We start from the raw sequence: 46,977 nt of genomic DNA, 5'->3' as shown, positions 1-46,977 counted from the left end.
TGCTCCCCCCCCCGGGGGGGGCGCCGGGGGGGGCGGGCGTGGGGGGGGCGCCGGCGCGGCCGGCGCCGACGACACCGGGCCGGGCCATTCCGTGGGCAGCTCAGGCTTCGGGAACTCGGGCGTCGGCAACGCGGGCGCACTCAACGACGGCGTCGGCAACGCGGGCGTCGCCAACTGGGGTCTGGGCAACGCGGGCGTCGCCAACGGGGGTCTGGGCAACGCGGGCCTTGCCAACACGGGCATCGGCAGCCACGGCATCGGAAACTCCGGCCTCGGTAGCTCCGGCATCGGCAACTGAGGCGGGCCACGGCCCCGCACCATCGAGTCGCACGCCGCGCCCGGCTGACGCCGGGCCGATCCACCCCCCGGCCGCCCGTTCGCTGAGCGGCAGGCCCGGGGGGCTGGCGCGGAGCGGCTGGCCCGCGAGAACAGCGGACCGCGCGAACAGAATCGGCTTCACCTGATTGCACGAGCGCCTGGAGACCACCGCCCCCCGGCAGCCCGCCTGGCCGCTGCCCGTGAGCCTGGCTGTATCGAGGGCCGCCGGGGGTGCGGCCTCAACTCCCTCTCGCTGCCTCTGTCGCCCGCTGCCTTCCGTTCTCGGGTTCTGGCTCACTTTCAGTGGAGGGCTGACTGGGGGTGATGTCAGTGGTGTGCGGTGGGATGGCCGGACTCTGCTGCCGTGACCTGCTACGAGTCCGCTTTGAAGCCCGTGTACTCGTCTCTGACCCACGCCCTGGCCGAGGCCTTGGTCGACGTCCTGTGGTTCATCGAGGGCAGTGAAGACGAGCAGCTGGATCAGGACGACGCCGTCAAGGTCCTGGAGGGTGTCGCCCACCTGGCCGGCAAGCTGTCGAGCGACCAGCGGAGCGAATTGACCGACCTGCTCGGGACGATGGCCGAAGCCGAGGCCGACCCCGGTCGGCGGGAGTTCCTGGAAGGGTTCCCGGAAGGCTTCGGCCTCCTTGATGATGCGGTCTGACCTGTGCTTCACGAGTAGCGCAGGACGCGCTTGCGGAGTAGATGAAAGCCGGCCCGGCCGAACGTCTGAGAGGAACCTGCGGACGCGCAAACAGAGAGCGACCTGCCTGCCTCCCCTGGGCACATCTGCGGGAAATCGCAGGTAAGAGCTGTGAACGCCGTGACGAGATCCGCATCCGGGACAGGCGGCCTCGGGCATCGTGCTTCGGGCCTCTATGTGTACCGCCTCGTCATTCACGGCTTCGGACAGCACCGTCACGTCGGCGATCGACGGGAACAGTAACTCCTCCAGCCGGAGCCCCCCTTCTCCCACGGGCCGAACTGTCAGCCACACCGCACCCGCTACGGGCCAATTCCGTGCAACTTTCCCAGGGCCACTCACCCGACAACCGTCACTCGGCGTGCATGCTCCACGGAAAGTGAGCCAGAACCCGTTCTCTTGAATCGACATCCCGCCTCGGCGGGTGCCTCCCGAAGTCATGAAGAACGGGCTTCGTTACGCGTGAATAGAGCCAGGCCGGGTTTCGCCGATTCCCACCCGGCCCCGTCGACCCGTACGGCACGCTCGTTGTCGAGGGGGGCCGCGCCTGGCGGCCAGGCAGGTGGAGGCGGCTGTGAAGAGGGACGAGACATGGACCGCCGAGGGAAGGGCGTTCGCATGGGGGCAGTGTCGGGGTGCTCCTCGCCGACGTCACCCGGGCGTGACGCCCGGGGCCCGCAGCACCGCACCGAACAGGTGCCATTCCCCGGTAACAGCGTCTACGACGGGGTCCGGCGCGGCCAGCACCCGCTTCTGGCACCGCACCGCGCAGCCGGACAGCGGCACTCGCGCCGGTCACCCACCGCGGCGACGTCATCGGTGTCCTGATCAAGTCAGACTTCGGTATTCCGCACCGGTGTGCCGCCCGCACCTGTCCACCAGCTACCCGGAACGCCGGTGGAAGCCCGATGTCTGCAAATGACCCTGACCGCGCTGTCCGGTGCAGATCACACCGCGACAGGCACGACGGTATGGGTGGCCGCGTCACGGGGTACCCGTGGGAGGTGGGACGGGAACGGCTGACGTTCGACGGCTGGATCGCGGCCGTCGGGACGGGCTCGGGCACGCGCGTGGTCCTGGGCCACTGGCCGCGCTCGCCCTTCGGGCCGTTCAGCGACGTGATGCTGGAAGGCGCCGACGGCCGGCGTCTGCTGCTGGCGCCCACCGCCCGCACCACGCAGTACATCGCCGGCGTCTACCACTTCGACGAGGTCCGGACGACTCCCATGCGCGTGCAGCACCGACGCGACAGCGTGTGGGACATCGCAGCGGGACCCCTGGAGCTCCGCTTCCGCCTCGGCCGCCCGGGACCCCTCGGGCTGGCGCTGCGCGCCGTGCCCCGCCCCCTCGCCCGGCGACCGCTGTGGGCGGCTCTGACCGACGTGCCCGCGCGCTTGGTGACCGGTGCACGGACCCGGGGCAGCTCGCGCCCCGGGTACCGTCAGTGGTACGCGGCCGGCGGCCTGTGGCCGATCATCGCCGCCGACGCGTCCTTCGACGGCGCCGACCTCGGTCCCCTCTCACCCGTCGTTCCACCCGTCTGCTTCGGTTTCGGATCGGCCCCCAGGACGCCTGCACTGGTGCGCGTGGTCTCCACGGTCGAACACGCTGGTACCTGACTCGGACTGACCCAGAGCACGTCACGCTCGCCCACTGAGCGTGTGTGCCTTCCGGCCACCCTCAGTCAAAACCAGCCACCAGCCCGTCACCACTCTCCACCACGCGGGCCATATCTACCTGCAGGGGGACAGCCGCTACGCCGACGCCTGGATCGACCGGCTTCGGGGCTGTAAGCCCATCGCGTTGCACACGTTCCTCGTGGAGGACGAGCAGATCCCGGCCCTTTTCCAGCCGTGCGTCTACGACAACCAGGGCAGCCCGTCCGCAGTCGGCAGCAGCGGCTGCCTATGCCGCAAGTCCATCAGTGGGCGGCGGCGCCGGGGGTCAGCGCATCCTGCTGTGTCTGCGGGCCGGGGCACGGACCTGCCGACGCCGCCGCAGGGCCGTTGCGGCTCCGTTGTTCCCGGCGTCCGACGATTGAAGAGAAGCGGAATGGACAGGCGCAAAGCCCATCACCGATATGAAGCGAGGGAGCGCCGTCATGTCTGACCCGAAGGCAGACAAATCACCGCTGGAACGCGTGACCGGCGAGAACGATGTGACACCCGAGGAGGAGCGGCAGCGCGAAGCGGCCCGGCCCGGCGGCAAGAGCCGCATTCAGGACATGGCGCACAAGGTCAAGGACGCTGCGCAAGAAGTCATGGGAACTGGAAAGCCCGAGGCGTCAGGCGCCACCCAAGAGGAGAAGGACGTGCTGCGCGAGTTCGACAAGGGATCAGACCGCTGAAACTCTAGTCCCCGCGGCCGTCGTCGGCCGGCACGTGCGCCGCCGGGACGGACGGCGAGTGGGCATCCACCGCCACCGCCCCGCCTCCGGGCCTGGACGCCAGTGGCGCAGCCAGGTCTGCCTCACACCCCCTCATGCCGGGCCGGGGCCGTGCCGAGGCGCCGGCTCAGCCCGGCACGGCTCGGCGCACCCGGGGGTTCAGTGGAAGCCGAGCATGCCGGGGGTGTCGATGCCGATGGCGAGGACGCCGGGCGGGTACCGGTGTTCGTCGTCGGTGAGGAGGATGGGCATGCCGCCGGCGTGGGTGCGGCGCAGGGCGGTATAGAGGGCGTGGCAGGTGTCCATGCCGCCGTAGCCGTCGCGGAACATGGTGCCGACCGCGGGCGCGTCGATCTGCCCCAGCGTTTCGACGTCGGTGCACGGATACCCGAGCACGGCTCGTGCGGCGGCGGCCAGGTCGGCTTCGGCCTGGGCCAGGCACAGGGCCGGGACCAGGAGCCGGTCGCCGCTGGCGGTCACATTCACCGCAAGCGCGTTGAGCGCCTTGTGCCCCGAGGCGAGGGCGGTCACGGCGCTGGTGTCGAGGATGATCACGCGGCGTCCCGGCCGGGCAGCGCGAGGACCTTCTCCGCGGCGATCCGCCGCAGATTCCCCAGCACGTCCAGCGAGGCGAACTCCTCGTCGCTGATCTCCACCCCGATCACCTCCCGGGCGTGCGCCCGGGCGGTCGCGACCTGCTCGGCCCGCTGCGCGGCGGTGGGCTCGGCGGCCGCGAGGGCGTCGACGAGCTGCCCGATGCTCAGCCCGCGCTCTTCGGCGAGCTGGGCGAGGTGGTCTCGGGTCTGCTTGGTCACCTGAATCGTCGTATTCGCCATAGAAGGACCGTAGCACGCCTATAGAACGTGGCGGGGGCGCTCTCCGCGCAGCCGCTGTTCGGACACGACGGTCGGCCTGAGTCCGACCGGGCGGCAGGTCATGGATCGTCATTCGCCTGCCCGAGACCCGCGCCACAAGGCCGCATCGCGGGCGTCCGGCCCGCCCCGCGCCGCACGCGCGCGAGGCATCCGGCGGGAGCCCACACCCCCCCACTCCGGCGGAAGAAGGCAGGGCCGCCCCTGCCGCCGGCGGTGGGGGCCGAGGCGCTGGGTGCTACCGCGGCCCGGGAGCCCTCGGCGGGCCGGGTGGGCGCGGAGTCGACGGAGACGCATCCGGAGGCCGCGAGCAGCGCGGCGAGGAGCAGCGGCAGAGACGTCGGCGGCGCCGGTTTTGCTCGCGTCGAACGGGACGCGGCTCCAGAAGACCGGAGCGATCAGCCGGCGGATCCACTCGATATCGCCCCGACGGCCCGGAGGCGGGCGGCGGCCTGTTTGGGTCCGAGCGGGTGTCGGTGGGGATCAGGTCCGCCAGGTCTTCAGTCCGGTCCGGCCGACGCGCGCAGCCGGCCTGTCCGGCCGGGGCGCTTCCGCCTGGTTGCGAGGTTCGAAGGGGACAGGAGGGGCTGCCTCTTTTCGTCCTCTTGACGATATAACCTGCGCCCGTTATCGTCACATCGACGAAATAAAGGGGGGTCCGACATGGCCGACATCACCCGACGCTTCGGCTGGCGTCATCTGCGCTCCGCGCCCACCGCTCACATCCGCCACCACAAACGCGGCCGGCTCGTCCACGACGGCCGGGGCCTCAGCTTCTGGTACCGGTCACTGTCGGCGGCGCTGTCCGAAGTTCCGGTCGACGACCGGGAGCTGGCCATGGCCTTCCACGCCCGTACGGCCGACTTCCAGGACGTCACCGTGCAGGCCACCGTCACCTACCGGATCAGCGACCCGGCCGAGGCGGCGGACCGGCTCGACTTCTCCGTCGACCCGGACACCGGGAGCTGGCGCGGCGCCCCGCTGGAGCAGATCGCCACTCTCCTCACCGAGACGGCACAGCAGCACACACTGGACGTACTGGCCCGGACCCCGCTGGCCGTCGCACTGGTGGATGGCGTCACCTCCGTACGGCAGCGGGTCACCGACGGTCTCGCCACCGAGCCCAGGCTCCCGGCCACAGGCATCGACGTGGTGGCCGTGCGCGTCGTGGCGATCCGCCCCGAGGCCGAGGTGGAGCGCGCCCTGCGCACGCCGGCCCGCGAGCAGATCCAGCAGGAAGCGGACCGGGCCACATACGAACGGCGTGCCGTTGCCGTCGAACGCGAGCGTGCCATCGCAGAGAACGAGCTGGCCAGTCAGATCGAACTGGCGCGTAGAGAGGAGCAGTTGGTCGACCAGCGCGGTATCAACGCCCGCCGCGAGGCGGAGGAGAACGCGGCCGCGGACGCCGTTCGGACCGAGGCCGAAGCGGCCCGCAAGGTCTCCCTGGCCCGCGCCGACGCCGAAGCTGCGCGCGAGACGGGCGCGGCACGCGCACAGGCCCAAGCCGCCTGGCTGCGGGTACACGGCGAAGCCGACCCGGGCACGCTGCGCGCCATGGCGGCGGCCCGGCTGGCGGAGAACCTGCCGCGGATCGAGAGCATCACGCTCTCTCCGGACGTCCTCACCGGGCTCCTGACCCGGCTCGGGCGTCCCGAGGGCGGAGCCGGCGCGTGAGCCTGGCCCCGCGGGCTGTGCTCGTCCACCGCAGGACCGAGTACGAGGAACTCCTCACCCGGCACGGGACGCACGGGCAGGCTGCCTTCTTCCTCTCCAGCCGGGGCCGCTCGATCGACGAGTTGCTCCGCCGCCACGACCGCGTGCAACAGGCGCTGCAGGAGGTGGCGGCGGCGGTGCCCCTCACCTGGCGCAGCTCCCGGGTGGAGCGGGCGGACCTGGACCGCTTCCTGTTCGCCCCGCAGGACGTGGTGGTCGTGGTCGGCCAGGACGGGTTGGTCGCCAACACCGCGAAGTACCTGTCTGGACAGCCCGTCGTGGGCATCGACACCGATCCGGGGCGCAACGCGGGAATCCTGGTCCGCCACCGCTGCCACGACACGGCCGCCCTGCTGCGCGCCGCGATCGCCGCCGGGGGCCGGGCGGATGAGCTGACCATGGTCGAGGCCGTCGCCGACGACACCCAGCGCATTCTGGCGCTGAACGAGATCTACCTGGGCCCGCCCGGCCACCAGACGGCCCGCTACCGCCTGGGCTCGGACACGGAGAACGGCCCGGGCGAGGCGCAGGCATCCTCCGGAGTGCTGGTGGGCACAGGCACGGGCGCCACCGGCTGGCTGCGCTCCCTGTGGCTGGAGCGCAGCAGCACCACGGAGCTGCCGACACCGTGCGACCCGCGGCTCCTGTGGTTCGTGCGCGAAGCCTGGCCCTCGCCCGCGACCGGAACGACGAGGGTCGCCGGTGAGCTCGGGCGGGGGCAGAAACTGCGCCTGACCGTGGAGTCGGACCGGATCGTGGTCTTCGGAGACGGAATGGAGGCCGACGCCCTGGAACTGACCTGGGGCCAGAGCGTACGAGTGGGCATTGCTGGAACAACGCTGCGCCTGGTGACGTGAACACTGGTGTCGTTGTTGATGGGCGGGGTGTGTTTTCGGGGGGTGGCGTCAGTTGTTTGCTCTGGGTGGTGCGAGGCGTTTTTGCTGGTGTCGGTCAGGTGCCGGATGGCCCCGATCAGCTCGGCCACGTCGGCTGCCGCCGCGTTCTGTGGCGGGGTCCGGCCCGGCGGTCCGATGCCGGTCAGGGCGGCCAGGTCACGAGGGGGATGCCGAGCAGCGATCGAGTTCGACCATCTGTAGCCCCAGCCGCTGCGCCTGGGGGCCCGGAACCTACCGGGTCCGAGTCCTGCGCCAGGCGCAGCGGCCTCCCGCGACCAGCGGCGTGGATGTGCGCGGCATCTTCCACCTCCGGCTCTGGCGCGCCGGCGCCGCGTGGCCCTAGCGAGCGGCGCTGATCAGAACCGCCACCGCGTCTTCGGACGCGTCCGTCCCCGACGCTCGCCACAGTGCAACTGCCAGCCGGAAAGCGGCACCGGGTGGCCGTCCTTGATGGCCGCCGCAGCCGGTTGCAGGCCAGGTCCAGATCTCCAGTACGCAGGGCCAGGTCCCGAGCAACCGGTAGCTGGGATGCCCGTGCCGACGTCCTTCCAGCTCTGCGCTCGGCAGCACCTTGGGAGCTGGCGGGTGGACCCTTCGTGGATGGGCCGCTGTTACGGCCCGGACCCGTACGAGCCGGACTCGAGGCGGAAGCGCGGCCACAGGTATGTGGACCTGGTGGGTCCGTTGGACGGGCTGCTGCTCGATCTGACGGGGTCGGATCCGCGGGAGGTCGTGGACGGTGCGGTGCTGATGTCGGAGCACGGCGCGTTCAGGCCGGTCGACCACTCCGGCTACGAGCCGGCCGCAGGGGACTGCGGGGACGTCGGCCGGTGCGTGTGGCGCGAGGAGGCCTCTCACGCCGAGCACGGCGCCGACACGGCGATGTGGCGGCGCCTGGGACCGACAGGCGAACAGACGCTGACGGCCGCGCTTGACAACCCCGACGGCGACGCCCTCGACCGCAAACAGGCTGCTCGCGCCGACGCCCAGGAGGAACGACGCCGCGCCGCCGAGCGGGAGGCGCAGCGGCCCGTGTGCCGGCAGCGCGGACTGAAGTTCACCGACGAGCGCTGGGCGGAGACCACTGGGCGCGGCGGCGTCTAACGGCCGGGACCTGACTCCCAACACGGGTAAGATCATCCTATTTTGACAGTTCCATTCACAGGGACGGGTCATCGACGAACGACAATGCCGAGCGCTGCTGGAATGAACAACCGGTGAGCGGCGGCGTGCCGACCGGGTCAGGCCGCCGCGTGCCGAAGAAGTCCCGGCTCCAGAGCAGGAGGCGAGCGGGCGGGTGCCGAGCTGGCTCGATTTCGTCGACAACCCCGAAACGGTCAGGGCGGTGTACCGAGCGCAGGCCGTTCCCGAGCTGGACGCTGTTGTATTGGGGGAGGTCATGTGGCAGGCCGATGACGATCCGGCGTTGCTGATCCGGTTCGATCTGCCGGTCTACCCCGCCGACCCGCCCCGCCGATGGGCTGAGAGCGGCTTCGACACGGTCCAGGTTCAGCTCCGGCTCGTCGGCGCGGCCACCGGCTGGAGGCAGCCCGCGACTGCGATCCCGTCGGCCGCATCACGCTTCCGGCAATGGTGAAAGCGGCACCGACCTGCACTGCGGGCAGACCCCGACCAAGGTGAAGTACAGCGCTGACGCCGCGTTGAACAGACCGTTGCCGAGCCGGTTGACGAAACTGGCGGCGGCCAGCACGCGCTCCGGCCTGCTGTCCCCCGCCATACGGCCTGTTCGGCCTGCCAGGCCGCCCCTGATCACGGACCGCAGGCTGGGAGCGGGCGCAGAACCCTCCGCAGTCGTCCCAAGATCGCGCGCCCTCACGGTGACGTGGGCCCCGACGTGTGTTGCGTCCGTCCCCTGAAGGCCGGTGTCGGCAAACGAACCAGGATGCGGTGCACGGTCGCCGGCCCGAGTGTGACGCCGTGCAAGCCGCGTGGGTAGGCGGCGTGCCGGGATGGTCCTGCTTGGTCTGCCGCCGCAGCGCCTCCACCAGGGTCGGCGATGCCCTCGGAGGTGCGGGCGGGACTGGTGGCGGGGCGGGAGGAGTGGTCGAGCCAGGCCGTTCTCGCCGTGCGTGCGCCAGCGGGCGTACCACTTGGCCAGGCGGCGGCGGGAGCAGTGACATGGGCGATCGGACGTCCGGCGTCGACCCGCAGACACAAGCGCAGACGTCCTTCGGGGGTCAGCGGTGCGTTCCGATGTCCCTTGCCGGTGGCGCTCCTGGAGTCGGCGGCCGCGTTCACCGGGAGCCTGGGATCTCAGGGGTCCCGAGGGAGCGGCTGTGTGGGTGGCGTCAGTGTGCGAACTTTTCTATGGCCGCCGGGGTGACGGGGGTGAAGAAGTTGACGAGGTTGCCGTCGGGGTCGCGGAACAGCAACGACCGGTTGCCCCAGGGCATCGTGGTGGGCTCCTTGACGAAGTCGGTGACGAAGCCGGTCAGGTTCTGGTGAACGCGGTCCACGTCGTCGACGAGGAACTCGGTGATCACGCTGTGGTTGTCCGCCGGCCGGGCAGAGCCCGGGGCGAACAGCGGGACGGTGCGGGTGCCGGCGATCGCGAGGGTGGCGCCCGCGGTCCGGAGTTCGGCGAAGTCCTCGGTGGCCCACGCCGCCCGCGCCCCTGTGGCTCGCTCGTAGAAGTCGACGAGGCGTGCGACGTCGCTGGTGATGATGCGGATCGAGACGAAGTCCATGGGAATCTCCTTGGTTCTGCTGGAGGGGTGCACGTCGCACGCTAGGAGAAATAGTGGACAGAAACGGTCCTGTATTCGCGTTAGGCTGCCAACATGTCTCGCCCAACCGGCCGCGTACTGACACTCCTGGAGCTGCTGCAGTCGGGCGGCACCCGGACGGTGGCCGAACTCGCCGACCGGCTCGGCGTCGAAGGGCGCACCGTCCGTCGGTATGTGGACCAGCTGATCGACCTCGACGTGCCCGTGGAATCGGTGCGCGGCCGCTACGGCGGTTACCGGCTGGCTCCCGGTGGCCACTTGCCTCCGCTCATGTTCAACGACGACGAGGCGCTGGCCGTGCTTCTCGGCCTGGTCGCGGGCCGCCGAGCAGGATTGGCGACGACGGAGCGCACGGCAAGCGAGACGGCGTCGGCGAAAATCCGGCGGGTGCTGCCCAAGCGCATCGCTCGTCGGCTCGACACACTCCTGGAAGCCCTCGCCTTCACGGATCAGCCCGGCGAGTTCGACACCCCGCACGCCGGGGTCCTGCTCACGATCGCCGATGCGGTGCGCCACCACCGACCGGTCTCGATCCGCTACACCGACCGTGACGGACGGCGCAGCGAACGCACGCTGCACGCGTACGGGATCGTCGCCCATGCGGGCCGGTGGTACGTCACGGGCAAAGACGCCCAGATCGGCGAGGACCGAACCTTCCGGCTCGACCGCATCGCAGACGCGCGGACCCTGCCCGGCTCATTCGAAGCGCCAGCGGGTCCCGGTCCGGCACAGCGCGTGTTGTCAGGATTGGCCAGGGCCGAGTACCGGCATGAGGTGACCTTGCGGATCCACGGGACAGTTGAGCAGATCCGTGCCCAGCTTCCGGCCAGCGTCGCGAGCTTGGAGGAGCACGAGTCCGCGGCCGGTGAGGACCGCGTGACCGAGCGCTGGCTGCGCGTCGAGTTGCGGGCGGAGCGGCTCGACTGGTTGCCCCCGGTACTCGCCTCACTCGACCGGCCGTTCGTCATCGAGCGCCCCGACGGACTCCGCGACCTCGTCATCGCGTTCGCCGATCGCCTCAGGTCCTACGCCGCCGAGCCTGGCCGCGAGGCACCGATGTCATGAGATGGCACACCCGAGGATCAGGGCTGCCCACGACCTCTTTCATTGCAGCGAGGACAAGGTCGTGGCCGGATGTCCGCTCGTGCGGGACGTCGCCACGAGCTCTCCTCGCCTACCGGCGACACAAGGATCCGGGCCGGCAACGAGTGGACCAGCCGCCGGCAGTCCATCACTGTCACCGGGGATGGCTGCGTGGCACATGGCTGACTGCTTGCACTTCTGGGCCGACCGGGTCCTGGCCGGCCGCGAGGACGGTGGACGCCGGCTACAAGCGGTAGGGCGGGGTGACCACGGTCCCTCTGTACGACGCCCAGGACGTTGCACTTCTGGAGGTGGTCCGCCCCTCGGTGGACTGGCGGGCGGTGCGCACCGCCCGCGCGGGCAGCCGCTCCCTGCTGGCCGCCCTCGACCCCGTCCGCCCCGGTCGGTGACCGGGTGTTCGTGGGGGAGGTGGCGGCGGATGGCTCGGGTGGGCCGGGCTGCGGTGGTGAACTGGCGCCGCAGGCGCTCTGACTTCCCGGACCCGGTGGCCGGGACGGACGTGTCCCCGCTGTTCGAGCGCCACGCGGTCGTGGCCTGGCTGCTGGCCCACGACAAGATCGAAGTTCCCATGGGGCCGACGGTCGCTTCGCTGGTGCTGGCCGAGGCCGGCGGAGCGACGCACCGGTTCCGTCTCGATGGCCCGTGGCTGGATTTGCCCGACGACGCGGCCGGCGAGGCCACGTTGTCCGGCTGGTCCACCGACGAGGACGCCGATGCGCTGGCCGAGCTGCCGGCCGGGGAGTCCGGGGCGTCGCTGCGCCGGCTGAGCGCGCCCGGTACCGGCCCGTTGGCGGTCACGGGTGACGTGAGGCTGGTGGAGCGGTTCCGCTCGGGTTGGGCGGTCTGCGAGTGACGCTGACCTGGCCGGCCGGCCTGCGAGGCGCCGCTGCGGAGGGGCGGACGGGCAGGTGGTGCGTCATGGGGTCCCGTACGCCCGCCCGGGCCAGGTCTGCGTCTGCGTGCGGCAGGAGTGCGGCGGTGTGGTTCCGGTGTCCTGGTGCACGGAGCACGGGAATGCGGCCGATCCGGTGATGGAGTGGCATCCCGGCGGCGGCATCCGCTGTTCCGCGCTGGCCTGAGGACACCGTTGCGCCGTGGCGGGCGGTCGGGCGCGCTGGCTGATCCGGCTGGCTTCGTTCACGAGTCGTGGCTGGCCCAACTTCTGTGGCCCCGTGGCAGCGGTTGCCAGCGACCAGATAAAGATTCGTCCGCAGAGAACGGTGTCCCTACGCTTGGTCATAGCGGGAGTGCGCGCATTTCCGCAGGTTGCGGTGCCGTGGCAGAGCGGTCTATTGCGATCGCCGTGGGCGAGGTCCCTCCCACGGCGACTGACGGGGACGGGGCGGACCTGCTCCCATCTGTCTCGCGGGTTCAAATCCCGTCGGCACCGCAGCCGACCAAGACGTGGCACTGCGCACGAACCTGCCGCCCGCGCCAGGTCCACAGAAGTTGGGCCAGAGCCCGAGATTGGGTGCTGGCACAACTTCTGTGAAATGGTCACGCAGAGTACGAATTGGCTTGGTCTGGGCTCCCGGTACAGTCAGAGCGCCCCGTGAGATCGTGCTCGCACAGGAGTCTTCCTTGCTCGAACCGGACCGCTTCGCACTCCTCATAGTCAAGCCAGACGGAGTGGCCCAGCACCTCACTCGGCTCATCTCCCTCTGGACACGCGACCGGGGCTACAAGCTGCGCGGTTTCGGCTGATCCTGAGCCCGGAGCACCATGCCCGACCCGGCACTCTGCGCGGTGATTTCGGGGCCCTGAACCCCGTCTTCAACCTGGTTCACGCAACCAACAGCACCGACAACCTCGACCGGGACGCCCGGGCCCTCTTGGACCGCCGTCTCGTCGACCTCCTGGGACTGAACGGTCCCAGACCGGATGGAATTTCCCAGACCCCGCACCTACTGCGCCCGTTCAAGCTGTGGAGCGTTGTGGCGGACGTCCTAGCCACCTGGCTGGGACCGGAGGTGATACGGCCCATCGACTGGCCTGCCGACTCCCACGGCCCGTCCCACCCGGCGGTCGGCGCCGCCCTGATGGCTTGTGCCCGCGCCGCACAGCGAGCCGGAGGCGAGGATGGCGAAGTGCTGATGGGAGTGTTGGATGGGAGTACTTCCTACGTGCAGTTCGCCCACCAGGTTCCGACGGTGGACACATGGCACGGATGCCTCGCATACACGACGCTGCGTCACTTGACGCGGTGCGCTGAAACCCCGTGAGCCTTGATCGCTGCTGACCTCGACGTTCGCGGTAGAGCGACGCTCAGGCACGCCAATAGGACGCGCTTGCGAAGGAGCTGGAATCCCGCGCGGCCGAACATTGGCGCTTGAGCATCTTGATCCGGTTGACATGGCCTTCAACCGCGCCCGAGCTCCAGGGCAGGGTGAGTCCGGCGACGACGGCGTCCCGATCGCGGTCGATGCCGGCTGCGAGGGTGCGGAGGCTGGGAGGTTGTCCTGCCGAACGGCGTCGAGCCAGTCGGGGAGCTGCTGGCCTTGGCGTTCGGTGAGCATGGTCGCGAAGGAGCGGACATGGCGGGTCAGGGAGTCGAGTTCCGGACACATGGTCCGGACCGTCTTGATCCATCCGGCGACAGTGCGGGGTGAGGGCGGCCGGACGCTTACCGGCTTTGGTGAAGTGCGCTTTTCTCACAGGTAGAGGTGGACGCGCTGGTAGCTGCCTTTGTAACCGAGTGGCACAAGGTCATCTCGGTGGCGTACGAGCCCGCGGCGGCGGGCGCCGGAGATGGCTGCTGCTGGCCGCACTGCCCCACTTCAGCGAGCTGTTGCCGTTCGAGCAGGCGTTCACCCATGCCTGGCAGGACGACCCGTCGCAGCCAGCGTCTCCCCACAGCTTCCTGGCGTTGGTGCAGCCCTCGCTCCAGCGGTCGTCCAGGTAGGGTTTGTACTCGTCGAGGACCGAGGTCCGGTTCTGCCACTGGCCGGTGAACAGGTCTTCCGGCTTCTCGGCGTCGCAGAATCGTTTGACGGTGTGCCAGGCCATGCCGAGCTGACGCTGGACGGAACGCAGGCTGTGTCCGGCCTCCAGGAGTGCGTGGACAGTGGCGTGCCGGGCCCGGGTGCGGTCGGCGAACCGGTGCCCGGTCGGCCAGGGCGTGCCGGACATTTCCTGCTCCGGCCCCGGTTCCGGCCCGGGTTCAGCGGCGGCCGGGACATGGACGCGCAGGCAGGGATGGTGCTGGGCGACAGCCCGCTCGGCGGCCTCGCTCAGGTTGTGCCAGAGGTGCCACCGGTCCGCGACCTGGACGGCCCTCGACGCCAGGCCGGTCGGCGAGCCAGACCGCCAGGCTGGACGCTTCCCGGTCCGGCCGCAGGTCGACGGGACGGCGGGTTTCAATGTCGATGAGGACGGTGCCGTAGTGGCGGCCCTTGCGGGTGGCGTACTCGTCGACACCGACCACCCGCGGTGTGGCGGTCTCCGGATCGGACAAGGCGCCGACCAAGCGCAAGACGGTGCTCCGGCTGACCGGCATGCCGAGGACAGAGGCCAGGCGGGACCCGGCCCGCCCCGCCAGGGCGAGACCGACCACGGCCAGGTCCGAGCGCAGTCTCTCGGTGCGCTGGCCGTGTCGACGTGTCAGTCCGGCTATCTGCTCGACGAAGGTCCGGCGCGAGCACAGGGTGTTCCGGCAGGCGAACCGGCGGACCCGTAAACGGAGTACGACTTTTCGGCCCGCGCTCGGAACATCGGCAGGGAAACCGCAGGGAGGACCCGTGAACCCGGCGCGACCATACTTCGCAACCCGGACACGCGGCGCCGTCCGCGGTGCAGCGGGCGTCGACACGGACTATCGCGATATTCACGTCCATCGACAGCGCCTCGACGTCCGCCACCGACGGGGAACAACAGCTCCTTCAGCCGGAGCACGACCTCTTCCATGACCCCGAACTCTCGGCCCAGGCGCCTTGCCCACCAACCGTTTTCGGGCGACTTCGCGTATGGCACGAAAGGACTAGACGGTCGCTCAGCGTCACTGGGTCACACAAGTTGTGCCAGAGCCACTTCACATGAACGAAGCCACAGGTCAGGCCCGTGCTCCGGTGCCGCGGCATGCCCAGGCGCGGCACCGCAGTACGGCGCGTCTTTCCGCAAGTGGCGCGCCTGAGCCGGGCGGTGCGGGGCTCCGGCCCCGTGCGCTCAGCCGCCCATCGCCTCGCAGTACCGCTTCAGCCCGGCCGCCTCCATGTCGACGTACCGGCGAGTCAGCTTGCCGTACGCCAGCGCGAGCAGCGGTGCCATGAAACCCTTCTGCTGCAGGCCGAGCACGACGCGGGACCGGCCCGCGCCGAGCGGCTCGATCCGGTGCGTACTGATCGTGGTGAACACCGGGTTCTGGGAGCGCCACTCGAAGCTGCGCCCGGCCTCCATCTCGGTGACCTGCCACACCTCGGTCGCCAGCTTGAGCTGCCGGACCTCCGCCTCGCTCCCGACCGCCACCGGGCCGCCGGACAGCAGCCGTACGCTCGTCTTCGACACCGTCCAGCGAGGCCAGCCCTCGATGTCGGCCAGCACTTCCCACACCCGCTCCGGCGCTGCCGCGACATCCACAGTCACCTTGTACCGCACTCGCGTTCCCTTGTTCGAAGCCGATCCCCCACGGTACGGCCAGTCGCCGTGGTGACGTTCACTCAGCACGTTCTTCCTGTTCGAGTGGCTTCGGCGAGGAGGACTTCGTTGCGGGTGTTGCAGCCGTCGGTGGGGATGTCGTCGGCGTTCCAGTGCTTGAAGCTGGTGCGCTGGTAGCCCGTGCGGTCCTCGGCGGCGAGGGGGAGGGTGTCGCCGCCAGGCCGAGCGGCAGGGTCTGGGGCACTTGGCGGGCCGGGGTGTCGGCGGCGTGGGCGAGGGCGGGCGTGGGCAGGGTGAGGGCGAGGGGGCGGCGGCCGCGGTCGCGGCCCGCATTAGCCTGATCATCACAGGGCCGGTGTAGCGGCTCAGGAGCGACTGGCAGAACCCTGCGGGTGGTGGGTTCACCCGACTGCATACGGCAGTTCACCTGGGAAGCGACTTTCCACATGCGTTACGGCACCCCGTCTGTGGGCGCCGGCTCGGCGGGACGGGGGAGCGGGACGGGGACGGGACGGCGAGTTCCCTGACCTCGCCCCTCCGACGCCGGAGACGTGCACCCTCCGGGGCGTGCGGGCCGTCAGCTCCTGGCAGGGGGCCGCGGCCCGGGTGGGGCTGGCGCCGCTCCTGGCAGTCGCGGGGCCGCTTGAGCGGCCATGCCGCGTAGGTGGCCCGCTCCTGGCGGGCGCGGGGGTTCCCGGACCGCACCTCGCGGCCCGAAGTCGCTGGACGCGCCCTGTTCGGGGCGGCGAAGGCTCGGTAAGGTCCCGCACATGGCTGAGATCGACGCAGATGAGCTGCTGAGGCGAATCCGTGCAGCGCGGGACTGGGCTGCTGCGGAGGACGAACGGCTGCATGCCGCCAGCACGGCCGGTGGATCCGACGACCAACGGCTTACGGATGCCATGGCATCGCGGATCTACAACAGCATCCGGGCAGTCCTCGACGAGATCATCGAGCCCGGCAAGCACTCCCGGGAGAACTAACTCCCGGGCCCGGCCGAGCTGCCCCCGCGCGGGCGCGCGGCGCCCCCGGCGGGTGCCGCCGACGCCCGTGGATTCCCGACAGCACCGGAGCGCGGCGTGCTTGGTCTCCCACGCCTCCTTACGCGCCGCAGGGTGTGGTGTTGTTCTTCAGCGAGTGAGTGGTGTCGTTGAGCTGGTAGGAACGCGGGTCTCCGATGGCGCCGCCGTCGGCCCGACGCACACGTGCCGGCCGAAGTAGTTGTCCTTTGGGCTGCACGCCCAGCGCGGTCAGCCTCTCCTGCTGCTCGGGCAGCAGCCGCGCCCGGATGGCCGGCTGCCTCTGCTGCTGGAGCCACTTGCCGATGTCGTCGCCGTCGAAGACGACGCCCGGCGCGATGTGTGGCAGGGCGCCGTCGGCCTCGACCAGGTCGGCCAAGACGCGGTAGTTCCGCTGCCAGTCCAGCGGCCACGGGCAGTCCCAGTCCTCGTCGACCGCGGTCAGCTGCGCCGCGCGTTCCGCGGCGCGGTCCGGGTCCTTGCCCAGGCCGTTCTTCGCACCCTTGCCCCGGAGGTTGGCCAGGTGCTGTCCGATGGGCACCATCTCGTCGTCCTCACCCCACATGGCGTCCTGCCATGGCGCGAGGTGCCCTGCGGCCCGCCGGTAGGACCGGAGTGCGGCGAGTTTGGCTCCGGGAACGCCCGCCGACCAGTCTGCGGCCACTGCAGCCGGACGTAGGACGTACGACTACGGCCCTGCGTCGCCGGTGCCTGTGCGATCCTGTGGCAGCACCGACTGAAGTGCCGCTGTTCTACGAAGAGTTCGGGGAGAGTGGGCGTACGTGCAGCCGCTGACTGATGACGATCCGCGCCGACTCGGGGACCACCGGTTGCTGTGCCGGCTGGGAGCAGGCGGGATGGGCGCCGTCTACCTGGGGCGGTCGCCCGGCGGCCGGACCGTGGCGGTCAAGGTGGTGCGGGCTGATCTCGCCGCCGACCCCGGCCTCCGGGCACGCTTCGCCCGGGAGGTGCGGGCCTCACGAGCGCTGACCGGCCCGGGGACGGTGCCGGTGTTGGACTCGGACACCGAGGCCGCCATCCCGTGGCTGGCGTCCGCCTACGTCCCCGGCCCAACATTGCTGGAGGCCGTCAACGTCCACGGTCCTCTCCCCGAGCCGACGCTGTGGCGGCTGCTGGTGGGCCTCGCCCAGGTACTGGAGGGGGTGCACGCCGCCGAGGTCGTGCATCGCGATGTGAAACCGTCGAACGTGCTCCTGGCTCAGGAAGGACCGCTGCTCATCGACTTCGGGATCGCCCGCTCCGCCGACGAGACGGTTCTCACCGGCACCGGGATGGTGGTCGGTTCCCCCGGATACATGTCGCCCGAGCAGGCGGAGGGGCAGCGGGTCGGGGCGGCATCCGATGTGTTCTCGCTGGGCGCTTCACTGGCCTTCGCCGCCACCGGGCGCAGCCCGTTCGGCACCGGTTCCGCCGCCCAGGTGTTCTACCGGGTGGTCCACCACGAACCGGACATCGTCGACGTCCCGCCCCAGTTCGCCGATGTGCTGCGCTCCTGCCTCGCCAAGGAACCAGACCAACGGCCCACGGCCGCCACACTCCGCGCCGCGGCCGAGAAGCGGTACCCGGCGTACGGTGACTGGTTGCCCGCCCCGATCACCGCGTCGATCGCCCGCACCGCCGAGTTCCTGCTCCACCTGGAGGCACCCGACGACCCCGAGCCGTCTGCCGGGGAGCCGCGGACGCAGACGGCCGTCCTCACAGTCCCCGACGGCACTGCCCCTGGCCGGCCCGAGCCCGCTCGGTTCGCCTCCGGCGGCACGGCGTCCCCCCGCCCGGCCGCCGACCGAGTCGGCGACGGGCAGCGGGCCCGTGCCGCCACGCAGTCCACCGCTTCCGTCACGGCGGGTGCAGCCTGGGAGGAGCACTGGATCGGCAAGCTCAAGAGGGGCCTCGGCCATCCGCTCGTGATGCTCCTCGCCCTCCTTCCCGTGGGCCTGCTGTGGCAGGGCGCACTCAAAGCCAAGAGACGATCGCTCGCATACCCCAACAGATGGGATGACAGAGGAGCGGACTACCACTGGGCGCTGGACGACTGGTGGCGCATCCTGTCGGTCGTTCTCCTGGGGGGTCTGCTGGCTGCATTGCTGGTCACGCGCCGCCTGCTGCACCACCGCAGACCTGCCGTGGTGTTCAACTGGCAGATCGGGGTGGGGATCTACTGGATACTGGCGTGCGGGAGCTGGGCGGCACACATCGTCGGCTATGGCGTCCTGGACAACGCCACAGACCTCGCTGCGGCCGGCGGCAATGCCATGCCGGCCGCCCTGGTAGTCGTTGTCGCGTGCATCGTCCTGGCCGTTCCCATCGTGATCGGTGCCGTAGGGCGCGTCCGGCTCGGCATTCGCACAGCCATTTCTCCGCTGCGCTGAATCAGCCCGATCCCGACCAGCGGCCCCCGGCCGATCCCGGCGAGCCGGCCGAACTCCGGGACCCGGGCCAGGATGCGGGGGAGTGGGAGATCCCCCGCATCCCGCTGCATTACGAGCGTGCCGTCCTCGCCGGGGCGGTGGTTCGGGAGAAGCTGCGCATCACCACCGCCGTGCGGGGCCGGGCGTACGACGTCGTCCGGCACCAGCAGGCGGCGATGCCCGAGCAGCTGCTCGGGCCCACGGCCGCCGACCTTGAGCACGACGGCCAGGAGCCGGAGGCCGGATCCCGGGGGGGGCGATTGACACGACAGCGCTGCGGGCCTTGCGGGAGTCGCGTACGGACGCAGAGGCCCTTGATCTCACGGCGGATCGGCTGCATCACCTTCAGGACGCGTTCACCAGGGCCGCCGAAGACTCCCGCGCCCGCGCGAACCGCCACGCCAAGAAGGACCATGCCGACGCAGTGCGTGCACCCGCTGCGCCGGGACGATCAGCAGGCGCACCGCCCGCAGGAGCCTGGACCGTACCGCGGCCTGGAAACCGGCCACTGAGTGGACCCCAAGGCGTGCACTCTGTGTGGTGGCGCGTCAAGGACACCGACGGCAAGGACAAGCCGATGTGGCGCGCCCGATGGATGGCCCGCGTCGCGGAGCGAGGGTAGCCACCCCACCCGCACCCTCCGACTCCACCAGATGCCTGACGATCTTGCCCGTCCAGGAAGCCCGCATAGCTCGTGGCCCGCAGACCACTGGCACAGGGAGAGCGGGACGGGGCTGTGACACACTGTACAACAAGGTGACGCACTCGGTGACGCACTTTCCCGCTTACCTCTGTTGGGAAATCGAGCGGTGAACAAGGGCAGAGAGAATCCCGGAAAGTGCGTCACCCCGTCGTGAAGCCCCTGGCCAGCCGCTATCTGCCCGGGCATCGCGGGTCGCTTCGCGGCGTCGTGGGGGAGCCCTCCTGGACGTGGTGCTGGTCCGCCCGGACCTGGTGGCGGAAGTCAGCACGGATCGGACCGCTGACCTGGGTGTTTTCCGGCACCCGCTCCGCTTCCAGCGGATCCGCCTGGATGTGGGCGTGGACGACGTGCCGCGGTTCGGCCAGGGCCGGGCCGCGGCTGCCGGGTGACCGACGCCGGGCCACTCTCGCTCGGCCTGCCGGCGGGCCGGCGCCCGGTTCCGCCGACCGGTGGCTGGAGTGTCCTAACGGGCAGGGCTGCCGACGACCTGGTCGAAAGCGATTCGATCACCGACAGTCAGGAAGATCGGGCTCGCCAGCTCGAAGGCATACCCGTCGTCAGTCTCGAGGTCCTTCACCAGCACCAACCGCGAGGTCGGCGTGGCTCTGTCAGCAACCAGGCGCATGCCGAGGTGGTCCCACGCGGCCTGAGACCACCTCGACCTGGTGGTGGCCTTCTCTCGGGTGTCCTTGGGGGAGCGGACCCGTTCGACGGAGGCGCGCAGGGCTTCCATGAGATCCACCGCGCCGGTGGCTTTCGGTGCGGGCTGGGCCATGGAGGGCGTCGATCAGCTGGTGGGCCATCTTCAGCTCGCCCGCGCTCGCCTCGCCGGCCTTCGGCAGGTCGGGGATCTCCTGTTGGGGGTCGCGGATCTCGTCCGACCAGTGCAGCGTGTGGACGGTCAGCAGCTTCTTCTCCGACCTTGAGAGCGACAAGGTACTCGCGCCCGCACATCACCAAGGTCGCTATCCCGGCCCGGTTGGACTCCTCCAGCGCCTGCTCCAGCAGCGCGTAGACCTTGGCGTACTCCTTCCCCCTGGGCCCGAGGCAGTGAGCCTTTTCAGCGTGGCCCCTGATCGGGTGATGCGGCGATCCCGTCAGCCGGTACGGCCGCTGGCGTTCACCGGCTCGAACGCGTGGCCGACGAACGGGTCCTGCGCCTCGACGCCCGATTGGGCGGTACGAGGTGGGGCAGGCTGAGGGGCGTTCACGCACTCCCCTTCGGCGGCAGGAGACCGGCAGGTGTTACGTGTTCACTTCACGGCGGAAGACCGCGCCAGGACCCGGGTGGCCGCGACCATCGGCGTCGCGGCCGAGGTCTACTACAGCCTGGAGCTACTGAGAGGCAACCGGGTGCCTACGCACCTCCACACCTGGCGCTCGGCGATCGCGGGCAGGACGGGGGCCGACACACTCCCCTTGACGTCCCTGGTCCCGACGCGCGGTCCCGGGCTTGATCTGCTGGCCCTGACGGGCGATGTGCCCTCTCTGGACCACGCCGTGGACAATCTGCTGCACGCCCCGGTGTCCCGGCTGCGCCGCGAGATCGAGTGTCTCGACTTTCGTCCCGGACAACTGCCGTGGGCCAGACGGGTGGCGGAGGGCGACCGTGACGCGCTGCGGGAGCTGGCAAAGGCCCTGCGCGCCTGCCACCGACTGACCGTCGAGCCCTACTGGGAGAGAGGACGCTCCGAACTGGTCGCGCTGACCACCCGTAGCGCGAGCCTGATGCTGGAGGGAGGCGTCGATCTCCTGCTGCGCTCGATCTGTGCACCACTGGTCCGCTGGCGTCCGCCGGTGCTCGAAGCCCCCTATCCACGCCGAGTCGATGTGCACCTCCAGGGGCGGGGACTCATCATCACGCCCACGGTCTTCTCGAAGCACCCGGTGAGTTTCCTGTGGGACCCGCTCGACACCGCTCAGCCACCCCGCCTGACCGTACCGGCCCTCCGCCGGCCACTGACCGGCACCGGAGCGGCGGAGTGGGACGGCGCGACCGTCCGGAACCTGGAGTCCCTGCTCGGCCGCACCCGAGCCGCCGCCCTGCGAGTGACGGCGGAAGGCTGCACGACGAGCGAACTGGCCCGCCGCCTCAACGTCACGGCCGCCGCGGCCAGCCAGCACGCGACCGTGCTGCGCGACACGGGCCTGATCACCACCAGCCGCCGCGGCGGCTCCGTACTCCACCTCATCACCCCGCTCGGGCTGGCCCTGCTGTGGACGGGCGCCCTGACGCAACCGTGACGGCGCGAGGACGCCGCGAACGAACGTCGCCTCTCCTGTCACACACCACCGAACAAGCGCACCGAGGTGTGTGAGGTACTGCCGCACCCACCACCCTGGCAGCCCCTTTAAGCGGTGGCTTAAAGGATGGGCAACGGATGGTCGACCTGCCCAGGATGTGAGGCGACAACAGACTCGTCCCGTCTGGAGGACCACTTGAAGCCCCAACTCGCCGCCGTTGTCGGCTCCGCCGTTCTGACCGCCGCCACCGTACTGGGAGCGCCGGCCGCGGGCGCGCAGACTGCGGCGTACCCGACCACGCCCATCACAGGCGTCTCGTATGGCGCCAGCTACATCAGCGGCACTCTGACCTGGTACAACCGTTCGGTCGGGGTCGACGGAGCACTCCGGGCCGTCGGCTGCCGCAGGGCGTGGGTCGGCGCGTACGACGCCTCGGGTATCCGCCTCGGCGCCAAGAGCACCAGTACCAAGTGCGACGTGACGTATTCACTCGACGACTTCCCGGCAGTCCCCGCAGACGTGCCCGGCGGGGCCGCGTACGTCGTCGTCTGCCTTGACGACGCCACCGCGTCCCCACTCGATTGCGAGACGTTCTACCGGCCCTGACCACTCCGACCGCTCGATAAGTGACCTGCGCCGACACACATACCCGGCCCCGGGGCGGCATGACACGCGCCGCCCCGGAAGCTGGTCCCGTCGCCCGACGAGGCAGAGCCACGAGCCATCAACCGTCGAGCCTCCGTAGATGACCAGGACGAGGGCAGGCGTGGGATGTTCGGCTGTGTGACCGTGGGAGCAATGGGGCTTCGGTCCTACTCGAAGTCGGCTGCCCCTCCAGCGGGCGAGGCCGCCGAGTGCGTTGAAGAGGCCGCCAGGCAACCTCCCCGGCCAGCGGAACCCCGCGGCAGGCGCCGAGGACGCCGTTCATCGCCAGGGCGGTGAGCGCAAGTTCGCAGAAGTACGAGGCTCCGCGGCCGTCGTGTTGGCCTCGGCCGGGTGGAGGGCGGGTATGCGGAACAGTGCGTCGGAGGTGACTCTTCGAGCAGGTCCGAAGGCGTAGCGTCCGGGTGCGCGGCGCGGTAGCCGGCTGGCCCGGACGGTGGTGCGACCCCCACACGGCCCGCACGCCCTGCCCCCCGCCGGCACCATGTCCACGGATGTGGCGGCCACGCGGCTGTAGCGGTCTTCGAGTCGGCTCTGCGGGAGCTCTGTCCCGCAGAGTCTGGCCTGTAGGGCATGATCGCGAACATGGGTGAATCGGAACTGGAACGGCTCTCACGGATGTGGGAAGAGCACCTGCGCGCGCCGTTCCCACCACACATGCGCGGTCGAGAGATCGAAGGCGAGGACATGGTGTTGCTCGACGCGGACATCGCCGGCTGTGTCGTCTCGTCGCTGTCAGGGCCTCTTGACGAGAAGCGTCGCAAGATCCTGCTCGTCTGCCTTGCGGCCGTTGAGAAGGCCCTGCGGTCGATCGATGATGACGACGGCGCGTCCGAGTACTACAAGCACCTGCGGGACATGGCTGCGCTGGCTGTCGAACTCGACAACGCCAAGGCTCGGTAGCGTCGAGCGAAGCCGATCTCGTGAGGGGGCAGGTCGTTGCGGACCAGGCCGTGGCGGGCGAGGAGTGCCATGTGGTCGCGGCCCACCTGCGCATGCCGGGATACCCGGGCGGTGCCGGCGCGTCGGCAAGCGTGCCGAGGAGCTGGGGGTCGGTCAGCAAGAAGCCGTGCGGCAGGGGGTAGCTCCTGCTCCGGCACGGATACCGCCGGGTCTTCATCGATGACGTGCCCGCCAGCGCCGGAATCGGCAAGGGCACCGTCTACCTGCGCTGAAAGACCCGTGAACAGCTATCCGCTGCCGTCTTCGCCCGCGAGTACTCACCGCAGTCGGTGAACCTCGCTACGTGCTGCGCCGGGAGCCGGAGACCTGCCGGCTCCACCGCTTCGCCGGCACCGGGCCGTCAACGCCCGGCGGCGGTGTCGAGGATGCGGGTCGGTCGCGGCCCGCGCGACGACGAAGGCGGTCTTCCCTAGGCGTGTCGTCAGCAGACATGGCCTGCCGCCCCTGGCCCCTCTGGGACCGGGTCACCGGCGAACCCGTCCGCCGCTAGGAACGCGCCCGTCGGGCGAGCTGGTCCACATCGACGCAAGAAGGTGGGCCGGATCCCCGTCGGCGGCGGCCGTAACGCCCCGTCGCCGGGCTGCTGGCTGCCCGAACAAGGACCGCCCTCAGCGGCACCGGATACGCCCACCTCCATACGGCTCTGGACGACTACAGCCGGATCGGCCCCGCGCCTGATCTGCTCGAGCCTGTTATGGGGGTGGCCTGACCCACGCCCCGCCGCCCCTCCATTCGATCAAGGTGGACTGCGCCGCTTCGTGCGGCGACAACTCCCGGCCTGTCCGTCGCAGCAGGCCGAGGATGCGCTCAGCCTGTGCGCCAGTCGGAGCATCTGCCCGTCCACGCAAACCCGCCGGCCGCCAGTGGGCGAGGGTAACGTCGCTTGGGACCGTTCAGGGCGGTGGGGGCACCCCGCCCGGTGGCACCGTGCGCCTCCGGACCTGTCTCCCGCCGACCATCCCGACCTTCGAGTCCGGGCCGACAGACTGAGCGGCCGCGCGCTACGCGGCGGGTGCTGTCCTGGCTCGGGGCGGGTGGCTGCCGGGGCCTTCGCCAGCCCCCCGGCCCCCGCCGACTCTGGCACCGCCCGGCGCGGACAGCGATCCCGTGGTGCGGGTGCGTGCGCGCCGGACGGCACCGGGGACGTGGTTTCCTGGCGCGGCCCGGGGGCGGATGGGGGGCTGGTGAGGAGGTCGGATCAGTCCGGGTTCTCAATGCCGCCCGGCGGCCGGACCGGGCCCGGCGGCCAGAAGGGGAGGGCTTCCCGGATGATGGGCAGGATTGGCCCCGGCGGGTAGAAGATGATGGGCCGGATCGGGCCCGGCGGGAAGAAGATGACCGGAGTCGGCGGGGTGGGCTGGGCGTGGGCCGCCGGGGCACCCAGCAGAACGGCTCCCGCAGCCAGGGCGGCGCCGGCCGCCGCGGCGGCCAGCCGGCCTCGTACGAGTGCGTGTCTCACCTAATGGGCTCCGTTTTCAGCAGGCGGGTCGATGTCGTGCCCAACTTCTGATCCCGGTGTTGACCACGCAAGATCTCCCTTTGGAGCAACAAGCGCGCTTTCGCAGCTCACGGCGCTGCTCATCGCCGCATGACGCTCCGTTGGGCCGCATCCCAACAGGTGGCCCTCCGTGGGCGGCCAGCTCAGCCGCTGGCCCGTGACCACGCGGGCGCCACGCCATCCGGCGGACACCGGGTACGACACAGGCCGCGGGCTGCGGGGGCTGTTGCGGGCTGGCGGGGGCGGCAGGGTCGGGTCTGGTTCCCGCGGGCGGACGCCGGCCCGGGGCGGTGGTCGCGGGCGGGTGGTTGGAGGCCGCCGAGGCCGTGCGTGCGGCGCTGCGGGGCCCGATCGGTGCGGGGGTGGCGCGGGACCGGCTGACGGAGGCTCTTGGGCTGCCGCTGCCGATCCTCCGGCCGTGGGTGACCGCCTCGGCGGTCCGCCACCTGGTGAAAGCTGGCCTCCTGGTCTACCCCGGCGGGGAGCCGCAGTTCCCAGATATCCACCCAGACCAGGCGGCTGCCTTGGTCCGCCGCCGGGACCTGCCCGCCCTGCTCGACCGGCATGTTCCCTTGGCCGGACCTGGCCGCCCGCCGGCTCGGCGTGTGGCCGCCTCGACTTCGACCCGATCGCCGGCCGTCTCGGGTGGCTGTTTCCGGTCGGTTCGGTGGAGATCGACTACAAGCGGCAGGGCGGCGTCACGGCGGTCCCGTTGTGCTCCGCCGAGGATGTCGCCCTGCTCTCCGGCATCCGGCCCTGGGTGGACTGGCCGGGGGCACCCGCTCAGGCTGCCGCCCCCACAAATCCGGACATTTCCAGCCGCACGGCACGACGCTCACGCACGGCGAGCCAGGGACGTGGATGCCCGGGTCCTACGTGCTGTCCCCCGGCTGCTCCTTGATCGCTGCCTCCACCAGGGCGCGTGCGGCCCACGTGATGGCCTCCTCCTCGGCCTGCGGGTCGAGGCCCCGCACGTCACGCAGGGCGATCTGCGCCTCCCAGCCGACCACGATGGTCAGCGCCGAGATCAGGCGCTGGTAGGACCGCTCATCAAGGGTGTCGCGCAGGGGTTCACAGGCCTGCTCCAGCCATTGGATCCGGCGGGGGCCCCTGCGCGGCCCGGGCGTCTCCTCGGCGTCGCTCACCGGTGGATCGACGGTCAGCCGGATCAGCCGGCGGCCGAGGGGGAGCGACTGCGGTGAGTGCTTCAACAGCGTCCTTATGAGGGCGTCCACCCGGTCGGCGGCGTCGTCGCCCAGTGCGGGGTCGTTGAACGCCTCCTCGACCGGAGGCTCGTTGAGCGCGCCCGCGGTGGCGTCGATCAGCAGGTGGTCGAGGCTCGGGAAGTACGCGTACACGGTGCGCCGTGACACGTCGGCGGCAGCCGCGATCTCGTCGACGGACGGCGCCGCCCCGCCGGCGCTCAGCCGGACTGCCGCGTCGACGATCGCCTTACGGGTACGGCGGCGTTGCGCTTCGCGGCCCCCGCGGCGCACTGGCCCTGCATTGGCACTGGTCATCGTTGCTCGTCGCTCCCGGAGTCGGGCGGGTCGGCCTGGCTTGACGCCCCCTCAGGAGCCAAGTATATCCTCATGCAATCGCTGCACAGGAGTGCAGCGATTGCATCGATGTGAGGTCTGTTGTGCGGGTCACGCACCCCTACCCGTCACAGGGGCCGGGACATCGGTGTCTTGAGGTCGAGCCACCTGTAGCGGAGGAGACACCAGTGAACGAGCACACCGATGTGGTCGTGATCGGCGGCGGGTACGCCGGAGTCATGGCGGCCAACCGCCTGACACAGCGCGACGACGTGAGAGTGACGCTGATCAACCCGCGCCCGGACTTCGTCCACCGGGTCCGCCTGCACCAGCTCGTCGGCGGAACGGACGCCGCTGTCGTCGCCTACCAGGAGGTCCTGGGCGACGGCGTCCGGCTGCTCACCGACACCGTGACCCGCATCGACGCCGCCGGACGCGGTGTGGAACTGGCCTCGGGCGCCACCGTCGGCTACGACTACCTGATCTACGCCGTCGGCAGCGGCAGCGCGGACCCGGGAGTGCCCGGAGCGGCCGAGTTCGCCCACCCCCTCGGCACCTTCGAGGAGGCCGAGCGACTGCGCCCCGCCCTGGACGCCGCACCCGCCACGGCCGTGGTGACCGTCGTCGGAGCCGGTCCCACCGGCATCGAAACCGCCGCCGAGCTGGCCGAACAGGGCCGGAGCGTGACCCTCGTGTGCGGCGGGGTCCTCGGCCCCTACCTACACCCCCGGGGCCGGCGCTCGGTCGCCAAGCGCCTGGCCGGCCTCGGCGTGACCGTCCTCGACGGCCCCGACACGAAGGTGACGGCCGTGACCTCCGAGGCCGTCCGCCTCGGCGGCGGCCGCGTCCTGCCAAGCGACGTGACCATCTGGACCGTCGGGTTCGGGGTGCCGGACCTCGCCCTGCGCAGCGGACTGAGCACCGACGCCCTCGGCCGCCTCCTCACCGACGAGACGCTGACCAGCGTGGACGACGCCCGCATCATCGCCGCCGGGGACTCGGCGGCTCCGTCGGACCTGCCCTTGCGCATGAGCTGCCAGGCCGCGATACCCATGGGCGCGCGGGCCGCCGATACGGTCCTCAGCCGCATCGCAGGCGAACAGCCCGAAACCCTCAACCAGTCCTTCGCCGCCCAGTGCATCAGCCTGGGCCGGGCCGACGGCATCTTCCAGTTCGCCAACCGGTCCGACGTAGCGGTGTGGTTCAGCATCGACGGCCGCCTGGGCGCGAAGATGAAGGAGACCGTCTGCAAGGGCATCATCAAGCACCTGGCCGACGAGGCGGACAAGCCCGGCGGCTACCGCTTGCACCGCATGGGAGGGGGCAGCACGCGCCGGCAACTGCTGGAAACCAAGCAGAACCAAACCCCCACCCCGGCCGAGCTGGCGGCCTGACAGCCACCCGGCAGGACCGCCTCCCCGGATGACCGTCACGGTCAGCCTCCCGCGCATGACGCGGGCTGAGGAGCCCTACTTCCCCGACGACTGCGAGGCGAGGTGCCCCGAACCATCGCCAGGTGCATCGCGAGTTCGGGCCCCGGCTCAGGAGTAACCGCAGTACCACGGCCCTCGTTCCGGCCCGCACGAGCACGGACCCAGAGGTGGGACAGACGCTCGGGGGCTGGTACTCGGTGTCCAGCCCCGACGACTGGCACGCACACGAGCGACAACCGGACGTCGTTCGAGATCAAGGTCGTCGAGACGGCGCCCGACGGACGGGGACGGCCAGGCCTCACGTGGCAGCCACTCCATCCCGAGCCCGTCGAGCGCTTCGAGCTGGGCGGCGTCGAGCCGGTCGCGCCGCTGGCGCTGGTTGGCGAGCCACACCCCTGGGCGGTGGGCGGTCCCGTCGGGGAGGTGCTCGACGTGGGACCTGCCGGGCACGCCGCCGCCTTCCCGCGCGAGGTATACGTGAGGGGACGCCGTTGTGGAAGGCTTCCGCGCCCCGGGCCGACGTGCGCTCGTCTTGGGGGCCGACCGGCGGCCGCGTACGACCGGTGCGGGGTGTCGCCGAGCGCACGGAACCGGGTCTGCCGCTCGGCGTTCAGCCGCTTCCAGTTGCGTCGTTGGGTGGCCAGCCAGCGGCCGATGCCCTCGCCGTGCCGGGTCACTCCGGGCGTGATGGACTTCAGGCGCACGCTTCGTCCAGGAGATGGGCGAGGTAGGCGTAGTAGCGTTGCCAGTCCACCGTCCACCCGAGCGCGCCCGGATTCCTGTCCGGTGGATTGCGGCGAGCGCCTTCGCCCGACGTGCGGCGCGCACCAAGTCCTCCCCCAGCCCGCCGGGCCGGCGCTGCGCCCAGTCGCGTACGCCTACCTCTCTGGCGGTCGACCAAGCTACTCATTCACGTCAACGACCTGCACATCGGCAACTTCGACCACGAGATCTGGCTCCCGCGCGCTTGCTGGGCCGAACTGCACGGCACAGACCCGGCACTGCACGCCAGTGCCGAATGACGACCAGCAACAGGCCACAGCCGAGTCCGACCAACCGCGCCGCAAAACGACAGCTGCCTCAGGCGCGCTAGGGCCTGTCGTAAAAGTGCTGATCGCAGCCATTCGTTGATGGCTGCGACCTGCACGTGCGCTTCGTAGCGGACGGTGAATTTGTCGTACATGGTGGCGACGGCACGGTGGCGCTTGAGGCGGTTGATGCCGCGCTCGACCGCGTGCCGCTGCTCACGCCTGCCCCCCCGGCCGCGAAGGTAGTCACCGACCTGCCTGAGCCTGCCCGGGAGATGGTCCGCGACGTCCTCGACATCGCCGTGCGCTCGCCGTGGGGCTGGCCGCAGTGGAATACCGGCGATGCGGAGGGCGAGGACGTGCGCGCCGCGGCCGTGGGGCAGTTGTCCGTCGTCTACGTGGTCAACCGCCTCACCCGGCACCTGTCCGTCCTGGACGTCGCCTGGATCGGGTAGCAGCTCGACTGCAGGAATCCTCGGTCGGCGTGGCAGGGGTTCAAGATTCACATGGCACACGTGCGCCCGGTTGTCGGTGGGTGCCGGGACACTAGTTGAAGAGGTTTGAGGGCCCGTCTTGCCAGCGCCAATGGGCATCCATGCGCGCTGGCAGGGCGGGCCCTCGTGATGAGGGCCCCACAGGTCGAGAAAAGGAGACTGAGGGTGGGACCCGCGCAGGTTCGTGACCGGCGGCTCGGGAGATGGCGGCGTCGGGGTGGTGCCGCATGAATCTTGATGTCGTCGTCACGGTGGTGATGGCTGTGGCAGCAGTGATGGGTGCCGTGTTCTTCCTTGGGCGGAAGGTGCTGAAGGGGACGGAGGTTCTGCTGCTGGAGCTGCTACCGGTCATCCGTGCTTTGGGCCGGGTCCGCAGTGCCTGGCGGCAGACCCGCGAGGTTGCCCCTCTCGCCGCTGATCGGGAGGAGGGCCCGCGTGCTCTCGGCTGACGTGTGGGCGGAGGTGCGCCGACAGCAGGCCGGGGGTACTCCGATCAAGCAGATCGCTCGCAGCATGCGCCTGGCGCCCAACACGGTGCGTCGCGCTATTCCCTCCGCTGGGCCCCTCTCTATCGGCGTCCTGTCCGGCCGTCGCTGGCTGCGCCGTTCGAAGGACGCATTCTCGGTTTGCTCAAGAAGGATCCGGAGATGAGTGCTGCTGAGATCGCCCGACGCATTGAGTGGTCGGCGTCCATAGCAGATCCCTCTGGTACCTCCGCTTTTGCTGTTACACGGCACGGACAGGAACCCGATCGTCCGGTCAAACAAGATCTGTAAATTTCTCTTCAGCAGCCCCGCCACACCTGACCCGGTGAACTCGACCGAACAGACTCAACGCGGCATGCGACTCTCCTCCACCTCCTCACCCACGCTTCAGGAGTCGTTATGCGTTCCGCCCTCGCCCTCCGCACTTCGCTCGTCACGGCCGTCGCCGCCGGCATGCTCCTCGCCCCCGCTGCCACCGCGGCGTTCGCCGTCACGAGCCAAGCGCCGACCACGACGTTCGCCGCCACCGGTGACAACAGCCGGTACGAGGGGCAGCCGGTGTACATAGGCGAGGGCCTGGTCGCGGTGCTGCGCAACAAGGCCGAGGGCCCCGAGGCCTGGATCCGCGCCGTCCCGAAGGACTGGAAGCAGGGCGACGAGTACCTGACCCGGGTGCTGTCCCTGTTGAACCGCAAGCAGACCACCACCACGGTCGACGGCCACCGGCTGGAACTGCTCGGCGCCACGACGGCCAACCCGGTCCTGAAGGTCACCCACGCCGGCACCTCCCGGTCCTACCCGCTGCCCAAGGGTGAGGCCGTTCCCACCCCCACGTGCGTCTCGGACGTCAAGGAGGTCCAGGTGGGCGCCGGCATGATCGCCGACCTGACCATGTCCTCGAAGGGCCCGAAGGCGGTCGTGCACGGCTCCGCCCCGGGTGACACCTGGTCGGAGACCCTGGACCGTACGCACCCCAAGGGTGGGGACGCCTTCTACCTGCGCATCGTGAACCCGAGCGGCGCCAAGCCGGTCTTCGAGTGGAAGACCCAGGGCGGCGAGGGGGTCCCGGTCGGCAAGGCCTCCTTCCCCGCGCTCCCCAAGGGCTGCGAGCTCGGCTACGAGGTCGTCGAGGACCAGTCGCCGGCGCCCGCGCCGAAGCCGTCCACCACGCCGGCCACCACCCCGACCGCCACCCCGGCCACCCCGAAGGCCCAGACCGCCGGTCAGACCAGGGTCGTCCCGCAGGGCCCGGTGGCCGCCGGCGCGGAGCTCCCCGTCCAGAGCGTGGCGGACTCCGACGACACCACCACGCTCGCCGCCGGTGCCGGACTGGTCGCGATCTGCGCCGCCTTGGGCGCGACCCTGCTGCGTCGCCGCCGCAACCACGGCTGACCGAACCGCTTCCCCCTGCCCACACGGCGGGTCGCCCATCGGCGGCCCGCCGTACCCGTTTCAGGAGTTCCCCATGGCCCGTACCGCCGTCCGTCCCGCCCTTCTTGCCGCCCGCGGCCCGGTCCTCGCCGTCGCCGTCGCCCTCTCCGCCGTGGCCGGCGCCACCGGCTGCGGGGCCCCGGCCGCTGGGAAGCCCGCGACCCCGGCGCCGTACGTCTCCCAGGCCTCCTCCGCCGCTGCGGCGATCCCGGCCCCTGCCGCGACAGCCTCCCCGCTGCCCGCCTCGGAGCCCGTCCGGGTGCGGATCCCCTCGGCAGGGGTGGACGCCTCCCCGGTCCTGGGGCTGGGACTGGCCGGCGACGGCACGGTCGAGGTGCCCTCCGTGGCGGACGGGGACAAGATCGGTTGGTACACGCAGGGCGTCACGCCCGGGGAAACCGGTCCCGCCGTACTGATCGGACACTTCGACACCGCGCGCGGCCCCGCCGTGCTCAAGGACGTCTCCAAGGTTCACACCGGTGACGAGATCACCGTCTCCCGCGCGGACGGCAGCACCGCCCTGTTCCGCGTCCGGGCATTGGAACAGGTGGACAAGAAGAACTTTCCGACCGCCAAGGTCTACGGCGACACCACCCGCCCCGAGCTGCGCGTCATCACCTGCGGCGGCGAAATCACCGAGGGCCACCGACCGGACAACATCATCCTGTACGCCGACCTCGTCAACTGACGCGCCAGGAGAATTCCCATCGGATCGTCCGACCGTACGGGAGCCATGAATTTCTTCCCGGCAGACCGCCGGAGCTCACTCGGATGAACCCGACAGGGACAACGCGGTGTGCGGCTCTCCTTCCTTTATCTGATCCTGTTTCTAGGAGTCGCCACGCGTAACGCCCTTCGTTCCGCCATCGCCACCGCCGTCTTCGTCGGCGCCCTCCTCGCCCCCTGCGCGGGCGCCGCGTTTGCGGCAGCGGCAGCCACGGCCACGGCCGAGTTCACCGACTGCCGAGTAGGCCCTCTCGGATCCGGTTGGCCGTGTCCCGCCTCTGCTGATGGGCCAGCAGTTGCCTAGGTGCTCGTCGGGCCACTGGGCACAGCCCGACCGGGGACGAGGCCAGCGGGGCACCACGCTGGGCAACGCGCGCCGCCTCACCCTGCCGCCCGCACCACGAACTGTGCCCTATTAGCGGCACATCCGCCGGCCGCTGATAGGGCACAGTCGCCATCGCGGAGACGGTCAGCTCCCGCTCCTCCTCGAACAGCAGCCTCCCCTCGACTCCCCGGGTTGAGGCGAACAGCCGGACGACCTTGCTGCGTCCGGCGAGCGCGAGCCGGGTACGCCAGTGGCCGTACCCGACCATGTCCCATACCCGCTGCCGCTCCCCGCGGTCGCGGGCGGCATCACGCAGACGCTGTTCGGCCTTGCGCTGCTCGAGCGGGTCGTCCAGGCGCGGCCGGAATTCCACCGCGAGATCGACGTGCAACAGCGACTCCCGGCCGGGATCGGCGTAGGCGCCCACCGCGCGAATCTCCTTGACCCACCACAGCGTCGCAGCGGGATCAGCGTTGACCGTCCGGGCGGCCTTGACCACGTTGGCGGCCAGCGCGTCGGCGTTCTTGCGGGTGGACGGCCTGCGGCCGGAGGCATGGGCCAGGCTCCGCCCCGCGGGGGTCAGGTCATCCTGTCCGAGGCCCTTGAGGCGCCTCAGGTCGCCGCGGATGCAAGCTGACCGGCGGGCTGTGGCGCTCGGCATACGACGACGTCCTCGTGTCCGACCCCGCCCGCCTCGGCGTAGACCATTTCGTCCCGCTGGCAGAAGTCCACGACTCCGGCGGCTACGCCTGGGACGCGGCCCGCCGCGAGGCCTACGCCAACGACCAGAACAGCCCCGACACCCTGATCGCCGTCTCCGCCGCCTCCAACCGCAGCAAGGCCGACAAGGACCCGGCGGAATGGCTCCCCACAGACAGCTCCTACCACTCCACCTACGCCGCGACCTGGGTGGGTACCGAGCTGCGCTGGAACCTGGCAGCAGACGAGGCTGAACGCCAGGCCCTCCTCGGACTCGCCGAGGACTGCCCCACCACCACCGTCGTCTACGAACCGGCCCCCTGACCGCCGGTTGCCCACGGCCCCCGCCCGGCCGGCTCCAAGCCATCCGGCCCGCCGCGCTGGGGTCCCCCCTTTCACGCCGCGCGGTCAGTCCCGGCCCGTAGCGTCGAAAGGCGACGGCCTGGAACGGCCGGGCCCCGCACGACGGGAGCGGCCATGGGCACGATCACCGGTGAGCAGCCGGCACCTGGACCGTCACCGATGCCTCGAGCCCCGTCGCCTCCCACGCAGCGGGCGGCGTCGTTGTTGGCGACGAGGGCCAGGTTCAGCTTGCCGACCGCGTGGTCGGGGTCGGCGGGGAAGTCGGTGAGGGCGGTGATCTGTCCGGCGCGGCGGCGCAGGTCAGCTGCGTTGTCGCGGGCCCAGGCGGTCACGGTGCGGTCGGCGGTGCGGGTGTCGCGTGACCCGCGCACGTGGCCGGGCCCGACCGTGTCCGGCCGGTCGCTTCAGGACGTGGTCGGCGTGGGACAGTTCCTGAATGTGAGCGGCTGTCCCTTCCAGCGGCAGAAGAGGGCGCAGAGCTCGGACACCCGCCGTGCGGGGCGTCCAGACGATCTTTGCTTTGCCTACTCCCTGGGCAAGGCCGGAGGCCAAAGCAGCGGCCCCCGCTGCAGTGCGCCGCCTCGACCACTCAAGGGGCGGCAGACCAGTCTTCGGAGCCCTCCTGTCGACCCGCGTCTGGCCTTCGGCTCGCCGGTGTCGCTGGTCGTCCAGATATCCGCAGGTATTCCTTCCGTGCCTCTGGGGCAGGCATCGGCCGCAGGGCCTGCTGGGGCGGGTAGGTGGAGGCGGTGGTGGTCCTGGCGTTGGGGTAGGCCGGGACCACCGGAGCCGGGACCGGCCCGGGGACGGTCTCCTGGGCTTCAACGAGGTCGGCTCATCGCGGGAACGCCGCCGTGCGGGCGACGTGCTGCAACGGCTCTACCGGGCAGGAAGGCACGTACGGTCTTGCCGCCTTTGGGGGCCCCGACCACATGGCTGGTGCGGGCGAGACGGTTGACCATGGGCCAGCCGAAGCCGCCGGTGCCGCGGTTCAGGTCGGGGGTGCGCATGCGCGTGCCTGCGGGCTCGGGTCGTGGACGGCCACCTCGAGCTGTCCGGGTGGGCGGTCAGTTCCAGGGTGCAGGTGCCGCTGGCGTGGAGCAGGGCGTTGGTGACCAGTTCCGACACGACCAGGACCACGGTGTCGGCGGACTCGGCTCCGAGCGGGGGCAAACAGGACCTCGAGGAAGTCTCGGGCTCGCTCGCGAGCGCCGGCGATGGCAGCGGAGCAGGCGGCCGCGACGTGGACGCTCATCATGCGCATCAACTACACCTCGGTCCCCTGAAGCGCCCCGCCCGGGGCCTGTCACCCAGTGCTTGTGCCCCGTCCAGGGGGGCACGACCCCGCGGCGGTCGCCTCTGCGTTCTTCGGTGCCGCTGTTCGAGGTCGATTACCTCGTCCTCGAACCTACGAAAATCTATGTTGGCCGAGGTAGACATTGCCGGGCGGTGCCAGTATGGTTTCTCTCGTATCCCGAAGAGATCGAAGGGCTCGGCAGAGACGAACTGCCGGGCAGCAAGACCGCAACACCCGCAGTTGCAGTGCGCACAACGGTGCGGTGACGGAGTTTCGAAGCCAGGTTGGTTGCAGGACGGCGACGGGACTGGTGACCGGACCGGGTGGCCCGCAGTGATCAGGGGCCGCCGCAAGCAGTACCGCAGTTAACGCAGCGGCAGTAAGTGCAGTCGGCAGTACCCAGCAGTGAAGTCAGTCAGCGGTACCTCGGTGAAGGCGTCGGCTGCGGGCGCGCGCACCGGGGAGTCCGGCAGTGGGGTTCCTGAGCCCGAGCAGACGCAGGATGGGCGACGGGGCTGGCTGCCGGAACGTGGCGCTAGGTGAGGCCACGAGCAGTACGCAGTACCCGTTGGTAAGGCAGTTGATCACCGAGGGAAGAACGGAGGAACGAGACGCCATCAGGATCGCCCGGGAGGAAGTTGGATCCCGGGTACCGCAGGACATCGATAGTGAGGTGGTCTCCGGTCAAGCAACCGCGATCCCCGCAGCCCCGACAGCATTCCGGTCGAGGCAGCGGACACAGAAGGCCGACGCACGATCAGGGTCGGCAGATGGTGTAGCAGTTCCTTCGGGGCCCTGGTGCCATAGGCGCCAGGGCCCCTCCACGCGTTCCACAAGAGAGGTTCCATGACAGCACCCGATCCGACAGGCCCGCTCGACGACCATTTGGACGACGACGACTACCCCGCCTACACCATGGGCCGAGCCGCGGAAATGCTCGGCACCACCCCGGGCTTCCTCCGCGCCATCGGCGAAGCCCGCCTCATCACCCCGCTCCGCTCCGCCGGCGGACACCGCCGCTACTCCCGCTACCAGCTCAGGATCGCCGCCCGAGCCCGCCAGCTCGTCGACCAGGGCACCCCGATCGAGGCCGCCTGCCGGATCGTCATCCTCGAGGACCAGCTCGAAGAAGCTCAGCGACTCAACGCCGAATACCGCCGCGCCGCCGAAGACCATCCGGCCGCACCCTGACACGACCTGCCGTCAGAGGACGGCGCGGGGGCGCTTCTGTGACGCGGCCTCTCTGGTCTGGTGACAGCGGGTGTGTGCGTGTACCGTCTGGGTCAGCTGTCGTGGTTCGGACGTTGCCGTTACGCCCACGCCTTCGGCGTGGGTCTTTTGCTGTGCTGTGCCGCAGGAACCAGGGCGATCACCTCCGCCTCCCGCATGGTGCGGGAGGCGTCCATCGACTGGAAGGCATGGATATGGCTACGGGCACTGTGAAGTGGTTCAACGCGGAGAAGGGCTTCGGCTTCATCGCGCAGGACGGTGGCGGCCCGGACGTCTTCGCCCACTACTCGGCGATCAACTCCTCCGGCTTCCGTGAGCTCCAGGAGGGCCAGGCCGTGACGTTTGACGTCACCCAGGGCCAGAAGGGCCCGCAGGCGGAGAACATCAACCCGGCCTGACCATCCCCACCCCCGCCCGCAGATCCGCGCCTACGCGCTCGCTCGAAGCGAAGCGCCTCAGGCAGCGAACGAGCACACATGACGCGGGCGGCGGCCGGAGGTAGGAGGAACGAGATCGGGGCCGCGCAGCTCTTGCCGCGCGGCCCCAATCCATGTTCGCGCTGGCAGCAGAGACGTCTTTGCCCCGCCCGGCGACGGCAGGCGTGCAGTGTCGCGGGTGCCCGCGTGCAGCCAGGCCAAGAGGCAGCGGGTCAACCAAGTGCGAGATGCCACACCCGCCCCGCCAGCCGACGGATGCTGACCGCTGACCTGCGCGCCCTGTATCCGCACGGCATCGCGGACCAGGCGGTGCTGCGCGTGCTGACCCGGAAGCGGTCCGCCTCCCCGTACGAGCGGGCTCGTCTCGCCGCCGTGACGCTGACCGCCCACGTCCACGCGCTCCGCCGCGCGGACCGCCTGAACTCCCCGGCCCCGCCCGCGCACCACACCGTGCCGGCCACCCCGAGCCCGCGCCCGAGCTTGCGCCCCGGGCGGAGGGCCGGCCGGGACCCGGAGCCGATGACGGACGTCGCCGCGGTGGAGCTGCCCAGCCGGGCGCTGGAGGCCGCCGCCGTTCGAGATGGCCGCCCGGCTCCAGGCCGGGATCCGGGAACGAGCCGCCGCCCGCCGCCCTTGCCAGGCGCGTTCCACGTCCCCGTCGCGGGCAGCGGACCCTCGGTCCAGTACGACGCGAGGGTGCCGACCCCGTCGGGTGCCTCGGCAGCGGCCCGGGCGGCTGCCTGGGCTTCGGCCGGCTCCTGTGTGAGCACGTCCAGGTTCGCCTTCGGGCACAGCATGGCGATGACGGTCTCGCCACCGGTACCTCGACGCCTTACATGCTTGCGGTCGGCAGTACCGTCGGCCGCAGGCCGTATGGCCGGCCGCCTGTGTGGCGGGCCTCAGGGCGTCCCGTGAGGGCGGTCAGGGCAAGAGGATGACCTTGCCGCGGTTGCGGCGGTTGTCGAGGTCGTCCTGGGCCTTTGCGGCTTCCTTGAGGGGGTAGGTCCGCCAGATCTCCACCGTCAGCTTGTCGGCGGCGGCGAGGGCGGCGAGCTCGGGGAGGGCTTCTGGGGCGCGGTCGGCGGGGTCCATGCCGGTCAGGCGCACGCCGTGCTGGGCGGCGTTCATGTCGGCGATCGTGATCACGCGGTCGGGACCGCCCGCCAGGTCGACGGAGTCGGCAAGGACGCCGGCTCCGGAGGTGTCGAACACCGCATCCACACCCTGCGGGGCGGCGGCGCGGACCCGTTCGCGCCAGCCGGGTCCGTAGGGGACGACGGTCGCGCCCAAGGCGGTGACCCGTTCCACGTCGCCTGCGCCGGCGGTGCCGACGACGGTGATGCCGCGCGCCGTGGCCAGCTGGACGGCGATGGCGCCGACGCTGCCGGCCGCTCCATGGATGAGCAGGGTCCGGCCGGGGGCCAGGTCCAGGTGCTTCAGGGCGCGGAAGGCCGTCTCGCCGACGGTGGGCAGCGCGGCCGCGATCTCCCAGGGCAGGGCGGCGGGCTTTGCCACCGGGGCGGGCATCAACACGTACTCGGCGTACGAGCCGCCCGGTGCCACGCCGAACACCTCGTCGCCGACGGTGAAGCCGGCGACGGCTTCACCCATGGCGTCGATGACGCCAGCGGCGTCCAGGCCCGGGACGATCGGGAACTGGGCGGGGAAGACGCCGGCGAGGTCGCCGCGGCGGATCTTGTTGTCGAGCGGGTTGACGCCCGCGGCCTTGACCTTCACCCGCACCTCCTGGGGCGCGGGCTCGGGGAGGTCGGTCTCGGTGACGGTGAGGACGTCCGGGCCGCCGAAACGGTCGTAGCTGATGGTGAACGGCATGAGCAGGTCTGCTTTCGTGTGAGGGGGAGGGAGTGGGGCCCGGCAGGGTCAGGCGGTTGCGGTGACCTGGAAGGCGATCTCGTAGGGCTGGCCTTCATGGGGGAAGTTGGTGATCGCGCCGCGCTGGTCCATCACCGCGCCGTTGGCTCCGAAGGCTTCGTATGCCTCGCGGTCGGCCCACTGGGCGTAGTTGATGACCCGCGTGCCGTCCGCGCTGACGTGGACGGTGGAGGAGAGGAAGCCGGGCTGGTGGCGCACCACGGTCACGACGAAGGCGCGGATGGCCTCGACCAGCTCCTCCCGTCGGGAGGGGTCGGGGGTGAAAGTGACGATGACGGTGAAGGTGTCGGAGTGAGCGTCGATGGTGACGGCCATGTCGTGCCTCTTCGGTGGTTGCCGGGGTCTGCCTGACCCACGAACAAGCGAACACATTGGATGATTCCAGGAAAGCATACGACCCGTATGATTGCGATGTGACGCCTGCCGCCTTCGACCGACCCAACCCGTCCAATCCCCGGGTCCAGCGCACCCGCGCCCGCATCCTCACGGTCGCCCGGGAACTCCTCGCCGAGGTCGGCCCCACCGCGCTGACCTACTCGCTGCTGGCCGAACGAGCCCAAGTGACCCGCCAGACCCTCTACCGACACTGGCCCACGAGAGAGGCGATGCTGGCGGACGTCATGCTGGAATCAGGCGACGCCGCCAGCTACCCGACGCCCGGAACAGATGCGCGCAAGGTGCTCACCGCCTACCTGCACAGCCTGCGCCAGGGCCTGAGCGACACAGCCACCGCCAGCGCGCTGATGGCACTGGCCGCCCAGGCAGACCGGGACCCCGACGCCGCCCAGGCCCTGACCCGGATCAGCCAGGACCGCCACCAGGCGCTCAACGAACTCCTGGCCCCCTCCGGAGTCCAGATGACGGCCGACGAGTTCACGCTGCTCATCGGACCGGTGATGTTCCGCCGCTTCCTCGACCGCGAGCCCCTGACCGACGCCTACATCGAGACCGTCGTCACCCGCTGGCTGACCACGACCCAGTAGGTGGCGCTCGGGCACCGATGCCGCGTGGCTCGCGGATAGAAGCATCCGCCGCCAGGGATAGGGCACCCGAATGCGCCGCTCAGAGACGAAGAGGTGCGCGGACAACCGCAGCGGTCCGGAACGACTATCCGCTCATGAGAAGGGGCAGCACCTATTCCTCGTCACCGAGCTGGTACAGCGTGCAGACCTCGATGCGGATCGAACCCTCATCCATGGCAGCGAGGTAATCGCGGGTCACCTCACCCGCCTCACGGAACGCCGCCTGGGACCGCTCCGAGTCTTCCCTGGTGATCCAGTCCACCGAGATGCTCCACTCGCCCTCATCGGAGACCACGGTGCGGCGGCTGCCGGCCACGTAACCGGGTTGGGTCGGCTGGAACTCCCGGTCCATCCGGAAGGCCGCTTTCAGGAAGTCTTTGGTGTCGACCCCGTCCTTCAACCGGAACCGCACGATCTCCGTGTACAGCACGGTTCCTCCTCCGCATCGCAGCAACACCCGAACCGCCAGTGGTAGCGGCTATAGGCCGAGACAGTCCTGGAAACCTAGGCCAATGCCGAACCGCGCGGCTTGGTGACGGAAGCTGACATGCCTAGATTCACTCGGGCCAGCCACGCCGATCACTCACGCGGCGTACAGGGCCGCGCGCAGGGCGGTTCTGGCTGCCGGCCCAGGCGACGGGTGGGGCCTGCGGGCGGGGCTTGATGGTCTGTTCGCTCATGCTGCTGCCTGTCGTTCCGTCGGGTCCGGCGGGTGGGTGCGGGCGGCGCGGCGCAGTTCGACGCCGCCGGCCCGCCACGGCGGAGGCCGCCCAGTAGGGGTGGGTGCACCGGTTCCCGGAGAGGACGATCAGCCGGCGCCGCAGAACGGTCGTGCCCTCCCCGGCGGGGGTGTGCGCGAGGTCTGCGTAGGTCTGCTGCCACGCCCCTCGGAGAGCGAGGACGTGGGCGTGGACGACGTCACGCGGTTCGGCCAGGGGCCGGCCGCGGCCGTCGGTTGACCATCCGCTGATCCACCCGCCGCCCGCTGCCAAGTGTTCTCCCGGGGGCCGGCGCCGACAGGTGGCCAGCCCCGTTTTGTGTCCTCCGCAGGGGTGAATCCGGCCCTTGCGTACGCGTAGGTTTACGTGGAGTTGGATTGTTCCGGACGGGCTGTGGGAGATCGCGAAGCCGCTGATCCCACCTTCGAGGGTGCGGCCGCAGGGCGGCTGACGCAGGACACGCCTGATGAGACGTTGTTCGCCGCGATCGTTTACGTGCTGGTCAGCGGTGTGCCCGGCGGGCCCTGCCACCCTGCTTCGGGATATCGAAGTCCACGGCCCACCGCCGGTTCCTGATCTGGTCGAGGGCGGGGGCTGGGGCTGTTTGCACGAAGAGATCCTGTACCGGCTCGACGACGCCGGGTCCTCGATCTCTCCCGAGCAGTCCTCGACTCCGCGCACGTGCTGGCCAAAAAGGGGGCGAACTCACAGGTCCGAGCCCCGTGGACCGGGGCAAGCCTGGCTCCAAGATGCACGTCCCGTCGGATGCGGCCGGACTGCCCCTCCTCGTCGGCGTCTCGGCCGCCGATACACACGACAGCCAGGCCCTGAAGCCCATGGTGCTCGGTCACCAAACGAGACACGACCCCCATCGCGGCCGTCATCTCAAGCCCATCGGCGTCCTGTCGAGGCTCCGCTCATCACTGCCTGGTGGCCGACGGGTGACCGGTCGGCTGGGCCCGTAGGGAGTTCTCGTCGATCCGCGGTGGCCGGGCCGGTTACCGGCCCTCGACGGCTGGGTTGGGGGGTGTAGTGCGGCCCCCGACCCTGGGGGAGTGGGTCGGGGGCCGCACCGTGGACAGGACGCGCGTCCGCGGTCAGTGGCGGAAGGTGTCCTTGGTCTTTTCCTTGGCCTGGCGGGCATCGCCCTTGGCCTGTTCGGCGCGGCCTTCGGCGGTCATCCGCTCGTTGCCCGACACACGTCCGAGGGCTTCCTTCGTCTTGCCCTTGGCCTGCTCGGCGGTGGCCTTGGTCTTCTCGGTGCCCGACATGGGGACCTCCTCGTGTTGTACCGGATCGGTCGTGACCGCTCTCCTGCTCGCATCCGCGCCGGTCAAACGTGGGACCTGTGTTGTGCCGGGTCGGTGGGGCTGGAGCCGGGCAGGTGGCCAAGCCCTCAGGGCACGCTCTACAGCGCCACATCCTCCACCTGCGCGAGCTGCGCGCCGGCCGCATTCCCGCCCAGCTCGAAGCCCCCTCGAAGTAGCCGAGCCCAGCAAGATCGATCTCATCCGGACACCTGTGGCCCGACTTCGCACAGCCGGTTTCACCGTCACGGGTTCACCAGTTGGCAGGAACATCTCGGTGTTCGCGCTGGCGAGGACGGCCTGCTGGGTATGAGTCCAGCTCACGGCGTCTGGAGAGAGGCGACAGGATGCGGGCCAGCGTAGGCGACAGGCTCCTTGTCCACGGCAGGGTTGCAGGCCAGCACGATCGGTGGGCCGAGGTCATCGAGGTGCTGGGGCGCGAGGGTACGCCGCCCTACCGGGTGCGACTCGAAGACGGACACGAAACCCTGATGTCGCCGGGCCCGGACACCGTCGTCCGGCCTTCCACCGACGAGGAGTAGGGCGACTTCCTCCCCGGCCTGCACCCTGGCGCCCGTCCCAGCTCTGCGGCCGGGGCTGGAACGAACGCTCAGAGGGTAAGTGGGCGATGGCGGGGTCGGGATGTGCGTCCGTTTGGCGGGTGCAGGGTCGATTCGCCATCATGCGTGCGGGTGACGGGGGCCGTATCCGCGTGCCCGGCAGGCATGATCGCAGCGGCAACGATCCCGTCAGCAGGAAGGCCTCGTCATGCGTCTGCGTTCCGTTCTCACCACCGTCCTCGGTGCTGCCCTGCTCGCCGTCTCCGTCTCCACACCCGCTTCCGCAGCGTCAGGACGGTTCCTTTACGACTACGTCACCGTCGAGGGCTACGACACCACCGGCTTCCTTATCGATCCTGCCGACAACGAGTGCATCAACCTGCCCGGCGTCGGCCAGGAGAACCCCGAGCCCGGCCACACGCCGCGCAACCGCACCGACACCTGGGCAACAGTGTTCACCGGCACCGACTGCGAAGGTGACTCCTTCCGCCTGCGCCCCCACACCGGCGGTGCCTCGGAGCGGCTCAAGGTCCGATCGGTCGTCTTCGGCTGAACCAGTACAACGCGCGGGGCGCCGGGTCGGCCCAGCGACGGCAGAAGCCGGGCCGGCCGCGGCGGGTGCCGGTGAACCGCCGGGGCCGCGTACGCCACCCATCCAGTGGGTGTCGAACCAGAAGTCCGTATCGACGGCGAGCATGCGTATCGCCTTCCTCACCAGCGGCAACGAGGGCCTGAGGCGCTTGTTGTACCCGGACTGCTGCGGCAGGTACGGCAACATCGATGCCAGGTGCGCGTTCGCGTACCGCAGCCAGCGCGTCTCAGAATGGAAGCCGAGCAGCGCCTGCGCGACCGTGAGGGCAACCCACTCGGCGTCGGTCAGCCGCGGCGGCCTACCCATCCACCGACCGATCTCCAGCTCGTCATCGATCTTCACGTGCAGTGCGGTCAGCAGGGGTGTCCAGGTCGTCCGTCACCCAGCGATCTTGAACACCCTCTGTGCATTCCCCGACGCGCCGTCAAGCGGCGATGCTGCTCAGCCCACGCGAGGTGCCTGGGCCACACAACTTCGCTCCCGCCGGTAGCCGGGCGGCTACTCGCCAGCCGCTGAAAGGTCCATCCGCCACACGTTCGAGCGGATGAAGTGCCCCTTGGGGTACTCGAAATCACACTCCTCAACGAGTTCGAGCCCCGCCTTCCGGCATACCGCATTCGACGCGACATGGTGGACAGAGGGAAAAGCATGCAGAAAACGATGCCTGCCATCCGCCTTGGCCTTGCCGACGACCGCGACGGTCGCCGCTACCGCCAGGCCGCGCCCTTGGAACTCCGGCAGGATCCCATAGCCCGTCTCATAGGCTGGCTCGCCGCCCCACTCGTGGTCCCAGAAGCCAGTCGACCCCACCACCTGCCCTTCCGGCAGCAGCACAACCCGAAACATGGTCCCGTTCGCATCGGGGTCGAGATAGCGCCGGTGCCGCTCGACGAGCTGTTCCTCGGTCTCCGGGCCGCCGAGGTGTTCGGTCATCTCGGGCATGTTGCTCTTGCGGAGCAGGTCCAGGTCGCCCTCAGACCAGTATTCAAGGCCTACTTGGGGAACGGCGATCGATGGCATGACAACAAGATAGGGGCGAGGTGTGACAACGCCCAGCCACGAGCATGATCAGTTCGGCTGCCCCGCGTGCGGCCGAACACATCGGACTTGATCATCTAGGTGCACACCAAGGATCGGCGATGGCATAGTCAGCCTTCTTCAGTCAGTCGTGGTGGCTGCGCCGTCGGCGGCCGGCGCTCTCGCTGTCCCCGCTGCCGGGACTTTGACGCGTCGGGCGGCCACGTCCTGGCGAGGTCGTGCACAACAACGCCCAGGTCCACATGGACCAGGCGGCCGCCATTGCCACCGACGTCCAGCCCCGCCTCTTTGTCGCGGGCGGGCAAGCAGTGGTGGGGCTGGAGGGCTCCGGCTGTGTGCCCGCCGGCATGGCGTGTCAGACGATGGCGAGCCGGTCCACCACCAGCTCCACCCTGAGTTCGGCGCCCCCGGGCGGCAGCCGTCCCGCCCGGGTCAGGGTTGCCAGTCCGTGCAGGGTCGCCCAGAACACCTCGGTGAACACCCCCGGGTGGACGCCGTCCCCGGCGACCTCGCGCTGGCGCCCGCCGTTCGCGGCGGGCGCCGTCGTGTGTCGTCGTCGAGCGAGTCACCCGCAGCAGCCTGGCTTCGGCCCCTGCTGAGGAGGATGCAGCCGGCCTGACAGACACACACTGGTCGGACGGTCAGCTCTCGGCACGAGCCCGCTGAGGGGCGGCACGGCCCCATCCATCCCCCTACACAAGCTGCGCACCGATGCGGGAACCCGCCCCTCACCGACACGCGCTCTCGCCACCCCCACCACCAAGGTCCCTGGCGACGGCCGCCGCACCGCCCCCCGGCACACTCACGATGGGGGCCTCCATGTCCGGTTGTGCAGCGCCCTCCCGGACAGCGGTGGCGCCACGGCCCCTTCAGCCGGTTCGGTTAAATGGAGAGGCAATGCATCTCACACGTGGGGTGTCTCATGTGGCCTGGGAGGTGACATATGCCTCGCGTGGGGGATCACACGGGGCCGGGGCTTGACCGGGGTGACTGTAGGTGTGGGACGCTCGAAGGACGAAGAGACGGCCGGTACCTGCTGCCCGCGGGCGCCGGTTTACGGGTTCCGGGCATCGCCCCCATCACGGGCATTCGGTCCCCGCCATTGCTGTCGGGCACCCTCTTGTGACGGGTGTGCGATTGCCTTTGGGCTCATGACCCCCTCGATTGGGGGCGCCCACCATGACCACCGCCACTACCCGCTTCGACGGCGAGACGGCTGTTATCACACCCACCGGAGACATCGACTTCTACGCGCTGCCCGATCTGCTGGCCGCAGGCCGACACCTGCCCGCCTTCATCACCCGCGTCGAGTGGGACTTCCAACACGTGTCGTTCATGGCCGTCGCCGGCCTGCACCTGCTGCACCACCAGCGCACCTCCTGCCGCGAGTCACACCGCACCCTGACGGTGACCGGCTTGAACACCCAGCCCCACCGCCTGCTGACGACGGCGGTGGAAGCGATCCCCGAGGAATCCTGGAGCGACTTCCTCCCCGACGCCCGCACCATGACCACCCGGCCCAGCTCGACCCCAAGCGCCTGAACGCCTGGAAGCCTAGGGACGGCCGTCGATACCGCAGCAGAGCCTTGCCCGGCACCGCGCACCGGCACCCCGCACCAGAGCCAGCGGGCTGTCTCGGCGTACTCATGAGAGTGCTCCACCCAGTACGGAGACCTGTGCACCAGTCTTTGTCACCGAAGCCGCGCTTCACGGAGCGAGTAGGGTCCCGTCGAAAGGGGGGCGTCATGGAATCACTCGGGAACCTGTTCATGGCCGCGGCTTGGGGCATTCCCCTGGCCACCTTGCTGGGTGGGGTGATCGCCGTTGCGGCCGTCACACGTTGGCGCCGCCGTGAAATCAGCGCTCTGAAGAGGGCAGATGAAGAGCAAGGTGGATCGGCCCTCGCGGTGTCCGGCCGATAGGGAGGCTGTGAGGGCCAGGCGAGGCGATCCTCCGACGAGAGAGTCTGCGACACCAGGCCAGCGTCTCCGCAGGTCGAGGCCCGTCCTTCAGGCTGCCTCGTGACGGTCTCGTTCGATGGCGGCCAGCCGGTTCTTGAGGCGGTGGCTGTTGCGTTGATGGAGACGACCTCGCAGTGGTGCAGGAGTCGGTCGAGGATCGCGGTGGCGAGGACTTCGTCACTGAAGACCTGGCCCCATTCTCCGAAGGCCTTGTTCGAGGTCAGGATGATCGAGCCCCGCTCGTCGTGCTTGGAGATGACTCGGAAGACCAGGTTCGCCTCGGCCCGCTCGAGCGGCTGGTATCCCACCTCGTCGACCACGAGGACGGCCGGGTCGGAGATAGCTGGTGAGCTTGCTCATCAGTCGGCCTTGGTCCTCGGCGGCTTTGAGGTGGCGGACCATGTCGTCGAGGCTGGTGAAGTAGATCGAGTAGCCGGCTCGGCAGGCCGCGACCGTGAGGGCGACGGCAATGTGGGTCTTGCCGACTCCGGGCGGTCCCAGCAGGGCGACGTTGGCTTTGTCCTCGACGAAGGACAGGGTGGCCAGGTCTTTGACCTTCCGTCACCGCGAGTTCCTCGGAAAGAACCAGGTCGAGCAGGTCGAGGTGGCCCATCTTCGCCTCGTCGGCCCGCTGGACGTAGTGACTCAGGGACTCGCCCAGGTGCGACAGCCCGAGGCGGGCGGCGGTGGTGCGGATGCGGGTGCTGGTCAGCTCGCTCAACGGGCGTCCTTGGTCCGGGCGGACGGGTTGAAGGGCCGGGTGCCGGTCAGCTCGTCATAGACCGACGGCGGCCGGCGGCCGACCTCGGCGTGGGCGGCGGCAGCCCGGCTGAGAAGAGCCTGCAGCGGTCCTGTCTGCTGGTTGCGGCGGGGGAGGGCAAATCGTCACCCCTGGTGACGCGGCGGCCGGCGCCGGTGGGCAGACCGTCCCAGTGCTTCTCGTCCACGACGCGGGTTCCGCGGCCGACCGCCCGCGGATGGATGGCCAGCAGCGTCAGCCCGCCAGCATCGGGGACGGTCGAGCGCAGGCTGACCTGCGATTTCGTGACACGGACCTCAACCAGCTGGCGAGGGTGAACCTTTCGGGCAGGCACCGAGTAGAGGTTCGCGTCGAAAGCGACCAGGCAGTCCTTGCCGACGTGCCGCAGATACCGCTGGGCAACGACATAGGGGGTCTGGGGCAGCTGCCTCAGGGCCGTGTGATCGCGAGCGGCCCGGTGTCGGCATATACCCGAACGTGGCCAGTGAGGTACAGCGGTACGTCCCCACCCTGAAGGTGGCCGTGCGCACGTCGGGGAGCCAGGGCCACCCGGCTTCTCAGGCCCGCAGGGATGCCAACCACCGTTCGGCGCGGCCCTGTTTGTCGGAGTCTCCAGAGCGGCGGGCGTGCGCCAGGAGTCGGGCGCGCAGTGGCTCGGGCAGGCCGGCGACGTCCCGCTTCTGGCGCGGGCGGGTCTTCCAGCCCATCAGATGCCGCACGGCCCCGGCGTCGTGCCGCTCCTCGGCCCGTGGGCCGGCCAGGGCGGCGAGCAGGTCGTCGATCGGCAC

The 46,977-nt window shown here is 70.3% G+C and carries 45 protein-coding genes, 1 tRNA gene and 10 pseudogenes; 32 read left to right on the top strand and 24 right to left on the bottom strand.

Features of this window, described 5'->3' with window-relative positions:
- Positions 1-91 precede the first annotated feature (91 nt).
- From AB0953_RS32720 to AB0953_RS32705, 4 genes are all read left to right on the top strand, one after another.
- Entirely contained in the window at positions 92-298 is a 207-nt protein-coding gene (locus tag AB0953_RS32720) for a hypothetical protein (protein ID WP_366863210.1), read from the top strand.
- Between the two features lie 384 nt (positions 299-682).
- Positions 683-982 (top strand): hypothetical protein, encoded by a 300-nt coding sequence (locus AB0953_RS32715; protein ID WP_366863208.1) that lies wholly within the window; start codon positions 683-685, stop codon positions 980-982.
- A gap of 1,043 nt (positions 983-2,025) precedes the next feature.
- Positions 2,026-2,640, top strand: coding sequence for a hypothetical protein (locus AB0953_RS32710; RefSeq protein WP_366863207.1), 615 nt, complete (start codon positions 2,026-2,028; stop codon positions 2,638-2,640).
- Between the two features lie 482 nt (positions 2,641-3,122).
- A complete protein-coding gene (locus AB0953_RS32705; RefSeq protein WP_366863206.1) occupies positions 3,123-3,368 on the top strand; it encodes a hypothetical protein in 246 nt (81 codons plus the stop codon).
- Positions 3,369-3,566: 198 nt separating this feature from the next.
- Here the strand turns inward: AB0953_RS32705 and AB0953_RS32700 are convergent, their stop codons facing one another.
- Both AB0953_RS32700 and AB0953_RS32695 read right to left on the bottom strand, forming a co-directional pair.
- Entirely contained in the window at positions 3,567-3,962 is a 396-nt protein-coding gene (locus AB0953_RS32700; protein WP_366863205.1) for a hypothetical protein, read from the bottom strand.
- Entirely contained in the window at positions 3,959-4,243 is a 285-nt protein-coding gene (locus tag AB0953_RS32695; protein ID WP_366863204.1) for a hypothetical protein, read from the bottom strand. The genes AB0953_RS32700 and AB0953_RS32695 overlap by 4 nt, the downstream gene beginning before the upstream one ends.
- Positions 4,244-4,942: 699 nt before the next feature.
- On the opposite strand from AB0953_RS32695, the gene AB0953_RS32690 reads away from it, so the two are divergent.
- The 4 genes from AB0953_RS32690 (at position 4,943) to AB0953_RS32675 (ending at position 8,488) form a co-directional block, all read left to right on the top strand.
- A complete protein-coding gene (locus tag AB0953_RS32690) occupies positions 4,943-5,956 on the top strand; it encodes an SPFH domain-containing protein (RefSeq protein ID WP_366863203.1) in 1,014 nt (337 codons plus the stop codon).
- Complete coding sequence (locus AB0953_RS32685; RefSeq protein ID WP_366863202.1) at positions 5,953-6,852, top strand: hypothetical protein; 900 nt, start codon at positions 5,953-5,955, stop codon at positions 6,850-6,852. The genes AB0953_RS32690 and AB0953_RS32685 overlap by 4 nt, the downstream gene beginning before the upstream one ends.
- A 639-nt stretch (positions 6,853-7,491) precedes the next feature.
- Positions 7,492-7,995 (top strand): hypothetical protein, encoded by a 504-nt coding sequence (locus AB0953_RS32680; RefSeq protein ID WP_366863201.1) that lies wholly within the window; start codon positions 7,492-7,494, stop codon positions 7,993-7,995.
- Positions 7,996-8,188: 193 nt separating this feature from the next.
- The gene (locus AB0953_RS32675) at positions 8,189-8,488 is read left to right on the top strand and encodes a hypothetical protein (protein WP_366863200.1); all 300 of its coding nucleotides are present in this window, start codon (positions 8,189-8,191) and stop codon (positions 8,486-8,488) included.
- A gap of 712 nt (positions 8,489-9,200) precedes the next feature.
- Here the strand turns inward: AB0953_RS32675 and AB0953_RS32670 are convergent.
- Positions 9,201-9,599, bottom strand: a complete 399-nt coding sequence (locus tag AB0953_RS32670; protein ID WP_366863199.1) for a VOC family protein — start codon at positions 9,597-9,599, stop codon at positions 9,201-9,203.
- Positions 9,600-9,692: 93 nt separating this feature from the next.
- On the opposite strand from AB0953_RS32670, the gene AB0953_RS32665 reads away from it, so the two are divergent.
- From AB0953_RS32665 to AB0953_RS32650, 4 genes are all read left to right on the top strand, one after another.
- A complete protein-coding gene (locus AB0953_RS32665) occupies positions 9,693-10,703 on the top strand; it encodes a YafY family protein (RefSeq protein WP_366863198.1) in 1,011 nt (336 codons plus the stop codon).
- A 281-nt stretch (positions 10,704-10,984) separates the two neighbouring features.
- Complete coding sequence (locus AB0953_RS32660; RefSeq protein ID WP_366863197.1) at positions 10,985-11,131, top strand: hypothetical protein; 147 nt, start codon at positions 10,985-10,987, stop codon at positions 11,129-11,131.
- 29 nt (positions 11,132-11,160) lie between these two features.
- Entirely contained in the window at positions 11,161-11,595 is a 435-nt protein-coding gene (locus tag AB0953_RS32655) for a hypothetical protein (RefSeq protein ID WP_366863213.1), read from the top strand.
- Positions 11,596-12,012: 417 nt separating this feature from the next.
- A tRNA-Gly gene (locus tag AB0953_RS32650) sits at positions 12,013-12,132 on the top strand.
- 1,316 nt (positions 12,133-13,448) lie between these two features.
- Here AB0953_RS32650 and AB0953_RS32645 read toward each other — a convergent pair.
- The 3 genes and pseudogenes from AB0953_RS32645 to AB0953_RS32635 all read right to left on the bottom strand — a co-directional run.
- The gene (locus AB0953_RS32645; RefSeq protein WP_366863196.1) at positions 13,449-13,871 is read right to left on the bottom strand and encodes a hypothetical protein; all 423 of its coding nucleotides are present in this window, start codon (positions 13,869-13,871) and stop codon (positions 13,449-13,451) included.
- A gap of 1,032 nt (positions 13,872-14,903) precedes the next feature.
- Complete coding sequence (locus AB0953_RS32640; RefSeq protein WP_366863211.1) at positions 14,904-15,320, bottom strand: SRPBCC family protein; 417 nt, start codon at positions 15,318-15,320, stop codon at positions 14,904-14,906.
- A gap of 98 nt (positions 15,321-15,418) precedes the next feature.
- Positions 15,419-15,624: pseudogene (locus AB0953_RS32635) on the bottom strand (HNH endonuclease); the annotation flags it as partial.
- Between the two features lie 478 nt (positions 15,625-16,102).
- Here AB0953_RS32635 and AB0953_RS32630 point away from each other — a divergent pair.
- The gene (locus AB0953_RS32630; RefSeq protein ID WP_366863195.1) at positions 16,103-16,315 is read left to right on the top strand and encodes a 3-deoxy-D-manno-octulosonic acid transferase; all 213 of its coding nucleotides are present in this window, start codon (positions 16,103-16,105) and stop codon (positions 16,313-16,315) included.
- A 247-nt stretch (positions 16,316-16,562) separates the two neighbouring features.
- On the opposite strand, the pseudogene AB0953_RS32625 reads toward AB0953_RS32630, so the two are convergent.
- A pseudogene (locus AB0953_RS32625) lies at positions 16,563-16,982 on the bottom strand (helicase associated domain-containing protein); the annotation flags it as partial.
- A 151-nt stretch (positions 16,983-17,133) separates the two neighbouring features.
- On the opposite strand from AB0953_RS32625, the gene AB0953_RS32620 reads away from it, so the two are divergent.
- Together AB0953_RS32620 and AB0953_RS32615 are read left to right on the top strand one after the other, a co-directional pair.
- Positions 17,134-18,741: a serine/threonine-protein kinase gene (locus AB0953_RS32620; protein ID WP_366863194.1), complete on the top strand. Its 1,608-nt coding sequence runs from the start codon at positions 17,134-17,136 to the stop codon at positions 18,739-18,741.
- A 969-nt stretch (positions 18,742-19,710) separates the two neighbouring features.
- Positions 19,711-19,872 carry a hypothetical protein gene (locus tag AB0953_RS32615; RefSeq protein ID WP_366863193.1) on the top strand — a complete coding sequence of 54 codons (162 nt, stop codon included), beginning with the start codon at positions 19,711-19,713 and terminating at the stop codon, positions 19,870-19,872.
- A 74-nt stretch (positions 19,873-19,946) separates the two neighbouring features.
- Here the strand turns inward: AB0953_RS32615 and AB0953_RS32610 are convergent, their stop codons facing one another.
- Both AB0953_RS32610 and AB0953_RS32605 read right to left on the bottom strand, forming a co-directional pair.
- The gene (locus AB0953_RS32610; RefSeq protein ID WP_366863212.1) at positions 19,947-20,258 is read right to left on the bottom strand and encodes a hypothetical protein; all 312 of its coding nucleotides are present in this window, start codon (positions 20,256-20,258) and stop codon (positions 19,947-19,949) included.
- A 200-nt stretch (positions 20,259-20,458) separates the two neighbouring features.
- A pseudogene (locus AB0953_RS32605) lies at positions 20,459-20,698 on the bottom strand (hypothetical protein); the annotation flags it as partial.
- Positions 20,699-20,770: 72 nt separating this feature from the next.
- On the opposite strand from AB0953_RS32605, the gene AB0953_RS32600 reads away from it, so the two are divergent.
- The 4 genes and pseudogenes from AB0953_RS32600 to AB0953_RS32585 form a co-directional block, all read left to right on the top strand.
- The gene (locus AB0953_RS32600) at positions 20,771-21,727 is read left to right on the top strand and encodes a winged helix-turn-helix domain-containing protein (RefSeq protein WP_366863192.1); all 957 of its coding nucleotides are present in this window, start codon (positions 20,771-20,773) and stop codon (positions 21,725-21,727) included.
- A gap of 195 nt (positions 21,728-21,922) precedes the next feature.
- Positions 21,923-22,333: a hypothetical protein gene (locus tag AB0953_RS32595; RefSeq protein ID WP_366863191.1), complete on the top strand. Its 411-nt coding sequence runs from the start codon at positions 21,923-21,925 to the stop codon at positions 22,331-22,333.
- Between the two features lie 630 nt (positions 22,334-22,963).
- Positions 22,964-23,293 carry a hypothetical protein gene (locus AB0953_RS32590; protein ID WP_366863190.1) on the top strand — a complete coding sequence of 110 codons (330 nt, stop codon included), beginning with the start codon at positions 22,964-22,966 and terminating at the stop codon, positions 23,291-23,293.
- Positions 23,294-23,767: 474 nt separating this feature from the next.
- Positions 23,768-24,017, top strand: a pseudogene (locus AB0953_RS32585) (IS481 family transposase); the annotation flags it as partial.
- Between the two features lie 534 nt (positions 24,018-24,551).
- Here AB0953_RS32585 and AB0953_RS32580 read toward each other — a convergent pair.
- Positions 24,552-24,812, bottom strand: coding sequence for a hypothetical protein (locus AB0953_RS32580; RefSeq protein ID WP_366863189.1), 261 nt, complete (start codon positions 24,810-24,812; stop codon positions 24,552-24,554).
- A 911-nt stretch (positions 24,813-25,723) separates the two neighbouring features.
- On the bottom strand, positions 25,724-26,371 hold the full coding sequence (locus AB0953_RS32575) for a TetR/AcrR family transcriptional regulator (protein ID WP_366863188.1): 648 nt from the start codon (positions 26,369-26,371) through the stop codon (positions 25,724-25,726).
- Positions 26,372-26,577: 206 nt separating this feature from the next.
- Between AB0953_RS32575 and AB0953_RS32570 the strand changes: the two genes are divergently transcribed.
- The 5 genes from AB0953_RS32570 to AB0953_RS32550 all read left to right on the top strand — a co-directional run bounded on the left by AB0953_RS32570 (position 26,578) and on the right by AB0953_RS32550 (position 31,948).
- Positions 26,578-27,783 (top strand): FAD-dependent oxidoreductase, encoded by a 1,206-nt coding sequence (locus AB0953_RS32570; RefSeq protein ID WP_366863187.1) that lies wholly within the window; start codon positions 26,578-26,580, stop codon positions 27,781-27,783.
- Positions 27,784-29,125: 1,342 nt separating this feature from the next.
- Positions 29,126-29,305 carry a hypothetical protein gene (locus AB0953_RS32565; RefSeq protein ID WP_366863186.1) on the top strand — a complete coding sequence of 60 codons (180 nt, stop codon included), beginning with the start codon at positions 29,126-29,128 and terminating at the stop codon, positions 29,303-29,305.
- A gap of 266 nt (positions 29,306-29,571) precedes the next feature.
- The gene (locus AB0953_RS32560) at positions 29,572-29,793 is read left to right on the top strand and encodes a hypothetical protein (protein WP_366863185.1); all 222 of its coding nucleotides are present in this window, start codon (positions 29,572-29,574) and stop codon (positions 29,791-29,793) included.
- Between the two features lie 435 nt (positions 29,794-30,228).
- Complete coding sequence (locus AB0953_RS32555) at positions 30,229-31,221, top strand: hypothetical protein (protein WP_366863184.1); 993 nt, start codon at positions 30,229-30,231, stop codon at positions 31,219-31,221.
- A 73-nt stretch (positions 31,222-31,294) separates the two neighbouring features.
- Positions 31,295-31,948, top strand: coding sequence for a class F sortase (locus tag AB0953_RS32550; protein ID WP_366863183.1), 654 nt, complete (start codon positions 31,295-31,297; stop codon positions 31,946-31,948).
- 265 nt (positions 31,949-32,213) lie between these two features.
- Here AB0953_RS32550 and AB0953_RS32545 read toward each other — a convergent pair whose 3' ends face one another.
- Entirely contained in the window at positions 32,214-32,972 is a 759-nt protein-coding gene (locus tag AB0953_RS32545; protein ID WP_366863182.1) for a hypothetical protein, read from the bottom strand.
- 14 nt (positions 32,973-32,986) lie between these two features.
- Between AB0953_RS32545 and AB0953_RS32540 the strand changes: the two genes are divergently transcribed.
- Positions 32,987-33,334, top strand: a complete 348-nt coding sequence (locus tag AB0953_RS32540) for an HNH endonuclease family protein (protein WP_366863181.1) — start codon at positions 32,987-32,989, stop codon at positions 33,332-33,334.
- Between the two features lie 71 nt (positions 33,335-33,405).
- On the opposite strand, the gene AB0953_RS32535 is transcribed toward AB0953_RS32540, so the two are convergent.
- Entirely contained in the window at positions 33,406-33,744 is a 339-nt protein-coding gene (locus AB0953_RS32535) for a hypothetical protein (RefSeq protein ID WP_366863180.1), read from the bottom strand.
- A 450-nt stretch (positions 33,745-34,194) separates the two neighbouring features.
- A pseudogene (locus AB0953_RS32530) lies at positions 34,195-34,637 on the bottom strand (ATP-binding protein).
- A gap of 879 nt (positions 34,638-35,516) precedes the next feature.
- On the opposite strand from AB0953_RS32530, the gene AB0953_RS32525 reads away from it, so the two are divergent.
- Complete coding sequence (locus AB0953_RS32525; protein WP_366863179.1) at positions 35,517-35,861, top strand: MerR family transcriptional regulator; 345 nt, start codon at positions 35,517-35,519, stop codon at positions 35,859-35,861.
- A gap of 233 nt (positions 35,862-36,094) precedes the next feature.
- Positions 36,095-36,298, top strand: coding sequence for a cold-shock protein (locus tag AB0953_RS32520; protein ID WP_019072426.1), 204 nt, complete (start codon positions 36,095-36,097; stop codon positions 36,296-36,298).
- A 960-nt stretch (positions 36,299-37,258) separates the two neighbouring features.
- On the opposite strand, the gene AB0953_RS32515 is transcribed toward AB0953_RS32520, so the two are convergent.
- Together AB0953_RS32515 and AB0953_RS32510 are read right to left on the bottom strand one after the other, a co-directional pair.
- On the bottom strand, positions 37,259-38,170 hold the full coding sequence (locus AB0953_RS32515; RefSeq protein WP_366863178.1) for an NADP-dependent oxidoreductase: 912 nt from the start codon (positions 38,168-38,170) through the stop codon (positions 37,259-37,261).
- 48 nt (positions 38,171-38,218) lie between these two features.
- Positions 38,219-38,545, bottom strand: a complete 327-nt coding sequence (locus AB0953_RS32510; RefSeq protein ID WP_366863177.1) for an antibiotic biosynthesis monooxygenase family protein — start codon at positions 38,543-38,545, stop codon at positions 38,219-38,221.
- A 98-nt stretch (positions 38,546-38,643) separates the two neighbouring features.
- Between AB0953_RS32510 and AB0953_RS32505 the strand changes: the two genes are divergently transcribed.
- Positions 38,644-39,213: a TetR/AcrR family transcriptional regulator gene (locus AB0953_RS32505; RefSeq protein ID WP_366863176.1), complete on the top strand. Its 570-nt coding sequence runs from the start codon at positions 38,644-38,646 to the stop codon at positions 39,211-39,213.
- Between the two features lie 151 nt (positions 39,214-39,364).
- Here AB0953_RS32505 and AB0953_RS32500 read toward each other — a convergent pair whose 3' ends face one another.
- A complete protein-coding gene (locus AB0953_RS32500) occupies positions 39,365-39,682 on the bottom strand; it encodes a hypothetical protein (RefSeq protein ID WP_366863175.1) in 318 nt (105 codons plus the stop codon).
- A 635-nt stretch (positions 39,683-40,317) separates the two neighbouring features.
- On the opposite strand from AB0953_RS32500, the pseudogene AB0953_RS32495 reads away from it, so the two are divergent.
- Positions 40,318-40,864, top strand: a pseudogene (locus AB0953_RS32495) (transposase); the annotation flags it as partial.
- A 204-nt stretch (positions 40,865-41,068) separates the two neighbouring features.
- Here the strand turns inward: AB0953_RS32495 and AB0953_RS32490 are convergent.
- Positions 41,069-41,242 carry a CsbD family protein gene (locus AB0953_RS32490; RefSeq protein ID WP_366863174.1) on the bottom strand — a complete coding sequence of 58 codons (174 nt, stop codon included), beginning with the start codon at positions 41,240-41,242 and terminating at the stop codon, positions 41,069-41,071.
- A gap of 383 nt (positions 41,243-41,625) precedes the next feature.
- On the opposite strand from AB0953_RS32490, the gene AB0953_RS32485 reads away from it, so the two are divergent.
- Together AB0953_RS32485 and AB0953_RS32480 are read left to right on the top strand one after the other, a co-directional pair.
- Entirely contained in the window at positions 41,626-41,820 is a 195-nt protein-coding gene (locus AB0953_RS32485; RefSeq protein WP_366863173.1) for a DUF1918 domain-containing protein, read from the top strand.
- A 226-nt stretch (positions 41,821-42,046) separates the two neighbouring features.
- Complete coding sequence (locus tag AB0953_RS32480) at positions 42,047-42,391, top strand: hypothetical protein (RefSeq protein ID WP_366863172.1); 345 nt, start codon at positions 42,047-42,049, stop codon at positions 42,389-42,391.
- Positions 42,392-42,550: 159 nt separating this feature from the next.
- Here the strand turns inward: AB0953_RS32480 and AB0953_RS32475 are convergent.
- The 3 genes and pseudogenes from AB0953_RS32475 to AB0953_RS32465 all read right to left on the bottom strand — a co-directional run.
- Positions 42,551-42,736, bottom strand: a pseudogene (locus AB0953_RS32475) (IS982 family transposase); the annotation flags it as partial.
- A gap of 192 nt (positions 42,737-42,928) precedes the next feature.
- Positions 42,929-43,450: a GNAT family N-acetyltransferase gene (locus tag AB0953_RS32470; protein ID WP_366863170.1), complete on the bottom strand. Its 522-nt coding sequence runs from the start codon at positions 43,448-43,450 to the stop codon at positions 42,929-42,931.
- A gap of 373 nt (positions 43,451-43,823) precedes the next feature.
- A pseudogene (locus AB0953_RS32465) lies at positions 43,824-43,979 on the bottom strand (TetR family transcriptional regulator); the annotation flags it as partial.
- Between the two features lie 668 nt (positions 43,980-44,647).
- Between AB0953_RS32465 and AB0953_RS32460 the strand changes: the two are divergent.
- Positions 44,648-45,010 (top strand): STAS domain-containing protein, encoded by a 363-nt coding sequence (locus AB0953_RS32460; protein ID WP_366863169.1) that lies wholly within the window; start codon positions 44,648-44,650, stop codon positions 45,008-45,010.
- Positions 45,011-45,477: 467 nt separating this feature from the next.
- Here AB0953_RS32460 and istB read toward each other — a convergent pair.
- The 3 genes and pseudogenes from istB to AB0953_RS32445 all read right to left on the bottom strand — a co-directional run.
- Positions 45,478-46,150: pseudogene (gene istB, locus AB0953_RS32455) on the bottom strand (IS21-like element helper ATPase IstB).
- Positions 46,147-46,649: pseudogene (locus AB0953_RS32450) on the bottom strand (IS21 family transposase); the annotation flags it as partial. The pseudogenes AB0953_RS32450 and istB, both read right to left, overlap by 4 nt.
- Positions 46,650-46,746: 97 nt before the next feature.
- A partial coding sequence (locus AB0953_RS32445; protein WP_366863168.1) for a hypothetical protein occupies positions 46,747-46,977 on the bottom strand: 231 nt, incomplete at its 5' end.

The organism is Streptomyces sp. NPDC046866 (assembly GCF_040704625.1).
Classification (GTDB): domain Bacteria; phylum Actinomycetota; class Actinomycetes; order Streptomycetales; family Streptomycetaceae; genus Streptomyces.
This window is presented reverse-complemented; position numbering and strand designations above follow the sequence as displayed.

Bases quoted from the DNA above. Each gene is read 5' to 3' on its own strand.
- AB0953_RS32705 (WP_366863206.1), top strand. From the start codon at position 3,123: ATGTCTGACCCGAAGGCAGACAAATCACCGCTGGAACGCGTGACCGGC.
- AB0953_RS32695 (WP_366863204.1), bottom strand. From the start codon at position 4,243: ATGGCGAATACGACGATTCAGGTGACCAAGCAGACCCGAGACCACCTC.
- AB0953_RS32690 (WP_366863203.1), top strand. From the start codon at position 4,943: ATGGCCGACATCACCCGACGCTTCGGCTGGCGTCATCTGCGCTCCGCG.
- AB0953_RS32680 (WP_366863201.1), top strand. From the start codon at position 7,492: ATGGGCCGCTGTTACGGCCCGGACCCGTACGAGCCGGACTCGAGGCGG.
- AB0953_RS32670 (WP_366863199.1), bottom strand. From the start codon at position 9,599: ATGGACTTCGTCTCGATCCGCATCATCACCAGCGACGTCGCACGCCTC.
- AB0953_RS32665 (WP_366863198.1), top strand. From the start codon at position 9,693: ATGTCTCGCCCAACCGGCCGCGTACTGACACTCCTGGAGCTGCTGCAG.
- AB0953_RS32655 (WP_366863213.1), top strand. From the start codon at position 11,161: ATGGCTCGGGTGGGCCGGGCTGCGGTGGTGAACTGGCGCCGCAGGCGC.
- AB0953_RS32645 (WP_366863196.1), bottom strand. From the start codon at position 13,871: ATGTCCGGCACGCCCTGGCCGACCGGGCACCGGTTCGCCGACCGCACC.
- AB0953_RS32630 (WP_366863195.1), top strand. From the start codon at position 16,103: ATGGCTGAGATCGACGCAGATGAGCTGCTGAGGCGAATCCGTGCAGCG.
- AB0953_RS32610 (WP_366863212.1), bottom strand. From the start codon at position 20,258: ATGGCCCAGCCCGCACCGAAAGCCACCGGCGCGGTGGATCTCATGGAA.
- AB0953_RS32590 (WP_366863190.1), top strand. From the start codon at position 22,964: ATGATCGCGAACATGGGTGAATCGGAACTGGAACGGCTCTCACGGATG.
- AB0953_RS32575 (WP_366863188.1), bottom strand. From the start codon at position 26,371: ATGACCAGTGCCAATGCAGGGCCAGTGCGCCGCGGGGGCCGCGAAGCG.
- AB0953_RS32565 (WP_366863186.1), top strand. From the start codon at position 29,126: ATGGTCCGCGACGTCCTCGACATCGCCGTGCGCTCGCCGTGGGGCTGG.
- AB0953_RS32560 (WP_366863185.1), top strand. From the start codon at position 29,572: ATGAATCTTGATGTCGTCGTCACGGTGGTGATGGCTGTGGCAGCAGTG.
- AB0953_RS32555 (WP_366863184.1), top strand. From the start codon at position 30,229: ATGCGTTCCGCCCTCGCCCTCCGCACTTCGCTCGTCACGGCCGTCGCC.
- AB0953_RS32550 (WP_366863183.1), top strand. From the start codon at position 31,295: ATGGCCCGTACCGCCGTCCGTCCCGCCCTTCTTGCCGCCCGCGGCCCG.
- AB0953_RS32545 (WP_366863182.1), bottom strand. From the start codon at position 32,972: ATGCCGAGCGCCACAGCCCGCCGGTCAGCTTGCATCCGCGGCGACCTG.
- AB0953_RS32525 (WP_366863179.1), top strand. From the start codon at position 35,517: ATGACAGCACCCGATCCGACAGGCCCGCTCGACGACCATTTGGACGAC.
- AB0953_RS32520 (WP_019072426.1), top strand. From the start codon at position 36,095: ATGGCTACGGGCACTGTGAAGTGGTTCAACGCGGAGAAGGGCTTCGGC.
- AB0953_RS32515 (WP_366863178.1), bottom strand. From the start codon at position 38,170: ATGCCGTTCACCATCAGCTACGACCGTTTCGGCGGCCCGGACGTCCTC.
- AB0953_RS32510 (WP_366863177.1), bottom strand. From the start codon at position 38,545: ATGGCCGTCACCATCGACGCTCACTCCGACACCTTCACCGTCATCGTC.
- AB0953_RS32490 (WP_366863174.1), bottom strand. From the start codon at position 41,242: ATGTCGGGCACCGAGAAGACCAAGGCCACCGCCGAGCAGGCCAAGGGC.
- AB0953_RS32485 (WP_366863173.1), top strand. From the start codon at position 41,626: ATGCGGGCCAGCGTAGGCGACAGGCTCCTTGTCCACGGCAGGGTTGCA.
- AB0953_RS32480 (WP_366863172.1), top strand. From the start codon at position 42,047: ATGCGTCTGCGTTCCGTTCTCACCACCGTCCTCGGTGCTGCCCTGCTC.
- AB0953_RS32470 (WP_366863170.1), bottom strand. From the start codon at position 43,450: ATGCCATCGATCGCCGTTCCCCAAGTAGGCCTTGAATACTGGTCTGAG.
- AB0953_RS32460 (WP_366863169.1), top strand. From the start codon at position 44,648: ATGACCACCGCCACTACCCGCTTCGACGGCGAGACGGCTGTTATCACA.